Source organism: Anabaena sp. 54 (genome assembly GCF_017355725.1).
Lineage (GTDB): Bacteria > Cyanobacteriota > Cyanobacteriia > Cyanobacteriales > Nostocaceae > Dolichospermum > Dolichospermum heterosporum.
Genome location: NZ_JAAVWA010000013.1, coordinates 1 through 57,671 on the forward strand (window position 1 = coordinate 1; position 57,671 = coordinate 57,671).

56 protein-coding genes (1 of these 56 running past the window's edge) are annotated in these 57,671 nt (G+C 40.2%); 32 read left to right on the forward strand and 24 right to left on the reverse strand.

Going from position 1 to position 57,671, the window contains the following annotated elements:
• Nucleotides 1-149: 149 nt before the first annotated feature.
• The 4 genes from HEQ36_RS13605 to HEQ36_RS13620 form a co-directional block, all read right to left on the reverse strand.
• Nucleotides 150-587, reverse strand: coding sequence for a hypothetical protein (locus HEQ36_RS13605; RefSeq protein ID WP_168635993.1), 438 nt, complete (start codon nucleotides 585-587; stop codon nucleotides 150-152).
• Complete coding sequence (locus HEQ36_RS13610; RefSeq protein ID WP_168635994.1) at nucleotides 587-1,024, reverse strand: Panacea domain-containing protein; 438 nt, start codon at nucleotides 1,022-1,024, stop codon at nucleotides 587-589. Before HEQ36_RS13610 ends, HEQ36_RS13605 begins: the two co-directional genes overlap by 1 nt.
• Before the next feature lie 568 nt (nucleotides 1,025-1,592).
• Entirely contained in the window at nucleotides 1,593-2,021 is a 429-nt protein-coding gene (locus tag HEQ36_RS13615; protein WP_168635995.1) for a PIN domain-containing protein, read from the reverse strand.
• Nucleotides 2,008-2,286: a ribbon-helix-helix protein, CopG family gene (locus HEQ36_RS13620; RefSeq protein WP_290707908.1), complete on the reverse strand. Its 279-nt coding sequence runs from the start codon at nucleotides 2,284-2,286 to the stop codon at nucleotides 2,008-2,010. The genes HEQ36_RS13615 and HEQ36_RS13620 overlap by 14 nt, the downstream gene beginning before the upstream one ends.
• A gap of 869 nt (nucleotides 2,287-3,155) precedes the next feature.
• Here HEQ36_RS13620 and topA point away from each other — a divergent pair.
• The 8 genes from topA to HEQ36_RS13660 all read left to right on the forward strand — a co-directional run bounded on the left by topA (nucleotide 3,156) and on the right by HEQ36_RS13660 (nucleotide 12,874).
• The gene (gene topA, locus HEQ36_RS13625; protein ID WP_168635996.1) at nucleotides 3,156-5,801 is read left to right on the forward strand and encodes a type I DNA topoisomerase; all 2,646 of its coding nucleotides are present in this window, start codon (nucleotides 3,156-3,158) and stop codon (nucleotides 5,799-5,801) included.
• 372 nt (nucleotides 5,802-6,173) lie between these two features.
• Nucleotides 6,174-6,314, forward strand: coding sequence for a hypothetical protein (locus HEQ36_RS13630; RefSeq protein ID WP_027404689.1), 141 nt, complete (start codon nucleotides 6,174-6,176; stop codon nucleotides 6,312-6,314).
• Entirely contained in the window at nucleotides 6,289-6,783 is a 495-nt protein-coding gene (aroQ, locus tag HEQ36_RS13635) for a type II 3-dehydroquinate dehydratase (protein ID WP_053540602.1), read from the forward strand. Before HEQ36_RS13630 ends, aroQ begins: the two co-directional genes overlap by 26 nt.
• Before the next feature lie 277 nt (nucleotides 6,784-7,060).
• Entirely contained in the window at nucleotides 7,061-7,957 is an 897-nt protein-coding gene (locus HEQ36_RS13640; protein ID WP_168635997.1) for an ADP-ribosylglycohydrolase family protein, read from the forward strand.
• 166 nt (nucleotides 7,958-8,123) lie between these two features.
• A complete protein-coding gene (locus tag HEQ36_RS13645; protein ID WP_168635998.1) occupies nucleotides 8,124-10,727 on the forward strand; it encodes an HDIG domain-containing metalloprotein in 2,604 nt (867 codons plus the stop codon).
• A gap of 249 nt (nucleotides 10,728-10,976) precedes the next feature.
• Nucleotides 10,977-11,582: a VWA domain-containing protein gene (locus HEQ36_RS13650; protein ID WP_053540605.1), complete on the forward strand. Its 606-nt coding sequence runs from the start codon at nucleotides 10,977-10,979 to the stop codon at nucleotides 11,580-11,582.
• A gap of 35 nt (nucleotides 11,583-11,617) precedes the next feature.
• Nucleotides 11,618-12,223: a VWA domain-containing protein gene (locus HEQ36_RS13655; RefSeq protein ID WP_168635999.1), complete on the forward strand. Its 606-nt coding sequence runs from the start codon at nucleotides 11,618-11,620 to the stop codon at nucleotides 12,221-12,223.
• 117 nt (nucleotides 12,224-12,340) lie between these two features.
• Nucleotides 12,341-12,874: a hypothetical protein gene (locus tag HEQ36_RS13660; protein WP_233455469.1), complete on the forward strand. Its 534-nt coding sequence runs from the start codon at nucleotides 12,341-12,343 to the stop codon at nucleotides 12,872-12,874.
• Between the two features lie 113 nt (nucleotides 12,875-12,987).
• On the opposite strand, the gene HEQ36_RS13665 is transcribed toward HEQ36_RS13660, so the two are convergent.
• The 3 genes from HEQ36_RS13665 to HEQ36_RS13675 all read right to left on the reverse strand — a co-directional run bounded on the left by HEQ36_RS13665 (nucleotide 12,988) and on the right by HEQ36_RS13675 (nucleotide 18,042).
• The gene (locus HEQ36_RS13665; RefSeq protein WP_168636000.1) at nucleotides 12,988-14,286 is read right to left on the reverse strand and encodes a glycoside hydrolase family 10 protein; all 1,299 of its coding nucleotides are present in this window, start codon (nucleotides 14,284-14,286) and stop codon (nucleotides 12,988-12,990) included.
• 561 nt (nucleotides 14,287-14,847) lie between these two features.
• Nucleotides 14,848-17,265: an ATP-binding protein gene (locus HEQ36_RS13670; protein ID WP_168636001.1), complete on the reverse strand. Its 2,418-nt coding sequence runs from the start codon at nucleotides 17,263-17,265 to the stop codon at nucleotides 14,848-14,850.
• Nucleotides 17,266-17,547: 282 nt separating this feature from the next.
• On the reverse strand, nucleotides 17,548-18,042 hold the full coding sequence (locus HEQ36_RS13675; protein WP_053540609.1) for a bifunctional nuclease family protein: 495 nt from the start codon (nucleotides 18,040-18,042) through the stop codon (nucleotides 17,548-17,550).
• A 400-nt stretch (nucleotides 18,043-18,442) separates the two neighbouring features.
• On the opposite strand from HEQ36_RS13675, the gene HEQ36_RS13680 reads away from it, so the two are divergent.
• On the forward strand, nucleotides 18,443-19,102 hold the full coding sequence (locus HEQ36_RS13680; protein WP_168636002.1) for a riboflavin synthase: 660 nt from the start codon (nucleotides 18,443-18,445) through the stop codon (nucleotides 19,100-19,102).
• 396 nt (nucleotides 19,103-19,498) lie between these two features.
• Here the strand turns inward: HEQ36_RS13680 and HEQ36_RS13685 are convergent, their stop codons facing one another.
• Together HEQ36_RS13685 and HEQ36_RS13690 are read right to left on the reverse strand one after the other, a co-directional pair.
• On the reverse strand, nucleotides 19,499-21,151 hold the full coding sequence (locus HEQ36_RS13685) for a M23 family metallopeptidase (RefSeq protein ID WP_168636003.1): 1,653 nt from the start codon (nucleotides 21,149-21,151) through the stop codon (nucleotides 19,499-19,501).
• 205 nt (nucleotides 21,152-21,356) lie between these two features.
• Nucleotides 21,357-22,166, reverse strand: a complete 810-nt coding sequence (locus tag HEQ36_RS13690) for a biotin--[acetyl-CoA-carboxylase] ligase (RefSeq protein ID WP_168636004.1) — start codon at nucleotides 22,164-22,166, stop codon at nucleotides 21,357-21,359.
• Between the two features lie 338 nt (nucleotides 22,167-22,504).
• On the opposite strand from HEQ36_RS13690, the gene pgeF reads away from it, so the two are divergent.
• A complete protein-coding gene (pgeF, locus tag HEQ36_RS13695; RefSeq protein ID WP_168636005.1) occupies nucleotides 22,505-23,284 on the forward strand; it encodes a peptidoglycan editing factor PgeF in 780 nt (259 codons plus the stop codon).
• 55 nt (nucleotides 23,285-23,339) lie between these two features.
• Here the strand turns inward: pgeF and HEQ36_RS13700 are convergent, their stop codons facing one another.
• Nucleotides 23,340-23,918 (reverse strand): Uma2 family endonuclease, encoded by a 579-nt coding sequence (locus HEQ36_RS13700; protein WP_015081463.1) that lies wholly within the window; start codon nucleotides 23,916-23,918, stop codon nucleotides 23,340-23,342.
• Between the two features lie 564 nt (nucleotides 23,919-24,482).
• On the opposite strand from HEQ36_RS13700, the gene HEQ36_RS13705 reads away from it, so the two are divergent.
• The 7 genes from HEQ36_RS13705 to gshB all read left to right on the forward strand — a co-directional run bounded on the left by HEQ36_RS13705 (nucleotide 24,483) and on the right by gshB (nucleotide 30,429).
• Nucleotides 24,483-24,728 carry a Calvin cycle protein CP12 gene (locus tag HEQ36_RS13705; RefSeq protein ID WP_015081465.1) on the forward strand — a complete coding sequence of 82 codons (246 nt, stop codon included), beginning with the start codon at nucleotides 24,483-24,485 and terminating at the stop codon, nucleotides 24,726-24,728.
• A 205-nt stretch (nucleotides 24,729-24,933) separates the two neighbouring features.
• Nucleotides 24,934-25,524 (forward strand): DUF3177 family protein, encoded by a 591-nt coding sequence (locus HEQ36_RS13710; protein WP_148765232.1) that lies wholly within the window; start codon nucleotides 24,934-24,936, stop codon nucleotides 25,522-25,524.
• 158 nt (nucleotides 25,525-25,682) lie between these two features.
• Nucleotides 25,683-25,982, forward strand: coding sequence for a hypothetical protein (locus HEQ36_RS13715; RefSeq protein ID WP_168636006.1), 300 nt, complete (start codon nucleotides 25,683-25,685; stop codon nucleotides 25,980-25,982).
• A 34-nt stretch (nucleotides 25,983-26,016) separates the two neighbouring features.
• Nucleotides 26,017-27,132, forward strand: coding sequence for a cobalt-precorrin-5B (C(1))-methyltransferase CbiD (gene cbiD / locus HEQ36_RS13720; RefSeq protein ID WP_168636007.1), 1,116 nt, complete (start codon nucleotides 26,017-26,019; stop codon nucleotides 27,130-27,132).
• Nucleotides 27,133-27,294: 162 nt separating this feature from the next.
• Nucleotides 27,295-28,917, forward strand: a complete 1,623-nt coding sequence (guaA, locus tag HEQ36_RS13725; RefSeq protein ID WP_168636008.1) for a glutamine-hydrolyzing GMP synthase — start codon at nucleotides 27,295-27,297, stop codon at nucleotides 28,915-28,917.
• Between the two features lie 171 nt (nucleotides 28,918-29,088).
• Nucleotides 29,089-29,349: a glutaredoxin 3 gene (gene grxC / locus HEQ36_RS13730; RefSeq protein ID WP_039204789.1), complete on the forward strand. Its 261-nt coding sequence runs from the start codon at nucleotides 29,089-29,091 to the stop codon at nucleotides 29,347-29,349.
• A gap of 117 nt (nucleotides 29,350-29,466) precedes the next feature.
• Entirely contained in the window at nucleotides 29,467-30,429 is a 963-nt protein-coding gene (gshB, locus tag HEQ36_RS13735) for a glutathione synthase (protein ID WP_168636009.1), read from the forward strand.
• A gap of 453 nt (nucleotides 30,430-30,882) precedes the next feature.
• Here the strand turns inward: gshB and ftsZ are convergent, their stop codons facing one another.
• The 3 genes from ftsZ to HEQ36_RS13750 form a co-directional block, all read right to left on the reverse strand.
• On the reverse strand, nucleotides 30,883-32,181 hold the full coding sequence (gene ftsZ / locus HEQ36_RS13740) for a cell division protein FtsZ (RefSeq protein ID WP_039204701.1): 1,299 nt from the start codon (nucleotides 32,179-32,181) through the stop codon (nucleotides 30,883-30,885).
• 1,005 nt (nucleotides 32,182-33,186) lie between these two features.
• The gene (locus HEQ36_RS13745) at nucleotides 33,187-34,128 is read right to left on the reverse strand and encodes an FtsQ-type POTRA domain-containing protein (protein ID WP_168636218.1); all 942 of its coding nucleotides are present in this window, start codon (nucleotides 34,126-34,128) and stop codon (nucleotides 33,187-33,189) included.
• Nucleotides 34,129-34,173: 45 nt separating this feature from the next.
• A complete protein-coding gene (locus HEQ36_RS13750; protein WP_053540619.1) occupies nucleotides 34,174-34,536 on the reverse strand; it encodes a hypothetical protein in 363 nt (120 codons plus the stop codon).
• An 829-nt stretch (nucleotides 34,537-35,365) separates the two neighbouring features.
• Here HEQ36_RS13750 and HEQ36_RS13755 point away from each other — a divergent pair.
• From HEQ36_RS13755 to psaI, 6 genes are all read left to right on the forward strand, one after another.
• Nucleotides 35,366-36,196, forward strand: coding sequence for a photosystem II manganese-stabilizing polypeptide (locus tag HEQ36_RS13755; protein WP_039205072.1), 831 nt, complete (start codon nucleotides 35,366-35,368; stop codon nucleotides 36,194-36,196).
• Nucleotides 36,197-37,431: 1,235 nt separating this feature from the next.
• Nucleotides 37,432-38,226: an RNA polymerase sigma factor SigF gene (locus tag HEQ36_RS13760; protein WP_039205070.1), complete on the forward strand. Its 795-nt coding sequence runs from the start codon at nucleotides 37,432-37,434 to the stop codon at nucleotides 38,224-38,226.
• A 372-nt stretch (nucleotides 38,227-38,598) separates the two neighbouring features.
• Nucleotides 38,599-39,471 (forward strand): hypothetical protein, encoded by an 873-nt coding sequence (locus HEQ36_RS13765; protein WP_053540620.1) that lies wholly within the window; start codon nucleotides 38,599-38,601, stop codon nucleotides 39,469-39,471.
• Between the two features lie 2 nt (nucleotides 39,472-39,473).
• A complete protein-coding gene (locus tag HEQ36_RS13770) occupies nucleotides 39,474-39,722 on the forward strand; it encodes a hypothetical protein (protein ID WP_053540621.1) in 249 nt (82 codons plus the stop codon).
• A gap of 387 nt (nucleotides 39,723-40,109) precedes the next feature.
• Nucleotides 40,110-42,443, forward strand: a complete 2,334-nt coding sequence (locus HEQ36_RS13775) for a hypothetical protein (RefSeq protein ID WP_168636219.1) — start codon at nucleotides 40,110-40,112, stop codon at nucleotides 42,441-42,443.
• 98 nt (nucleotides 42,444-42,541) lie between these two features.
• Nucleotides 42,542-42,682 carry a photosystem I reaction center subunit VIII gene (psaI, locus tag HEQ36_RS13780; protein ID WP_071992853.1) on the forward strand — a complete coding sequence of 47 codons (141 nt, stop codon included), beginning with the start codon at nucleotides 42,542-42,544 and terminating at the stop codon, nucleotides 42,680-42,682.
• Between the two features lie 385 nt (nucleotides 42,683-43,067).
• On the opposite strand, the gene HEQ36_RS13785 is transcribed toward psaI, so the two are convergent.
• The 6 genes from HEQ36_RS13785 to HEQ36_RS13810 form a co-directional block, all read right to left on the reverse strand.
• A complete protein-coding gene (locus HEQ36_RS13785) occupies nucleotides 43,068-43,187 on the reverse strand; it encodes a photosystem II reaction center protein J (RefSeq protein WP_015081481.1) in 120 nt (39 codons plus the stop codon).
• Nucleotides 43,188-43,395: 208 nt separating this feature from the next.
• Complete coding sequence (locus HEQ36_RS13790; RefSeq protein ID WP_015081482.1) at nucleotides 43,396-43,515, reverse strand: photosystem II reaction center protein L; 120 nt, start codon at nucleotides 43,513-43,515, stop codon at nucleotides 43,396-43,398.
• Between the two features lie 9 nt (nucleotides 43,516-43,524).
• Nucleotides 43,525-43,662 (reverse strand): cytochrome b559 subunit beta, encoded by a 138-nt coding sequence (gene psbF, locus HEQ36_RS13795; RefSeq protein WP_010997987.1) that lies wholly within the window; start codon nucleotides 43,660-43,662, stop codon nucleotides 43,525-43,527.
• Between the two features lie 9 nt (nucleotides 43,663-43,671).
• Nucleotides 43,672-43,920 (reverse strand): cytochrome b559 subunit alpha, encoded by a 249-nt coding sequence (gene psbE / locus HEQ36_RS13800; protein WP_027404718.1) that lies wholly within the window; start codon nucleotides 43,918-43,920, stop codon nucleotides 43,672-43,674.
• A gap of 111 nt (nucleotides 43,921-44,031) precedes the next feature.
• Nucleotides 44,032-45,051, reverse strand: a complete 1,020-nt coding sequence (locus HEQ36_RS13805; protein WP_168636220.1) for a photosynthesis system II assembly factor Ycf48 — start codon at nucleotides 45,049-45,051, stop codon at nucleotides 44,032-44,034.
• 131 nt (nucleotides 45,052-45,182) lie between these two features.
• Nucleotides 45,183-45,527 (reverse strand): rubredoxin, encoded by a 345-nt coding sequence (locus HEQ36_RS13810; protein WP_168466460.1) that lies wholly within the window; start codon nucleotides 45,525-45,527, stop codon nucleotides 45,183-45,185.
• Nucleotides 45,528-45,788: 261 nt separating this feature from the next.
• Here HEQ36_RS13810 and HEQ36_RS13815 point away from each other — a divergent pair, with 261 nt between their 5' ends.
• The 3 genes from HEQ36_RS13815 to HEQ36_RS13825 are packed head-to-tail and all read left to right on the forward strand — an operon-like array spanning nucleotide 45,789 to nucleotide 47,399.
• Nucleotides 45,789-46,151, forward strand: a complete 363-nt coding sequence (locus tag HEQ36_RS13815) for an NAD(P)H-quinone oxidoreductase subunit 3 (protein ID WP_027404721.1) — start codon at nucleotides 45,789-45,791, stop codon at nucleotides 46,149-46,151.
• A complete protein-coding gene (locus tag HEQ36_RS13820) occupies nucleotides 46,142-46,879 on the forward strand; it encodes an NADH dehydrogenase subunit K (protein WP_027404722.1) in 738 nt (245 codons plus the stop codon). The genes HEQ36_RS13815 and HEQ36_RS13820 overlap by 10 nt, the downstream gene beginning before the upstream one ends.
• On the forward strand, nucleotides 46,872-47,399 hold the full coding sequence (locus HEQ36_RS13825; RefSeq protein ID WP_039205062.1) for an NAD(P)H-quinone oxidoreductase subunit J: 528 nt from the start codon (nucleotides 46,872-46,874) through the stop codon (nucleotides 47,397-47,399). The genes HEQ36_RS13820 and HEQ36_RS13825 overlap by 8 nt, the downstream gene beginning before the upstream one ends.
• A gap of 518 nt (nucleotides 47,400-47,917) precedes the next feature.
• Here HEQ36_RS13825 and dxs read toward each other — a convergent pair.
• Together dxs and HEQ36_RS13835 are read right to left on the reverse strand one after the other, a co-directional pair.
• A complete protein-coding gene (gene dxs, locus HEQ36_RS13830; protein WP_039205061.1) occupies nucleotides 47,918-49,825 on the reverse strand; it encodes a 1-deoxy-D-xylulose-5-phosphate synthase in 1,908 nt (635 codons plus the stop codon).
• 430 nt (nucleotides 49,826-50,255) lie between these two features.
• Nucleotides 50,256-50,603 (reverse strand): hypothetical protein, encoded by a 348-nt coding sequence (locus tag HEQ36_RS13835; RefSeq protein ID WP_053540624.1) that lies wholly within the window; start codon nucleotides 50,601-50,603, stop codon nucleotides 50,256-50,258.
• A gap of 29 nt (nucleotides 50,604-50,632) precedes the next feature.
• Here HEQ36_RS13835 and HEQ36_RS13840 point away from each other — a divergent pair, with 29 nt between their 5' ends.
• Entirely contained in the window at nucleotides 50,633-51,406 is a 774-nt protein-coding gene (locus HEQ36_RS13840; protein WP_168636221.1) for a Tic22 family protein, read from the forward strand.
• A gap of 22 nt (nucleotides 51,407-51,428) precedes the next feature.
• Nucleotides 51,429-52,337, forward strand: coding sequence for a peptide chain release factor N(5)-glutamine methyltransferase (gene prmC / locus HEQ36_RS13845; protein ID WP_168636222.1), 909 nt, complete (start codon nucleotides 51,429-51,431; stop codon nucleotides 52,335-52,337).
• A gap of 99 nt (nucleotides 52,338-52,436) precedes the next feature.
• Here prmC and glyA read toward each other — a convergent pair whose 3' ends face one another.
• On the reverse strand, nucleotides 52,437-53,720 hold the full coding sequence (glyA, locus tag HEQ36_RS13850) for a serine hydroxymethyltransferase (RefSeq protein ID WP_168636223.1): 1,284 nt from the start codon (nucleotides 53,718-53,720) through the stop codon (nucleotides 52,437-52,439).
• Nucleotides 53,721-54,232: 512 nt separating this feature from the next.
• Nucleotides 54,233-54,361 carry a hypothetical protein gene (locus HEQ36_RS13855; RefSeq protein WP_267902185.1) on the reverse strand — a complete coding sequence of 43 codons (129 nt, stop codon included), beginning with the start codon at nucleotides 54,359-54,361 and terminating at the stop codon, nucleotides 54,233-54,235.
• Nucleotides 54,362-54,576: 215 nt separating this feature from the next.
• On the opposite strand from HEQ36_RS13855, the gene HEQ36_RS13860 reads away from it, so the two are divergent.
• The gene (locus HEQ36_RS13860; RefSeq protein WP_053540631.1) at nucleotides 54,577-54,774 is read left to right on the forward strand and encodes a hypothetical protein; all 198 of its coding nucleotides are present in this window, start codon (nucleotides 54,577-54,579) and stop codon (nucleotides 54,772-54,774) included.
• Nucleotides 54,775-54,850: 76 nt separating this feature from the next.
• Nucleotides 54,851-55,327 carry a Tic20 family protein gene (locus HEQ36_RS13865; protein WP_039205054.1) on the forward strand — a complete coding sequence of 159 codons (477 nt, stop codon included), beginning with the start codon at nucleotides 54,851-54,853 and terminating at the stop codon, nucleotides 55,325-55,327.
• Here the strand turns inward: HEQ36_RS13865 and HEQ36_RS13870 are convergent.
• Nucleotides 55,324-56,097: a fumarylacetoacetate hydrolase family protein gene (locus HEQ36_RS13870; protein ID WP_168636224.1), complete on the reverse strand. Its 774-nt coding sequence runs from the start codon at nucleotides 56,095-56,097 to the stop codon at nucleotides 55,324-55,326. The two genes, HEQ36_RS13865 and HEQ36_RS13870, sit on opposite strands and share 4 nt — an antisense overlap.
• Nucleotides 56,098-56,389: 292 nt before the next feature.
• On the opposite strand from HEQ36_RS13870, the gene rpsF reads away from it, so the two are divergent.
• On the forward strand, nucleotides 56,390-56,716 hold the full coding sequence (gene rpsF, locus HEQ36_RS13875) for a 30S ribosomal protein S6 (protein ID WP_027404731.1): 327 nt from the start codon (nucleotides 56,390-56,392) through the stop codon (nucleotides 56,714-56,716).
• A 692-nt stretch (nucleotides 56,717-57,408) separates the two neighbouring features.
• A protein-coding gene (locus tag HEQ36_RS13880; RefSeq protein WP_053540633.1) for an Npun_F5560 family protein crosses the window boundary here: on the forward strand, nucleotides 57,409-57,671 show its 5' portion. It continues 298 nt past the right edge of the window; only the first 263 of its 561 coding nucleotides appear in the window; its start codon is at nucleotides 57,409-57,411; its stop codon lies beyond the right edge, outside the window.

Here is a 57,671-nt window from a genome sequence, read left to right on the forward strand (position 1 = left end):
AGCGGTCTTTTCTGACCCAGGTTGGGACGGTCTACCACTTCTTCTAACATACCTCTAAGATACAAGGTTGGGTTGAGATTTCCTCGCTAATAAAATCGGAGTTCTCACTTCGTCAGAGAGAGAGATTGCAGTAACTCGACAATATTGTTTCAATGCTTGTATAGCTCAAATTTTGAGTCTAACCAAATAATCCGAAAAACATCTTGAATGCGATACCCCACCATTGCGGCAACTCCTGAAAATCGTATGGCAATAAAAAAATCTACATCTGCTGTTATGTGATTAGGGATAGGAGCTTTGATACTTTTTCGATCAATTTTTTCAGCACCTAATCCATGCCGAGGTGCTGCCCAAATTTGTTGCCAAGTCATCTGACTACGTTTTCTCAGCGCTTTTGCAAAATCAGCTTGTTCCTCTCTTGTACATTGCTCTAGACCATAATCACTCTCTAAATATCTAAGGCAAAAAACAGGATGACAGTCATTATAGTTAAGAACTTTGTCTGATGAAGGCTCTGTAATCCTGCCTTTTACTTGGGGCTGGCTTATAGCAGGAGGGTTAATTCTCTTACTTTTACCTTTTGGCATTAACCCACCGATATCTGACTTTTAAAATAATCACGCATCAGGTCATGGGTAATTGTTTGATTTAGCTCTGTACTTATCCAAGGCTTTTCCTGATGGGTGATGTTAGCTAAGACAGTACCAGTGTATTTACCATAGACCCCATAAACTTCATCAATTAGCTCCCTGTCAGTTACACCAATAATTTCAGGATTAAAATCATCTAACTCTGGTAAAGGATTGCGACCATATTTCTTATAAAAATGATAAACAGGCTCTACAACGGGACCATATTGCCAAGCTTTAATTTCTTCATCAAAAATAGGCTTATCAAAAATTGCCAAATGAAACCCTTGAATGTAGTACAGTAATTTTTGTAGCTTAAGGTTTGTCATCATGCCATCTTCTTCGAGGTTGGCGTAATGAATCAAATATTGTGCTATGTCTGATACGTTATACATTGTGCAACTCCTTAAGCTGTATAAGCTCTATCACTTAATGTCAAGAAATTAATACTTGAGTAGAAGCTAGAATGATCCAAAACTTTATTATAAATTATAAAAAATTAACTTACCAGTTTGAGCATACTTTCGCATAGCCCAAGTCTTTTTACTGTGTATCGTCACACCTTAAGAGTCCACTGTCAACGTCATATAGAAATGATTAATGACTGTTGCCGTATCACATAAGTTTTTCTGCATAAAAAAGCTAAAAAATTAGTGTGATAGCGAAGTGCTGCTGCAAGCAGTTCGCTGATCTTGTAGGTTGAGTTGAGGTGACGAAGCCCAACATTGCCTTTATTCCTTACCTTAATATTTCCTCGCTAATAAATCGGAGTTCTCACTTCATCAAAGAATTGTGGTTTAATTACTCGACTGAGGAAAAACTACCGCAGAGTCAAGCGCGATCGCATCAATTATCCATCTGTTAAAGGGTTTGCGGTATTGCGATAGCGAAGCGCTCCGTAGGAATCGCTTTTCCTGTGAGTCATGATTATTAGGCGATCGCTATTACTGTGAGTCGTGATTTTTAGTTAATAGACATCAAATTCTCAAAAGGATGACGATTTTTCCAGCGGTAAGTATTAAAGTCCCGAAAATCAACAGATAGAATCCGCCCATGCCCCAAATGTTCGGCAAGAATAATTAATGAAGCGTCCGCTAAATCCATTGGCAGAGAACTATATTGATTCATCAATTCACTGATTCTTTTCCCATCTTGAACTTTGAGATCAAAAACCTCAAAAGCACCAATTTCTAAGCTATGAATAAACGTCTGTTGAGCATTTGTGCCATTTGTGCCTGTACGTTTCAAGAGAATATGACAAACTTCCGTAATCACACACCATGTTGTCACCAGAGGCTCATCAATCGTATCTAAAACTTCTTGAGCGAGAATATGATAATCATCACGGCGATTGATTAGTGCTATCCAAAAGCCAGAATCAACGATTACCATATTTTTCGTTAAGACTTTCAGTGAGATATTGCTTGTAATTAACCGACAAATCAGAGTCCCCTTCAGCACAACCAATCAGCCCTGATTCTCTAAGAAGTTGCAAAGGTTTTATAGGGGATTCTTGATGTAATTTTTCATAATAAAGATCGATCGCCACTTTCATAATGTCAGACACACCTTGATTTGTCCGCTGGCGAATGTAATTAAACTTATTAGCGCGATCGCTATCGAGCCTTGCATTAACCCTCATATTTTTGTTTGTCATAACTCTGTATGACAATACTATAGCTCAAAAAATTCAAGGTCAAGTAGTTCTCAAATAGTTTCCTCATGGGGCGATCGCTAAGTAGTGAGACAGAATTAATTACACAATGTCATTGCGTTAGCGCAGCGTGGTGTTAGCCATATGGAACGAAGTGAAATGAAGCAATTCCAAGGGTTGTGATTGCCTCCCTTCGCTCGCAATGACTGTAAATATTTTTGTCCAATTACTTATTACTGTGAGTCATGATTTCTAGGCGATACCTGCGGCGAGGGCAGCGATAGCGAAGCGCTGCTGCAAGCAGTTCGCATACTTATCGGTTACTTGAAAATACAGCAGAACGTATTCAAGTTTTACAGGGGCTTAAACAAATTGGGGCTTATATTGGCAATTCAAGAAGTTAGGCAATGGCTCGAAGAATATTATCAGGTATTAAGATGCTTATAATCAAGCTTGTAGTTGTAATTTATATAATTTTAGCAATTCTTCATGTATAAGTTAATTTTGAGACAAGCCCTATAAAAAATGGCAAATGAGGAAAATTAAGCTAATTTAAAATTATTTATTTCCCCAATCCTTAACCACTGTCAGTCTTGTACCATTAAATTCCAGGGATATTTTACAAAGTATAGTCGTCAAATATGTACTAGATAAGTTAAAGATGGAAATAACTGACAAATTGACTCTCAAAGCTTGCTTCCAGCATTCTCATGTCTAATTCACCGCAACTGAAGTTGATAAAATTCCCCCCTGTTGGGTAGTTTGTGTAAGGATACAATCACTGCTTAGGCGTGGTATTTCATCTTGACATTTCGCAAAAATTAACCCAACTTAACTATTTAGCTGCATAGCTATTATTTTTTTTAATTTCCATGTCAACTCTCGTTATTGTCGAATCTCCCACAAAAGCTCGTACCATTCGCAACTACCTACCAAAAGACTATGTGGTAGAAGCTTCAATGGGTCATGTCCGTGACCTTCCCCAATCGGCTAGTGAAATTCCCGCAGCCGTGAAAGGGGAAAAATGGGCGCAGCTTGGGGTCAATGTAGAAGCCGACTTTGAACCGATTTATGTCGTTCCCAAAGACAAAAAGAAAATTGTCACTCAGCTTAAAGAAGCCCTCAAGGGTGTAACTGAACTGATTTTAGCAACAGACGAAGACCGGGAAGGGGAAAGTATTAGTTGGCATTTATACCAATTGCTCAAGCCGAAAGTGCCAACAAAGCGCATGGTATTTCATGAAATTACCAAGGAAGCCATTCAAAAAGCTTTGAAGGACTGCCGTAATATTGATGAGCAGGTAGTTCGCGCCCAAGAAACCCGAAGAATTTTAGACCGATTAGTAGGATATACCCTATCGCCGCTACTGTGGAAAAAAATTGCCTGGGGGTTATCCGCTGGGCGAGTGCAATCTGTAGCAGTACGTCTATTAGTAATTAAAGAACGCCAGCGTCGGGCTTTCCATGAAGGCACATACTGGGATTTAAAAGCCAGTTTAGAACAAGAAAAAAGTCTATTTAGCGCAGTCCTGGTGACTCTAGGCGGCACGAAAGTTGCCACAGGCAGCGATTTTGACTCAACAACGGGCAGAGTTACCACAGGTCGCAATGTAATTTTACTTAATGAAGAGCAAGCGGAAACTCTAAAAACCCGTCTAGAAGGGAAAATCTGGACAGTGACGGATATGGAAGAACGTCCTGTCACCCGCAAACCAGCGCCACCGTTCACTACTTCCACACTGCAACAAGAATCTAACCGCAAGTTGCGCTTATCGGCACGGGATACGATGCGAGTGGCTCAAAATTTGTATGAGCAGGGGTATATTACCTATATGCGGACAGATTCGGTACATTTGTCCGACCAAGCGATTACCGCTGCCCGTGCTTGTGTAGAGCAAAAATATGGAAAACAATACCTTAGTCCCCAACCTAGACAATACACGACCAAATCTAAAGGCGCACAAGAAGCTCACGAAGCCATTCGTCCCGCTGGTAGTAGTTTCCGCACACCCCAAGACACAGGTTTAGCTGGACGCGAGTTCGCTCTTTATGATTTGATTTGGAAGCGTACAGTCGCCTCACAAATGGCTGACTCTCGCCAGACTCAAGTTACTGTGCAAATCCAAGTGGAAGATGCTGGTTTTCGTTCCTCTGGTAAGCGGATAGATTTTCCCGGCTACCTCCGCGCTTATGTGGAAGGTTCGGATGATCCTGAAGCCGCTTTAGAAGACCAAGAAGTAATTCTACCTGCTCTGAAAGTTGGTGATCATCCTCAATGTAAAGAATTGGACGCGGTAGGCCACGAAACCCAACCTCCTGCCCGTTATACTGAAGCAACTTTGGTGAAAACTTTGGAAAGTGAAGGCATTGGTCGTCCTAGTACCTACGCCAGCATTATTGGCACAATCATTGATAAAGATTATGCTCAGTTGCTGAATAATGCTCTAATTCCTACTTTCACGGCTTTTGCTGTGACTGATTTACTGGAAAAACATTTTCCAGATATTGTTGACCCTAGTTTTACTTCTAAAATGGAGCAAACCTTGGATGAAATTTCCACGGGTGAAGCTCAATGGCTACCCTACTTAAAGAAATTCTATCTTGGTGAACAAGGTTTAGAAACTTTGGTAAGGGAAAGGGAAACAGAAATTGATGCCGGCAAGGCTAGAACTGTAGAACTAGAAAATTTAGATGCTAAAGTCCGTATTGGTAAATATGGACCTTACATTGAAGTTACCAATGGTGAGGAAGTAATTACCGCTTCTATTCCTAAGAACCTGACTCCGGCTGACCTTGACCCTAAACAGGTGGAAATTCTCCTCAAACAAAAAATTGTCGGACCTGACCAAGTTGGTCGTCACCCAGAAACCGGAGAACCTATTTATATCAAGATTGGTACTTATGGACCTTATGTGCAGCTAGGCGATAAGACTGAGGAAAATCCTAAACCCAAACAAGCTTCTTTCCCCAAGGGTGTGACACCGGAAACACTCACTTTGGATATGGCTGTTGGTTTATTATCTCTTCCCCGTGCTTTGGGAACTCACCCAGAAACTGGTGGCAAAGTCCAAACTAGTTTAGGAAGATTTGGCCCCTATGTTGTCCATGACCAAGGAAAGGAGGGAAAAGATTATCGTTCTCTCAAATCTACTGATAATGTCTTGACAATTTCTTTGAATCGTGCTTTAGAATTATTGGCAGAGCCGAAAAAGGGTCGGGCTGCTGCTAAGAGTAAGTCCAAGGAAGCTTTACGGGAGTTGGGTACGCATCCAGAAGATGATTCACCAGTTAATATCTATGATGGTCCTTATGGTCCTTACATTAAACACGGGAAAACTAATGCCAGTATTCCTGAAGGTGAATCAGTGGAAAATATAACTTTGTCTACAGCTATTGAATTACTTTCAGCTAAAGCATCTACAAAATCTACACGGAAAACCACTAAATCTACTACTAAGTCAACTGCTACTACTAAATCAACAAAGACTAGAGCGAAAAAGACAGACGCGGCGAGTTAGGGAAGGGGCAGGGAGTGGGGGGAGTGGGGGAGTGGGGGGAGTAGGGGGAGTAGGGGAGAGATTTCTTCCTTCTGAACTCCTGAATGGGCGCAGGCCCTGCGCCCCTACCTCCTGATAGCGCAGCGTGGCGTTAGCGATACTCCTGAAATCGTGACTTCTGACTCCTAAATTCAAATCACTAATTACCCATTAGTAATTATGAATGTGATAATCTAATAAGTAAGGGAAAACACAAAATTAAAATTTCATAGTAGGACTTACCATACTTGTGGAAATGTGTCAACCCTGCCAAGGCTAGAAGTGCGATAATACGCCAGTTTCTGCGACCCGGTTAAATAAAATTGAGGTACTATCTCAGGAGCGGTCAGTTTAATGGATTATATAGAAAAGGTGCTGGAAAAGCTGAAAGAATTAGCGCGGAAGTTAATTGATAGTCTGCTAGGTCCAGAGGCTGAACCGGAACCGGAACTGATTCCGATTCCTGTACATGAACGTTCTATGCGCCGTCGCTAAAGTTTTTAAGGTGTGGGAGTTGAATTTGCCAGCTTTAAGTATTCTTGTGCTGCATGGACCAAACCTAAATTTGCTGGGACTTAGAGAACCGGGAATTTATGGTTCGTTGACTTTGGCAGAAATTAATCGCTTGTTAGAGTCCAAAGCAATGGAACTGCAAGCAGGTATATTTTCCATGCAGTCAAATCATGAAGGGGTTTTAGTAGATGCTATTCACGGGGCATTAGGAAAGCATCAGGGGATTGTGATTAACGCTGGGGCTTACACTCATACTAGTGTGGCTTTGCGGGATGCGATCGCTGCTGTTAATTTACCTACTGTTGAAGTACATCTGAGTAATATTTATCGTCGGGAAGATTTCCGTCATCATTCTTATATCGCACCAGTGGTAATTGGCCAAATCAGTGGCTTTGGCGCTCAAAGTTATTTGTTAGGTCTGGAAGCACTGGTGTATTATTTAAGGCAGTAATAGGCAAGAGGCAAGAGGCAAGAGGCAAGGGGCAAGGGGCAAGAGGCAAGAGGCAAGGGGCAAGGGGCAAGAGGCAAGAGGGAAGAGGCAAGAGGCAAGGGGCAAGGGGCAAGAGGCAAGAGGCAAGGGGCAAGGGGCAAGGGGCAAGAAAGAGTTATTTAAATTACCAATTACCAATTACCAATTACCAATTACCAATTACCAATTACCTATTACCTATTACCTATTACCTATTACCAATTACCCATTACCTATTACCTATTACCAGTCAAAAATTATGCGTTATTCTCTTGTAAGTCGGGTTAGGGGGACTTTTCTGGGGGCATTTTTAGGAGAGAGTTTATCTAACCCGAATGGTTTTAATTTGGGTAAGATTGCGGTTTTGGGGACGGAAAGTTTAATTAGTTTGGGTAAGTTGGATGTAGAGGACTGGTTAAAGCGTCAAGAAGCGGCAGATATTAAATTAGAAAAAAATATTAATTCTTGGGGACAAATGATTCTCGCTATATTGCCGGTGGTGATGTTTTTTCACGAAAATCCTGTGAAAATGCGAGAAAATATTTTAGCGGTGCAAAAAATATGCAAGTGGCAAGATGAGCCGATTGTCAGAGATGCTAGTTTAATCATAGGATATGCGATCGCTCAATCCCTGAATGAAAAACTTAATCCCCGCACATTAATTTCGGAAACAGTGAGTTTTTTAGATAAAACATCAACTTCCTTACCACAACAATTAATAAAAGTCAATGATTTATTAAAAAAGGGTGCAGGACTAGAAACAGCAACCAGGGAATTAAACAGTACAGAACAATTAACTAGTAATATTGGTTTAGCTTTTTACTGCTTTCTAAGTACCTTAGAAGACTTTTCTCTCACCACATTAAGAGCTAATCAAAATCACGATTTTGCCAATTACGATATTACAGGTGCAATTGCTGGAGGATTATCAGGTGCATATAATAGTACGGTTGGTATACCTGTAAGTTGGCAAATTTCCCCCTCTGTCACCAATTCCCCTGCATGGGGACTTCACAGTTTTAACCAGATGTTAAAATTAGCCGATATAATGATGGCGGTATGGGCTGGAGTATATGACGTTAGTGATCATTTTGGCGAATGTGTAGATACAGGATATACTATCTTTGCTGCTCCTCATATTATTCGTAGACGTTGAAATGATTTTTGCGAAACACTGAATTAATTGGGCAGTAAATTTGGAGACTCTCGTATTTAACCCTGAAGGGGGTCAAATACTAACCGCTCTCTTCTTAAGTTATTACACGGCTTGGGTAGTGTGCCGGAGGCATCAGCCATACTTGGGGTATTTCGCGGCAGGAAAGATGAAAACGCAGCAATTTTTGCAGTCCTTGAGTCAGCAATTAAAGCAATGGCAGCGACAGTATAAAGTGCTATTCCGTAAAGGAAAGCATCAACATAAGCTGCATAGGAATTTTTTCAAAAATCTACTTCTATATTTATCAGCAAATAGCCATCAAGGAAAACAAGGTAAACGGGGACAAACACAAACATCAACTACTAAATTGGTGAGAAAAACTGGTGGTGTTGATAAAGTTATTTTCAGATGGGTACACCAGAAACGCTCCTCAATAATTTTGGTGCTGGCAGTATTATCATTGACAAGTGTGGTGGGTCATGATTTATATAACCAACCAAGAATGAAAGTTGATAATATTGCCTGGCAAACATTTATTGCTCCCTACACGGATAATATTGAAAATCGAGAAGAGACAGAACAGAAACGCAAAGATGCTATAGATAGGTCTGTGCCAGTTTTGATGATTGATAACCAGATCAATGATAAAATTAATGATCATTTAGAAGAAATTTTAGATGCAGGTAATCAACTGCGAGGAATAGTTGGTATTTTTCCGTTTTCTAATACTTCAGTTTTATCAATTCCTACTCAACGTTATTTGAGGAATTTTCCTGAATCAGAATGGCAAAAACTGAAAGTGATTTTAGAAAATAATAGAAAACAAAATTCCAAATTTTTGTTAGTACCGCAAAATTCAATAAATGGCAAAAAGTCGTTTAATTCATCAAGTGTTCCGGTAGTATCGTTGTCTAGTTATGGAAATCATAGTGACGAAGCGTCGTTTATTCAAGCGTTGTCAGAACTGGATGCTTATCAATTTACTGCTTTAAAATCTGATTTCTCAGCACTAATTACCCAAATAGCGCAAGTTAGGCAAGGATATAATCAAGCCATAGATAAAGTATCACAACTAAAAAATGAACAGATCCAAAAAATTTATACAGAATCTGTTATTTTAGACTTAACTGATAATGATTGGTTAAAAACACAAGCTGGAATTCGTAAAATTGCCGAACGAATTCTTGCTCAAGGTATATCAGCGGGGTTACCCAAATCTATTTTGAATAATGCAGTTAGTTTACAAGTGGAATTATCTGTACCTATGGAAGCTGAATCATTAACAAAAAATATATTTTTAGCGGTATTACAACCAAATATTAAACAAGATGAAGCCCAAACTAAACAACAAGATCAACTGGTAGCTAATAAAATACCGTCTGTGATGGTACAGATTAGAAAAGGAGAGGTAATTGTTAGCAAAGGAGAACAAATTACAATTGGTAAATTTCAGATATTACAACATTATCGCATGATTGGCAGACAGGTGAATTGGCTGGGTTTAACAGTTGTAGCAATGGTTGTGACTGGAGGAATTCAGGTTTTTGTGTGGTTGGAAAGAAAAAGTCATAATTATTTACGACAACGCGATCGCTTATTAGTTCTCCTGCTGACTCTGAGTGTTCCTGGAGTATTGGCAATCAGTTTGCCCTATACTACTTGGAGTGCAATTGGTTTATTATTAGGCAGTTTTTATGGACCAACTGTAGGCATAACGGTGGTGGGGTTATTGTCGCTGATACTACCAATTACCACAGATACAAATATTCTAGTATTGTTGGCTGGGGCTGGGGGGGGGATGTTAAGTAGTTATATAGCCCATAGATTGCGATCGCGTGAAGAATTAGCATTATTAGGTGTTGTCACTGCGCTCACCCAAGGTGGTGTATTCTTATTATTAAAAATCCTCACTGGTGGGGTTTTTGGTTCGGGTTGGTATATCTTCCAAGAAGCTGGTTTATTTGCTGTATCTGGCTTGTCTTGGAGTGTGGTGGCTTTGGGTTTAAGTCCTTATCTGGAGACACTATTTGATGTAATTACTCCCATCCGCTTGGCGGAATTAGCTAACCCTAATCGCCCATTATTAAAGCGTCTGGCTACAGAAGCCCCAGGAACTTTTCAACATACTTTGTTAGTGGCTACTTTGGCTGAAGCTGCGGCTAAACAATTGGGTTGTAATGTAGAATTAGTCAGGGCGGGAACTTTGTATCATGATATTGGCAAAATGCACGATCCTTTGGGATTTATTGAAAATCAGATCGGCAGTCCCAATAAACATGAAACAGAAATTAAAGATCCTTGGAGAAGTGCTGAGTTAATTAAAAAGCACGTGACGGAAGGGTTAGTCATGGCCAAGAAACACAGTTTACCAACGGCAATTCAGGCTTTTATTCCCGAACATCAAGGCACAATGGCGATCGCCTATTTCTATCACCAAGCCCAACAAATAGCCCAAGAAAACCCACACATCATTGTAGATAAAGCCGATTTTTGTTATGATGGTCCCATCCCCCAATCACGGGAAACAGGCATCGTCATGTTAGCAGATTCTTGTGAAGCCGCATTACGCAGTCTCAAAGATGCTACTCCAGAAAAAGCATTAAATATGCTGAATAATATCCTCAAAGCCAAATGGCAAGATGAACAATTAATAGATTCGGGCTTGACAAGAGAAGAAATGCCAAAAATCGCCCAAATATTTGTGGATGTTTGGCAACAATTTCATCACAAACGGATTGCTTACCCGAAAGCAAAAGCCGGTAATTCGTAATTAATATGAAGCTGTATAGAATCAGACTTTAGAAATACTTAACCGCAGATAAACGCAGATAAACGCAGATAAGGACTGATGAATTATGTGCTGTATTCATGCTTAATGGTTAAAATAGAGATACAGCAGTTTCCAATTATATGACGTACATCATAGCCCCCTCATCGCTTGCGGGGAGGGGGTTGGGGGTGGGGTTCTTGTACCTCATAACATGGGGAAGTGCTGTAGAAAAATCACAATAGGAAGATTATGATGAGCGATCGTGACTATACCTTAATTATTGACAAAAGTGGTAGTATGTCCACACCCGACCAAGTGGGCGGGAGAACTAGATGGCAGATAGCCCAAGAATCTACCATTGCTTTAGCCAGAAAGTGCGAAGAATTTGATCCAGACGGCATTACAGTTTACGTTTTTTCCGGCAGATTTAAACGTTATGAGAACGTGACTGCTGCCAAAGTAGCCCAAATATTTCAAGAAAATGATCCAGCAGGGACAACTAACTTAGGAAGTGTACTTCAAGATGCCTTGAATAGCTACTTTCAACGCAAAGCTGCTGGTACTACCAAACCTAATGGAGAAACCATTTTAGTCATTACCGACGGTGAACCAGATGATCGCAAAGCTGTATTTGAAATTATCATCAGTGCGACTCGACAAATGGAAAAAGATGAAGAATTAGCAATTTCCATGATTCAAGTCGGTGCAGATCCTCAAGCTACCAAATTTCTTAAAGCCTTAGATGATCAATTACAAAGTGTTGGTGCTAAATTCGATATTTGTGATACCGTAACTTTAGATGATTTAGAAGACATGAGTTTGGCTGACGTTTTAATGAACGCCATCACTGATTAATTAACAAAAATTCCTCAAATCTGGAGAGTTTAGTCATGCTAGAAAACCGTGATTACACCTTAATTATTGATAAAAGCGGTAGCATGGCTACCCCAGATCAAAAAGGTGGGAGAACTAGATGGGCAACAGCACAAGAATCTACTTTGGCCTTAGCCAGTAAATGTGAACAATTTGATCCAGATGGCATTACTATTTATTTGTTTTCTGGAAAATTCAAACGTTATGAAAATGTCACATCTGCCAAAGTAACACAAATTTTCACAGAAAATGATCCTTCTGGAACAACAGATTTAGCTGGGGTTTTGAAACACGCTACCGATGATTATCTGCAACGCAAAGCCTCCGGTACAACTAAACCCAATGGAGAAACAATTTTAGTAGTTACTGACGGTGAACCAGATGATCGTAAAGCCGTCATGAAGGTAATTATTGAAGTTTCTCGACGTTTGGATAGAGATGAAGAATTAGCTATTTCTTTTATCCAAGTCGGTAATGATGCTCAAGCTACCCGCTTTTTGAAAATATTGGATGATGAACTACAAAGTGCAGGTGCTAAGTTTGATATTTGCGACACCGTTACAATGGATGATATGGAAGATATGAGTTTATCAGAAGTTTTGCTCAATGCCATTAATGACTAGCACCGTCGTGAATTAAAAATTACAAAAGTAGATCCCCCACTTTTGACATCAATTCATAATTTGTTGATAAGATAAAAAAAGAAGTTGGGGATCTTATCTCTTTTAGGAATTATAAATATGGATTCCATTGACAAGCTATTAGCTGAACTCAAAACTGAATATACAGAACCAAAAACAACACCACCACAAAATAATTTAACCCCAGTTAAATTGATTTCACCGACCATAAAATCAGATATATTCATAGATAATTTGTTATCAGAAGTCCAAGCTGATTTGGCGGAAAATAAAACTGAATATATCCAATCCAACCCGACAAAACCACAAAATAGATTATCTCCTATTCAATTTGTTCATTCACCTGATCCTAAATCAGATGTATTTGTCAACAACTTATTAGCAGATGTACAAGCTGATATTTTGGCAAAAGATGCGGCGATCGCACTGCAAAAACAAGAAGAATTAACACAGGAGAAAATTCGTCAAGAAAAACTTCAAGTTAAACAAAAAGCAGCTTTACAAAAATCTGCTGAACAATGGTTAGATCAATTAGATCCATTGTCATCAGAAGGAATATGGTTTGAAAAATTTGCTGAAGGTTATCCTAATAAATTATTAGCCGCAATTGATTATTTGCAAACTAATTCCTAAATCTCAATTTAACACTAATTTTTAATCAAAAATTCAATCTTTTGCCCTAAATATGGGGGTAGGCACGGGGCGCTACCCCTACGTAAATGATTAATTGCCCATTCGTGTATTGCTTAAAATGGTATTTGGTCAGTAACAGTGAGGTTTGTTTCTCCTGGTATTGACTCTACTTTTGTTTCCTCTGGCGTTGATTCTACTTTTATTTCCCATCCTCTTGATTCTACAGCAGTTCGGGATGCAGGATATGGAAATAAACTTTTAAATCCAGCTAACCGTTCTTTTAATGCTTCTGGTGCAGTATTCCAAAGACTTTCATAATAGAAAAAAGCTACACCCAGTCCCCGTTGTTGGGCGGCACGGACTTGAGATTGAATCTGTTGCATTGATACGGATTTAGTTCTTAACCCTGCCATAACACCGATTCCCGCAGGAATTTTTTGTTTTACTTCTTCCATTTCTGGACGGGAAAGCTTGCCAATAAAATGATCTAAATTTTCCTTATAAACTTGCACAATTAACTCATCTACTATGTCTAATCGTACCCAGTTCAACCAATCTTGGAGTTGAAATTTATAGGCATGATTATAGTAATTAGGTGAGACGGAGAAAATCATTTTCGGTTTGATCTGTTTAACTGTTTGATTCAGTCTCACCATAAATTCTGTAATTTTATTTGCCCGCCAATTTACCCATTCTGGGTTTTGAGGATCACTTGGTGGCGTTTTTTTGGTTTCTTGTTGATATAAGGCAACTGTATATTTATCGTAGCCAAATTCCGAAGGTAAACTTGTATGATCATCAAACTGAATACCATCAATATTATATTTTTGAGTAAGTTCTACTAGAAGATCACTAATAAACTGTTGAACTTGGGGATGGAATGGATTTAACCATGAAACCTCTCCGCCGGCACTAATAGATGTTTGAGTCCCATCTTTTTTGCGTGTTAACCATTCTGGTTTATTCATGGCTAATTCTGAACTGGGAGGAGTCATAAACCCAAATTCAAACCAAGGAATTACTAGTAAATTTTGCCGATGGGCCTTATCAATTAAATCGGCAAGAATATCATGTCCATCTAAGCCTTGAAATACAAATGGTTGGATTTCTAGACGTTTGGCGACTTGACTAGGATACATGACATAACCAGAGTTCCAAACTACGGGATAGATAGTGTTAAAATTGAGTTGTTGCAGTTGTGTGACTGCTTCCTGAACTTTAGTCCTATCTTTAAGAATATCAAGATCATTATTTGTCATCCATACACCACGAATTTCTTGACGTGATGTTTGGGCTGTTACAGGTGTGAAGGTGTTTCCCCATAAAACTATGAGTAAGGAAATTAAAAACAAAGGCAGAAATAACTTTTTAAGTATTTCCCGAAAACCAAATGGATAAAAATTGAATCTCATTTTAATTTGAAACTATGGCAATGATATAATGGAAGTCGGGAGTTAAAAATATTTTATTGGTTGACAGTCAGTAACCCAGCCCTAAAGGGACTGGGCTTGCAAGAGTAATCAAGCAAGCCGTACTGACCAGACCACCCTGAGTTTACTCTCGTGGTAGCCGTTATTTGAGTCACGACACCTCGGAATGCGTTGCTAGTTCCCCGCTCTGTCATTTGCAATTAAACAGTTTTAAGGTCACTGAAACAGTGTTGCAAGTCTAAAAAGCTCTTATAACTGGTCGAAGCTAACATTACCCCAGAAATGGGAGGCACATCGCGTGCAAAACATTATGCGTACAGAGTTGGGAATTTTGAATCGGTAATTGTCCCGTTGAAAGTACACCACAAAAGTACCCCGAATTTCTTAACTCTAAGGCGGTAATGAAAAAATATTCAAGGCGGTTAAAACCGCTCGTGCCGTTTCCCTCTCAGGGCTAAAGCCACTGAGTTTCCCACTTACCGGGTATTCTTATGAATTATATCTCAATCTGGTTCAGTTAAACATAAAGTTTCTGGTTTATGGCTATGAATCAGGATGCAGAAGATTGCGTCTAACCAGACTGGCGACAACTGTAGCTAATTCCACTGGTTCAATGGGTTTGGGCAAATGTAATTGAAATCCTGCTTGTATGGCTTGCATCCTGTCCTCTACCCTAGCATAAGCTGTCAATGCGGCTGCGGGAATATCTCTGCCCTTTTTAGGGGATAAAGATCGCACTTTACGAATTAATGAATAACCATTTTCCCCTGGCATCCCAATATCACTAATCAAAACATCCGGTGTCCACAGGGTAAGCATTTCCAAAGCTTCTTGGGCTGATGATACTGCTGTAACTTCCGCTTGGCATTCTTGTAGAACTGTAGCAATAAATTCACGGCTATCAACTTCGTCATCTACAACTAATACTTTTACGCCGTTTAGTATGGGTAAAGATGTGGGAGAAGCTAAAAAAATCGAGTCGGATTTTGCTGCTTTTTGCCGATACTTTTGCGCCTGTGTACTGTAACTTTCTTCCATCAGTGGCAGTTTGACTGTAAATGTTGATCCTTTGTTTTCCCCTAAACTTTCTACATGAACAGTACCACCATGCATTTCTGTTAAATGGCGCACAAGTGATAATCCTAATCCCAGTCCACTATAGGATCTAGTGCTGGAACTATCAGCTTGACGAAAACGATCAAAGACATGGGGCAGAAAATCAGCAGTAATGCCAATTCCATTGTCAATTACTTGAATTTGAGCATATTTTCTGGGTTGATCATGATCATTTGACAAATTTGCGGTGCTAATAGCCACTTTATTCAGCCTAATTTCGACGTTACCGCCTTGAGGTGTGAACTTGATGGCATTGGTTAACAAATTCCAGATTACCTGTTGCAAGCGATCGCTATCACCGGATACCATCACAGCAGAGGTTGAATCTGGCAATTCTCCATCATGGGGATCAAAGTGCAAATTAATTTCCTTTGCTTGGGCTGCAAGGGAGACAGTTTCTATAGCTGAATTAATAATAGGAACTAAATTGCAATTTCGAGGATTAAACTTTAACTTACCTCTAATGATGCGGGATATATCCAACAAATCATCAATTAACTGATTTTGGATTTTCGCATTGCGTTCAATGGTTTCTAGTCCTTGGGCTACCTGATCTTCTGTAAATTTGCGAGTTCTGAGCAAATGAGACCAACCGACTATAGCATTGAGAGGCGATCGCAATTCATGGGACAAAACCGCCAGAAACTCATCCTTCATCTGGTTAGCTTTCTGTAACTGCTCAGTTTGTGTTTGTAAAGAAGTGATCAAATTAGTGCGATCTTTTTCTGCTTGTTTCCGCTCCGTAATATCCAAAAATGCCCCGATACATCCTCTCGGTTTCCCATCTTCATCAAATAACGGAGCGACATATTCCAGCAAATTCACAATTGTGCCATCATCATGGACAACATCAACCTCAAAATCTGAAATTTCCACACCATGAGCCGCACAATATTGCATGGGTAGTTCTTTTGCAGTCAGTTCTTTACCCTCATGGAAAAGTTTAAATTTTGTCGGTCTTTCTGCTATAGGTCCAGTCAAGGACGCATTTTCACCAGACTGCATCCTCAGTGACTTGGCAAAAGCTGGATTCATTGTAATAGTTTGGCATTCTCGATTTTTCGCTATGCCAATACCAATCGGAATCATATCGAACAAAGTTTGTAACTCATTGACTCGTCGCCGTAATTTTTGGTTAAGGTTGAGAATTTTTTTCTTACTTTTCTGAAGTTCCTTGAGTGCGGCTTCCCGTTCACTTAAATCCAGGATAAAAGCTGTTGACCTCTCCCGTTTTTCCCCCTTGAGGGCAAAACCAACTAACACAGGAATACGACTACCATCTTTGCGAATATATTCCTTTTGATATGGTGTACAACCACCATCTGCACTAGAATGAGATTCAGCGATCGCTTGTTCATTTAAATATAAAAATTCCGGTGCTGTCAGATGCCGCCAATCTAAATTACCAGCGAGTAAATCTTCCCTTGTATAACCAGTAATTCTCAAAAATTCGTCGTTTGCCTGGTGGATGCCACCATAAATATCACCAGAAACAATACCAATAATGTTAGCATTGACAAAAGTTTGCAGATTCTCATCCTTAATTTTCAATGCCTCTTCAGCACGACGATTTTTACAACTGAGGCGCTCAATTACTATCGCACTTTGCCAAATTAAAATAATAAAAACTATAATTACAACAAACTCAAGAAGGGAAATAGCAAAAGCATAATTATATAACTTCGCTAATTCACCATTAAGTATTAACCAACTCACCACAAAAAGGACAATTAGTGCTGGCAATAACAAACACACAGCTATCACACCACCATAACCATAATTAGTTCTTACCCGCATTAACCACTGTCGATAACTCGCCCACAGAATCCCCATCACCACTACCATAAATTTTCAATAAGTTGACCGCAATGTTATTTTATGTTTTTAATATTACTTCGATTACTTCCTGTTGGAGAAATTTTTAATTTCACCATCAGCACAAAAACCCAAATCATGATAGAAAACAATTATGATTAAAAAATCTATCTGAGGGAATATTTTATAATTTGTGTTTGTATGATATTTAACTCCATGTTGTTAAAAAAATGTAGGTTGGGTTGACCCAAGGAAACCCAACAAAATTCTGAATCAAGTTGAGTCAAGATTCCTCCTGACTCCTAACCTTAGTTAGTCACCATTCCCAAACCGCTTGATTAGATCTTCAGGACGGAGATTAGAAATAAATTCACGGAAAGCTTCCTGTTCAGCCTCATCAGCATCACGATCTACGGGAATAGAAGCATCAGCTACTACTTCTTCCATAACCCAGATAGGAGTATTTGTACGGAGAGCTATAGCGATCGCATCACTCGGACGAGCATCAATTTCTTTTTTGACATCGCCTTGCTGAAGAATCAACGCCGCATAAAAAGTATCTTTTTGCAAGGTATGAATAATAACTTTATCCAAAGTCATATTCCATGTTTCCAGCATATTCACAATCAAATCGTGGGTTAAAGGTCGAGGCGGCTTTTGATTTTCCATTGCCCCCATAATTGCTCTGGCCTGTTCTTGACCTATATAAATAGGCAAAGCGCGACGATCTGAACCATCCTTCAAAAGTACAATTGGGCTGCGGGTGATTGCATCTAATGCTATACCAGCGACTTTCATTTCTATCATTGGTTCAGCCTCTAAAGTTCCTTAATCGCCTGGAAATTTGTAACAGATAATACACTCTTCATCAAATTAAAAATTAAGAATTAAAAATTAAAAAAAGCAGCCTAAACCAGCTTTTTAGGAATTTTTAATGGTTATTTGACTGTTACTGTGGTGTACTAACAATTAGGTATAAATAAACTAATTTCACACCATCTTAACAACTAATTTATTTATCCTTCATATTTTATCCTTCTTTAATCCTCCGATTCAAGTATGCCTGGGGATTGATGTTAATATGTTAATATTCATTTACCGGAATTGGGAAAGAAATTAAAATGGGAAAGCTTTACATTTTTTCCCAGAATTATTAGTTAATTTCCGCCAAAATTAGGGAATAAATAAAATTAGTTTTGGAAAAGCTGTGTTTACAGGATTAATTCAAGGTTTGGGAACGATAAAACCCGTAATGGGAGATTTGTGGCAGATTAGTTATCTAAATCAGTCAAAGATGATCATTCAGGACTTAGCCTATGGTGATAGTGTAGCGGTAGATGGCGTGTGTCTAACAGTTGAAGAAATCTTAAAAGATGGGTTTATTGCCACCGCTTCGCCGGAAACCCTCCGCCGCACTACATTGGGTAAAGAAGAAACGCAACAAAGATCCGTCAACTTAGAAACGTCCCTGCGGGTAGGTGGTAAAGTCGGCGGTCATTTTGTCATGGGTCATGTAGATGGAATTGGTCAGTTAATCACATCTGAACAAACAGCTAGTTCTTGGGAAATGACCTTTATTGCCCCAGAAGCGATCGCTCGTTATATAGTTCCTAAAGGTAGCATTGCTATCAATGGTATCAGCCTCACCATCGCTGCATACAAATCAGAATCATCTCAATTTACAGTCGCCGTCATTCCCCTGACCTACAGCGAAACCAATCTCAGTCATTTAGTAGCAGGGAGTTGGGTAAATTTAGAAGGAGACATCCTGGGTAAATACGTAGAAAAATTCCTAACCCCTGGAAATAATCACCATCAACAAGAGGAAATTACAACCGCATTCCTAGCAGAAAACGGATATTTGTAGAAGTCAGGAAGTAGGGGCGCAGGGCCTGCGCCCATTCAGGAGTTCAGGAGTATGGCTAACGCCACGCTGCGCTATCAGGAGTTCAGGAGTATGGCTAACGCCACGCTGCGCTATCAGGAGTTCGAGTTCAGGAGTTCGAGTTCAGGAGTTCAGGAGTATGGCTAACGCCACGCTGCGCTATCAGGAGTTCAGGAGAAAGAAGGAAGAAATTTCTCCCCAACTCCCCCTACTCCCCCTACTCCCCCTACTCCCCTACTCCCCTACTCCCCCTACTCCCCCTACTCCCCCAACTCCCCCAACTCCCCCAACTCCCCCAACTCCCCCAACTCCCCCTACTCCCCTACTCCCCCTACTCCCCCTACTCCCCTACTCCCCCACTCCCCCACTCCCGCCTAATTACCGAGCCTGGGCTGTTTTCACCCCTGCTGTAGCTTCTGCCAATTGGCTGAGACCACCTTGTAATTGCACGCCTGGGTCAACAGCCACCCATCCATTTTGGGTGAGGTGACGGACTTCAAAGTGTAAGTGGGGTCCTGTAGAATTGCCAGTGCTACCAACTCGACCAATCACAGTTCCTGGTTCTACCCATTGTCCAGGTTGAACAAAGATTTCTGACATATGCCCGTAGAGACTTTGTTGAGCAGAACCGTGATTAATTACTACAGCTAAACCATAACCACCTAACCAGTTAGCTGATTCTACTTGACCCTTAGCCGCGGCTAAAATTGGTGTTCCTGTGGGCGCACCTAAATCTGTCCCAGCGTGAAAACGGCGATCGCCCGTGATAGGATGAACACGCCAGCCAAATAGAGATGTAATTGGTGCAGCCACCGACAGCGGGAAAACTATTCCCGAACCGCCACCAGCACCACGATAAGCCAGTGTATTAGTATAAGGAACTGCCGGCAAAACTGATGCCAAAGAGAAGTCATAAGACACCATACTAGGACGAGGAGCAACATTACCCTCTATCATTGGCGCAGGTAAACTACCTACCTGGGGAGCAATAGGGGTAGAACTAACCTTGGTCGTGCTAAATTCCCTAGGACTAGGAATAAAGTTATTAGCATGATAGGCAGCCTTTGTATGACTGCTGGTATTACTTCTGGAAATCCGCCAATTATTTTGATTTTGAGGCTGACTGATTTTGCTAACACTACTAGCCACAGCCTCAGTCACATTCTCACTTTGATTACTGTTGGCAGTTATAGTTTTCCAGCCTACTTGTTTCTGCCTAGAGGCAGTCACTACTTTCGCCACTTCACTTTTCTTCAGCCAAGTCGGTGATGATTCTTGAGACTTAGCCACAGCAGGAGTTTGTGTAGATTTAGCGCAAGTGGTAGACACCGTCGCCCCACAACCGCTAGAACGTTCTGTTACTACTACAGAACTAGGCGGTGCATAGTTACTTTCACCTACATTTTTATACTCATTCGTGTCAATATAAGCGTTGTTGTAATCCTTGGATTTATTCTCTGTATCCTTAGCAGTGTCTTGAGAATTATTAGCTTGTTGAGGGAGTTCTGGCAGTTTTTTAATTACAGAATCAACTTCACTCACACTAGCAGTAGGTTGAGTATTTTCTCCCTTAGATTTAGAAATTCTCACACTAGCAGTAGGTTGAGTATCTTCTCCCTTAGATTTAGAAATTCTCACACTAGCAGTAGGTTGAGTATCTTCTCCCTTGGGTTTAGAAATTCTCACACTAGCAGTAGGTTGAGTATCTTCTCCCTTGGCAACACCTTTGCTATTTAGCCTCTTTTTTAGATTAACTCGGCGGACAGAAAAATCTGGTTGTGGCTTCGCTATTTCAGAAACACCAGCTTCTTTCTGAACTGGATTTGTGACTGCTGTTGGTTGAGAATTCTCAATAGTAGGAACAATATTGTCTATTGAGGAAGTGTCAGACTGAGCAGTTACAAACCCGCCACTAAGAAGACTGAAGCTACTTAATAAACAGATACCTTGTGCTGGCAATCTAGAAGCAAAGCGTTTACTTGTACCGCCGTAGTAAAAGTTTTTATGGGCAGATTTATGGTGCTGCGTCATTTTTTCTCTTTTGTTGTGTGTAATAAAGGTTAAATAATCAATATTCGTCATTCGTCAGTGGTCAGTGGTCAAGAAGAAGTTACAAACGAACAACAGACAAGATCCAATCCTCATACCTTGCCCGAATTAGGATGTCCAAGATTAAAGGATTTACAGGATTAAAACAGAAAATTACTCACCAATGACCAATGACCCATTACTAGCCTTAATAAGTTTGACGATAACCCAAGCTAATTGTACCCGGTTGGACAGAAATTTCTGGTGTTAAAGCTGCTTTTGCATCATCAGTTGTCATTTTTAAACGCAGATTACCTTCTTGAGTCACGCCAACTACTTTACCTAAAAAATTATTGACATAAACCTGATCACCCATATTTGTAAGTAAATCAAGGTAGTGAGACAAAAGTATGTTTATTCCTTCTGTCTGTAGACACTCTATACCGGACTTAATTCCTATTAAAACCTGTGAGGTGAGGATTTCTAGGTGATCAACTATCTGACAATTCTGGGAATTTTGCCATAATTGCAGATTAATTCCAGTTTCTGGAACTTGATTTGCCCAATTAATCCCCACACCAATGATAGCTTGAGTGATTTGTCCTTGATTGACTTTGGTTTCAGTTAAAATGCCGCCTAACTTGCGACCATCTAATACTAAATCATTTGGCCATTTTATGCCCACAGGTATACCACATTTTCTTAATTGTGCTGTAATTCCCCAAGCACTAGCCAAGGTAAGTTGATAACTGCTGGTAGCTGGCAAATTAGGAGCTATTGCCATTGAAAGATATAAACCACCCTTATGAGACTGCCATTCCCGACCCCATTGCCCTCTGCCGGCGGTTTGCTGGGTGGCAATAACTACAGAGCCGGGTTTTTCTCCTTGGTCAATTAGTTGCCACAGGGTTTGATTTGTGGAGGATAAAGTGTTAAAAATATGTAGAGAGAATGGTAAATCTTGATGCTTATATTCTGCTTTTAAGCTATCTATCAAAAGTTGCTGATTAAATTCCACCACAGTTCACCATTGTTTTAAGAGACTTCCAAATAAAAAAATATCCTGTCGTTATGAAGGCAGGGAGTAGGCAGTAGGGAGTAGGGAGTAGGGGGAGTAGGGGAGTAGGGGAGTAGGGGGAGTAGGGGAAGTAGGGGAGAAATTTCATTCTCCTGAACTCCTGATAGCGCAGCGTGGCGTTAGCCATACTCCTGAACTCCTGATAGCGCAGCGTGGCGTTAGCCATACTCCTGAACTCCTGAATGGGCGCAGGCCCTGCGCCCCTACCTCCTGAACTCCTGACTTCTGCTGTAGCATTGATTGAAGGTTATTAATTGTCTATTGAGGTTTGGTTAAAGATGCACACTTGGCAATGGCACAATTGGGAAGGTCTACCTTACTTAACTTGTAATCTTCTAGAACCCTGGTCTCATGGTTTCTTTACCCAACAGTTTTGGCCACGCTTACCTCATGAGCTAACTCCGGTTCTACAACCCGATGCTTTAGCTTATCGCTTGAAACAGGTACATGGCAATACTGTTTTAACTCCCCAGGAAGTTGATGATCATGTCAATGCCAGTGATGATGATTTGGCGTTGGCAGATGGTTTAATTAGTCATAAACCTTTACAAGCTGTGTGGGTGGCTTCTGCTGATTGTACACCTGTGTTGATTGGCGATGTCAAAACTGGACAGGTGGCGGCTTTACACGCTGGTTGGCGGGGTACAGCGGCGAAAATTGTGCCTGAAGCTATTGCAAGAATGCGATCGCATGGTAGTAATTTAATAGACTTGCGAGTAGCAATGGGTCCAGCTATTGCTGGGGAAGTTTACCAAGTCTCTGTGGAAGTGGCTGCGGAAATTGGCAGTACCGTTGTACCAGATGGTCAACCAGAAAGAGTTATTTCTGCTTTGCACAATTTACCTAATTCACCTTTGCTGAGAGATCCAGAACCGGGAAAGGTGCGTTTAGACGTGCGCCAGGTAAATGCTTTACAATTGGAACAATTAGGATTTAGTGTAGAACAAGTAGCGATCGCTCCCTATTGTACTTTCCAAACTCCAGAACATTTCTTTTCTTATCGTCGAGAACGGGAGAAAAAGGTACAATGGTCAGGAATTGTGAGTACAGGTAAATAATAGCATTATATTACCATGACTTACCAAGATGATCCGGTTGTTGAATTTCAACAACCTATCCCCAAATGATTTCCATATTTAAAATAAATTCTGGCAAAATATCTTCACCTAATAATTCTTGGGGAAATTCTAATATCTCTACTGGTTTACCAAGACGATAAATTTCCACTTGGCGCATTTTTCGATTAATTAACCAACCTAATTTAACTCCATTATTGATATATTCCTGCATTTTTGCTCGCGTTTCCTGCAAACTATCACTAGGTGACATTAATTCTAAAACAAAATCTGGGGCAATTGGGGAAAACTTTTCTTGTTCTGCTGGTGTGAGTGTATCCCATCTTTCTTTTTTAATCCAAGCAACATCAGGAGAACGATTTGCACCATTGGGAAGTTTAAAACAGGTGGAAGAGTCGAAACAAACCCCTAGTTTATATTTACGATTCCAAAACACAAAATCTGCGGCAATTTCCACATTACGTTTTCCTGTTCCTCCTCCTGTTGGTGACATAATCAATATTTCTCCTTTGGCATTGCGTTCAAATTTGACTTCAGGATTTTCTCGACAGAGTTGATAAAATTGCTGATCACTTAATTGGATAATAGGGTTTAAGTTGACGGTGATAGCTGTCATAATAACCTCGTGAGGATGAGATCAACTTTAGTTAAATTATAAAATGATATCTGGGAAATTAAATTTTAATCTCTAAGCTTAATTAAAAGAATGCAGAATTTAGAATTTAGAATTTAGAATTACGTTTTGTAACGGGGATTTTACCCCGACGCAAAACCCGCTGCTTGTAGAAGCAGGGGACTTTAACCCCCAAAGGTAAGTTAAAAATTACTACACCGACAATAAACTTATACATGAAGTAAAGTTATAATTAAATTCATATCAATAAAAATTTAAGCTTATAAGCGAATATATTGGTTTGTGCTAAACTATCAGATGATTATAAGCGATATTTCAAGTCTGTATTCAAAATGAAAATCTGTTAAGTTATAGGTATAACAGCTTATGATATTCATGGGATAATACTCTGGACATATCTCGCTGAATGAGCCAAGAGCCTATTTGCAAGATATTAGCCATTGGAATTATCACCAAAAGTGTAAAACTAGTGATCTCAGAGACAGAAAACTACAATTTTCAAATTCTTTCTATACTAGTATAAACAAAACATAAGGAGAAATAATCATGACTAATACCCAAACACAAGCTACTGGGGACATTCAAGAAAAAATCCAAGAAGAACTTGAACAAGCCCGCACTGTATGTGATATCTCAGGTAGCAACTCCGCTGAATGTGCTGCTGCTTGGGATGCTGTAGAAGAATTACAAGCGGAAGCTTCTCACCAGCGTCAAATCAAGCCTAAAAACGCTTTGGAACAATATTGTGATGCTAATCCAGAAGCAGATGAGTGCCGTCTGTACGAAGATTAGAATCAGCAGTCGTGCTTTTTTCAATAAGTAACAATTTACTGGAATATCAATGGTTTAAACCTCCATTAATTAATGGATTTGAACTAGACGGGGAATAAACTCCCCGTTTTTCGCTTTTGAGAAAAGTCCCCAAACTGAATTTTTCTAGAATAGCTAACGCTATCAAATATCTATTCACAAATTTTCTATTTTTGTTATTGACTTTATGACACAAGTATGGTTTCGCCCTTATGTTTGGATGGATTATAGACTAGCGTTATTATTTACGCTGATTATTCCTTTAATTCTTTCAATTTGGGCATTTGTGCAAAAAGCTGAAGGAATGCAACGCTTATTAATGATTTACTGGCGAGTGGCTAGTTTATTAATTGTTAGTATGTACTTAATGATTGGTAGCTTTGGAGTTAGTTTCATCTCTGCTTTAATGGCGCGGATTCTGATCCCAATTGCGCTATGGTTTTGGGTAGATATCAATGATGAAATTGACTATTATCCCCATAGTCCATTAAAACTAATTTTTACTTCTTGGCGTTGGGCGACAACAGTTTATTGTAGTTTAGGAGCAATAGCCCTTTTACCCTTCCTAGGTTGTGCTTTTTCAGGAACTGCGATTAAAACTCCTTACTGTAGTGTCTGGTTAGAAGCACCATTAATCTTTAAAGACTATTTTCACCACAATAGCAAACCTGCTTTTCTAGGGTTTTTGGGGATAGTGACTTTAGCAATTTACGTAATTTATTTAAGTTATTTTGTCGCTGTTAAACTGGGTAAACATGGACGTTCCGCTACACATTAAGCAATTGAAAAGTTAGAAAAAATTCTGAACTGTGATTATTCGGATTAATTATCTAAATAAAATTAATCACACAAATCATAGTTCCGACTTGTTTTCCTGATCAATAAATCATCCAAATCAAATTCATCACAAAAATCGTAGTTCCGACTGCTGAATTAATGAATAACTCTGTTGGTAAAAGACTGGAACAATATACAGTCAAAAAATCCCAAGAAGTTCTCATCGTCACTGTCAAAATTGATGACGAACCTGATCAAATTGCTGTGTTTAAAGGCTTTTCTAGTTCTTTAATGCGCCCAACAGCTTATGATCCAGATGTCCCAGTGTTACCAGATACAGCTACAATTATCGCAATTGACAGAATAGCAAGTCCCTATAATCCTGATTCACCCCGTTATCTTCAACAAGATATTTCTTGGGAAGATATGCAAATTTTGTTATTGGAAATTGGGGTGTGAGATAATTAATCATGAATAATTTTTAATTATCACTATGTCGCGTTCTGGATACACTTTGCCCGTTTTTGCTTGTGCTGCTGCTGTTGCGGCTTTGCATTGGTTACGCTATCATCAACCCCTGACTGCGACTTCTGTAGATTTGATTACACCTGCTGAAATTGCCGAAATACCCATTGAACAAGTCGCAGGAATATCAGAAAATCAGGCTTTGGCTATGACTCGCAGTGATCCAGGTGATAACCTAGATTTAACAAAGAATACACCGATTTGGGCGATGGTGGCATGGTACGAGGGAGATGGAGCAGCGGTAATTATTCAGGGTGGAGAGGGGATTGGGAAGCAACTCAATGGTGAGGGGAAAGCCGCAATTTATGGTTATGCCCAAAAGTTATTCCAGGAAAATTTACAGCGATTATTAAAACCGACGGAAAAAATCAAGGTAACAATTATTTTACCAGAAGGGCGATCGCTTGCAGTCCGTACTTCTAATTCCGCGTTTGGAGTAGTGGAAGGACTGTCTTTATTAGGAACAACAGGGATTTCTCAACCTTTAAGTACACCAGATCAATTAACAGCTTTTCGTGCTGATTTAGCCGAAAAAGCCAGTCAATTTCCCACTTTGGTCTTTTGTATTGGGGAAAATGGCCTAGATTTAGCTCAAAAACTCGGTATCAACCCCGCACAAATGGTAAAAACTGCGAATTGGTTAGGTCCAATGTTAGTCGCTGCTGATGTTTTAGGTGTAAAAGAAATTTTATTATTTGGTTATCACGGTAAATTGATGAAACTAGCGGGGGGAATCTTTCACACTCATCATCATTTAGCTGATGGTCGCCGGGAAATTTTAACTGCCCATTCTGCTATGCTAGGATTAGGATCTTCCGATATTCAAACCATTTTTCAGAGTCCTACAGCAGAAGCAGCATTAAAGCATCTGAGAATTCTCGATAGTAATAGTGGTAGTAATTGGGTAAATCAGGTTTATAGTTCCATTGCAGAAAGCATTGATATCCGTACTCAAGAATATATGAATAGCCATAATGAACAAGGTAAAACCATGATAGCTTGTGGTTCTGTACTTTTTGACCGCGATCGCCAAATTCTCGTAAAAAGTAAAACTGGTTGGATATTACTGGAAAAATTGTGCTAAATTAATAGGAATTATCGTAAGTACCACAAATAAATATTTTTAACTATGATTTGTATAATTAATTTGTTTAGATGATTCATTAATTTGTTATCACCATTAATCACAAAAATCATAAAAATCACAGTCCAGACTTCTTATCATTAACAACACAACCTCCATAGCATGAATACAGCGGTGACTCTACCAACCGAAAAAATACCTCAAACACCAGAAAATTTGGGGAAACTTAAAGGTCAAATAATTGTAATTTTAGACTTTGGCTCTCAATATTCTGAATTAATTGCGCGTCGTATCCGCGAAACTCAAGTATATTCAGAAGTTATTTCCTATCGCACCGCAGCCGAACAGTTACGCGAAATCAACCCCAAAGGTATCATCCTTTCCGGTGGACCAAATTCCGTATATAGCGACTACGCTCCCCATTGTGACCCAGAAATTTGGAAATTGGGAATACCCGTTCTCGGTGTTTGCTATGGTATGCAACTCATGGTTAATCAACTGGGTGGGGAAGTTATCCAAGCCGAACGGGGTGAATATGGTAAAGCATCTCTATACATAGATGACCCCACAGACTTATTAACTAATGTCGAAGAGGGTGCAACCATGTGGATGAGTCATGGAGATTCAGTCACAAATATGCCTCCTGGCTTTGAGTTACTGGCACATACTGATAATACTCCTTGTGCAGCGATCGCTCACCATGACAAAAAACTCTATGGTGTGCAATTTCACCCCGAAGTCGTCCATTCTCAGGGTGGTATAGCCTTAATTCGCAACTTTGTTTACCATATCTGTGACTGTGAACCAACTTGGACAACAGCCGCTTTTGTCGAAGAATCAATTCAGGAAATTCGCGCCAAGGTAGGAGACAAACGGGTATTATTAGCATTGTCTGGCGGTGTAGACTCTTCAACTCTAGCTTTTCTTCTGTATAAAGCCATTGGTGAGCAGCTAACCTGTGTATTTATTGATCAGGGTTTTATGCGAAAACTAGAACCCGAAAGATTAGTAAAGTTATTTAAAGAACAATTTCATATTCCTGTAGAATATGTTAATGCCCGGGAACGATTTATCTCAGCTATTGCTGGAGTAACTGATCCCGAAGAAAAGCGTCGCCGCATTGGACATGAATTTATCAGTGTTTTTGAGGAGACATCAAGGGATCTTGGGCATTTTGACTACTTAGCTCAAGGGACACTTTATCCAGACGTGATTGAATCTGCTGATACCAACGTTGATCCAAAAAGTGGTGAACGGGTAGCAGTGAAAATTAAAAGTCATCACAATGTGGGTGGTTTACCAAAAGACTTGAGATTTAAACTGGTAGAACCACTGCGGAAACTATTTAAAGATGAAGTCCGCAAAGTCGGGCGTTCCATTGGTTTACCAGAAGAAATTGTCCAACGTCAACCATTCCCCGGACCCGGTTTAGCCATTCGCATTTTAGGTGAAGTTACCTCCGAGCGCTTGAATATTTTGCGAGATGCTGATTTAATTGTTCGTCAAGAAATTAATCAACGCGGTTTATATAATGAGGTTTGGCAAGCTTTCGCGGTTCTATTACCTATTCGCAGCGTTGGTGTTATGGGTGATAAACGCACCTATGCCTATCCCATTGTTTTACGGATTGTCACCAGCGAAGATGGTATGACGGCAGATTGGGCGCGGATTCCTTACGATGTGCTAGAAGCAATTTCTACCCGCATCGTGAATGAAGTCAAAGGTGTTAACCGTGTGGTTTATGACATTACCTCCAAACCACCTGGAACTATTGAGTGGGAATAGGTAATTGGGAATAGGTAATTGGGAATAGGTAATTGGTCATTGGTCATTGGTCATTGGTCATTGGTCATTGGTCATTGGGAAGAATGTTTGACCCATTACCCATTACCCATTACCCATTACCTATTAACTTAGGTCTAAAATTAAGAAGTATTACATTTTGTTGAAAATATTATGGCTGCAAAAGTAGAAATTTACATTTGGACAACTTGCCCGTTTTGTATGCGTGCTAAAAGTCTACTGAAAAGCAAAAGTGTTGATTTTATCGAATACAACATTGATGGAGACGAAATAGCAAGAGATAAAATGTCTCAAAGAGCTAATGGAAAACGCTCTTTACCACAAATTTTTATTAATGATGTTCACATTGGTGGTTGTGACGATATCCATACTTTAGAGCGTCAAGGTAAGTTAGATGAAATGCTAGTTTCTTAAAATATTGTGGATCAGATCCCCGACTTCTTGCTCTCCTTTTTCCCTGAGATGAATGAATTAATTGGAGAAGTCGGGGATATTTAATATTAAAACTCCTAGATAAAAGAGGTATAAAGAGTGAAACTAGCTTTTATTATTGATCCCATCCATCGGCTTGATCCATGTCATGATACCAGTGTTGCTTTGATGGAAGCAGGGCAAATTCTAGGACACGAAATTTGGGTAACTCAGGCAAATTTGCTGAGTGTTATTGATGGTAAAGCTTGGGCTGTCTTGCAGCAGGTAGAACTTGTTCCTGTGGAGTTACTAGAGGGGCGTTGGTTAGCTGTTAATCCTTGGTTTAAATTAAACCCTAGTGTCTTTACTCCTTTAGAAACGATGGATGCCGTGTTTATGCGGACAGATCCACCTGTCAATGATGCTTATCTTTATGCTACTTATATTCTGGATTATATTGACCAAAATAAAACTTTAGTGATAAATGATCCGGCGGGGATTCGTGATGCTAATGAGAAAATGTATGCTCTCCAGTTTAGGGAATGTATTCCCGAAACGATTGTCAGCGCTAACAAACAGGTAATTCGCCAGTTTGTGGAAGCCAAAGAAGCAACAATTCTCAAACCCCTGGGAAATAAAGCTGGAGAGGGAATTTTATTTTTACAATCAGGCGATCGCAATTTTAATTCCATTGTTGAACTTAGCACGCTCCAAGGTCAAGTTCCCGTTATGGTACAAAATTATTTACCCCAAGCAAAGGAGGGAGATAAACGGATTATCTTACTCAATGGTGAACCCATAGGTGCGCTAAATCGGCTTTCTAGTGGTAGTGATTTTCGGAATAACATGGCAACAGGTGGCACAGTTGCTCAAACCACCATTACCCCAAGAGAACAGGAAATTTGCAGCCATTTAGCCGCAAAACTCCGGCAAGATGGCTTAATTTTCGTGGGTATTGACGTAATTGGTGGCTACCTAACGGAAGTCAATGTCACAAGTCCCACAGGCATCCGGGAAATTGACCGTCTTGATGGTACTCACCTTGCCCATCAGGTCATTCAATGGGTAGAAGCCAATAAATAGGCAGGGGAGTAGGGGAGTGGGGGAGTAGGGGGAGTAGGGGGAGTAGGGGGAGTAGGGGGAGTAGGGGGAGTAGGGGGAGTAGGGGGAGTAGGGGGAGTAGGGGGAGTAGGGGGAGTAGGGGGAGTAGGGGGAGTAGAGGAGAAATTTCTTCCTTCTTCCTTCTTTCTTCTTTCTTCTTTTTTCTTTTTTCTTTTTTCTTTCTCCTGAACTCCTGAACTCCTGACAGCGCAGCGTGGCGTTAGCCATACTCCTGAACTCCTGATAGCGCAGCGTGGCGTTAGCCATACTCCTGAACTCCTGAATGGGCGCAGGCCCTGCGCCCCTACCTCCTGATAGCGCAGCGTGGCGTTAGCCATACTCCTGAACTCCTGAACTCCTGATAACTAACAACTTGTATACACCAGCCTCAACTGAGACTGTAAATTTAATCTAAAATCTCATATCCACTATCATTTAATTTTTTGGTGGTGTTCGTCGTCTTTGCAGAAAATCGGGGATATCCAAGGAAGGTTTTTCTTTTGGTTGTTCTACAACTGGACTGGGGTTATTGACAGGTTGTTGTAGTGGTGAGGGTCTTCTGGTAGTTGTGGGAGTGGGTGTGACAACTCTAGGGGTAACTACGGTTTGTGCTGATGGAGGTTGGATGTCACCTGTAAATCCAGTTGCAATTACAGTAATTCTGACTTCTCCTTGCAGTCTGTCATCAATTACCGCTCCAAAAATAATATTGGCATTAGGATCAACGACTTCATAGATTGTTTCTGCCGCAGCATTAACTTCATGAAGGGTCAGATCACTACCACCAGTGATATTAAAGACAACCCCCCTAGCTCCTTCAATAGAACATTCTAGCAAAGGTGAAGAAATTGCGGCGATCGCAGCTTCTCTAGCTCTAGACTTGCCCGAACTCACACCAATTCCCATCAAAGCCGATCCCGCATCAGCCATCACAGCCCGCACATCAGCAAAGTCAACGTTGACCAATCCAGGAATGGTAATAATATCAGAAATTCCTTGCACACCTTGACGCAATACATCATCAGCATAGCGAAAAGCTTCTTGCACGGGAGTTTGTTCAGGAATGACTTCCAATAACTTATTATTGGGAATAATAATTAAGGTATCTACCCGACTTTTCAAGCCTTCAATCCCTTGTTCTGCTTGGCTAGTGCGTCTGCGTCCCTCAAAGATAAATGGACGAGTCACCACACCAACAGTAAGAGCGCCCATTTCCTTGGCTATTTCTGCCACAATTGGGGCTGCACCTGTACCTGTGCCACCACCCATACCAGCAGTAATGAATACTAAATCCGCGCCTTCTAAAGCAGTAGCAATTTCATCACGAGATTCTTCCGCCGCCTTTTGACCAATCGCCGGATTTCCACCCGCACCTAGTCCTCTAGTTAATTTTTGTCCAATTTGCAAGCGACTAGGAGCGCCCGCTAAAGTCAAAGCTTGAGCATCAGTGTTAATTGACCAAAACTCAACACCGGACACATCAGACTCAATCATGCGGTTGACAGCATTACCACCACCACCACCTACACCTATCACCTTAATATTAGCAACACGGCCTGGCACAATTTCACCAATACCGCTATTTTCAGGAGAAATTCTCTTGCTATCCTTACCTTGGGCAAAATTTAGCCCAGAGTTACTAAAGGGGTTATTTGAGTTCACAGCCTGGGAGAACCCTAGTTGTCCTGGAGTTTGAGAGTTATTAGTCAGCCCTTGGTTATTATCAAGTGTCATTGGATTTGTGAAAGGTATATAAACGACTTTTTTCGGTGTAATTCACCTACGAGTCAACCAGTTGCCAAAATTTGTCTTGGCAGTGGATTTTATTTTTTTTGCTATTTCCCAGCCTATATGATGGCAGGTTAAGATGTGATAATTTGTCCATGAAAGAGGTATAAAACCTCAGTTGTAGGGTCAGATATTCAGACTATTGCCGGCTAACCCTTTTACTTATGGATTGTTGATTAGCTTTACAGTTTATGATCTGGCAACTGCCAAGATAGTTAAGACATCAATTGATTATGAAACTCTGTTGATTACAGGATTTTACTCAGTGATTCCTAACTTATGTGACTCCTTCCATATCAACCCCTGATTTTGCTGACTCCCCCCTATTCTTAAAAAGTATAGTTCCAAAAAGTATAGACATTCATTGATCTCATCCTTTTTATCAGCAACAGATTAATTCAACAATAGCGTTAGCTAAACTTCTCCGTAGCCCCCACTATAACAAAACAACCCTATCTATGGATTTCAAGCTGTTGGAACTGCTTGACAGCAGTCACTTAACTGGTTATTAACTGTTTGACAAAGCTTAATGCTAGTACCGCCGGGCGTTCGTCAAAAGTCAAAAGTAATATTGAGCAAGCTTTTTGGCAATTGAGAATGGTTCATTCACTTAGGGAACACCAAAAAATAAATTACCCAATTTTGTGGGATGGGCATACTATGGCTAACGCCACGCTACGCTATCGACAAGCTCAGCACAAGTCCTGCCTGTCCTTGATGATTAGCAGGCTTTTCGTCCCGCACCACAAGAAATTTTTGGGTATTTTTTTAATTGGAAGTCCCTTAACCGACAGTGTACTAGTAATAATTTTTAATAACCTCCCCACGTTTTTTGATGAATGTTTTTTAGTTACTAACTTTACAACCTCTGGCATGATTTTGTAACTAATGGCTAAAGAATTCCATATCTATATGTGTAATATATACCTAATTTACAAAAATATGAAATTGTCAACGGATTGGTGTTTTGTTCAGTAAGTCTGATTTCTTGATAACTAAGCCTGATTTTTTTTGATTCATTTGTACTAATGGAATAGCAGGATTTTTGAGATCAATGTAATCTATATTACTAGGATTAACTTCATTTGGTAAACGGCGCATTTGGACAAGTGCTTGAATTTGTTCAGTTAATCTACTGCTAGGGCTACCTAAATGGACATTTCCTAATTGAGTTTTCAAAATTAAATTCGTAGGATCTTGAAAATTAATTTCTGTCACTTGGAGAGAACTGCTACTGATAGCTTCATAAAGTTGCCTCCAGAATGGCTGGTATTGGGCGATCGCCCCAATTACTATGAGTCGAGGTAATTTGGAGTTGGGGCTAATGGAGATATAGCCTGATAAAGGCATCCATACGCCACTAGCATCCAACAAACCCAGTTCATTTTGTTTGTTAGCCGTACTGCTATTTTGTAAACAAGACTTAACCTCAGCAGACTTACCCGTGAAAGCCGGATTTAGCACACAACTAGTTACCGTTTGATCTTCAGTTATTTGAGCTATCGCCACTGGTATTCGTTCCTGGATTTCAATAATTAAACCAGGAGGTAATAAACGGCGGCTAACCGTAGCTTGGGCAATGTTCGGTTGTTTTCTTAAAGAATCAGCAATTAGGGCAGGTTGAACTCGCCACAAAGACTGAGGAGACGACAACCCCAACAATGAATAAATGTCCTTTTGCGTCAAAACTTGACCACCAGATTTAATCACTATTTGCCCCGAATCCTTTAACACCCACATCGGTTGGATTGCCCCCCAGAATAAAACCGCAGCAAATCCAGTTACAGCCAGCGTCCGCCAAATAGCCTGAAGAATTTTGAGTTGTCGCTGCCGACGTAATTTTTGGCGGCGTTGAGCTAAATTTGTCCGAGAAACTGATAATATCCCAGCCATGCAACCCTCTTATGAATATCAATCCAATCTACAAGATAAATTGAACTATTCTAACGAGTCATCAACTTTGAAAACATCATGAGTATATTTGGGAAGATCATCCTCATCACTAACTTCCTCCGACAAATTTACTAACAAAGCTTTTATTCGCATTCGCGCAATATAAGGCCAACCACCCTCAGACTCAATATCTCGAAGCAGCGAGTATAATCTTTGGCGATTAGTCGGCAAATTTTCCTGAAATACTCCATCCCGAATTTCTTTGTGCAACTTTTCTAAATGACGTAACAAAGATAATAATGCAATCACATCTCCTTCACAGTTCTGAGCTACATCTTTAACCGCACCGGAAATCGCCTGTAGCTGGTAGGACAAATCCCCAGATGCACAATTTTGATCATGGTTCATGGAACGGTTTACTCCATAAAACTAATACGATACTGGAAAAGTCCCTAAATTGATCAACAAAAAAGTCATACAGCAGAATTGCTGGAGTTTCAGAGTCAGGAGTAAAACTGTCTTGGTGTCTGGCCTTACCTCATTAATCTGCTATTTGCTGTATATAGCGGTGAGTAAGTTGGCGTTAAAAATTATTGGTCGAACTCACGGACAAGAGAACAAATTTTGGGCAACTTTACTTTTCGTTACATATTACTCTTGTGAGAAGCCGCTCCGCGTCTACGGTTTTTTGCCGTTCACCTACTTAGAGACTTCCAAATAAAAAAATGTCCCAAAACTGATGCAAAAATTCTCTCTCTGTGTACTCTGTGCCTCTGTGGTTCGTTTCTTGGGATAATTTATTTCTTGGAAGTCTCTTATGCACTGAAATGAGAGACAAAAATTAGGTCAACAGCCATCCAGCACTCCCGACTACTAAAAGAGCGCAGGGACTGCACCCCGAACTCCTAAATATATAACTTTCTAACTATTCTCAGGTAAGGAGAATCCTTGATGCTAAGGTAGAGAAGGCTTTTTCATGATTTGTGCTGTACAACAGCCAAATTTAACCACTAGAGCGCTTTGATTTTGAGTTAAAAAAAATCGTATGATCTGGCTAATTTCCCTATCCAAACACTCTTGTTGTATGTCCTGAAAACACATACATCATCCAAAATGGATGTGGTTCGCTGCTTAGTCTATGGTTTAAATTCCCGACTCAGGAACGCAATGCGTCCAAGTACGTTTACTAAAGCAGTTTGACAACTTAAATATTAACTTTTTGAGATTGAGGTTAACCATGAGGTATCGCGCTTTAATTGTTGCTTTCTTGGCTCTATGCTTAGGGCTAATCACCGCTTGCAGTGATGAACCTTCCACTAGCGTCCGTGATGTACTCACTTACGAACAAATTCGTGGCACTGGCTTGGCTAACAAATGCCCCCAACTAGCAGAAACTAGTCGTGGTTCAATTGCTATTGATCCCAGCGTGAAATATAGCATCAAAGAACTTTGTTTAGAACCAACCAGTTTCTTTGTTAAGGAAGAACCTGCCAACAAACGTCAAAAAGCAGAATTTGTACCTGGTAAAATTATGACTAGATATACTTCTACCATTGACCAAGTACAAGGTCAGCTAACCAGTAATGCAGACAAGAGCTTAACCTTTAAGGAAGAAGATGGTCTGGACTTCCAAGCTATCACCGTTAAACTTCCTGGTGGTGAACTAGTACCCTTCTTATTTACCATCAAAAACTTAGTTGCACAAACACAACCTAATTTAACTAGCATCAATACGTCCACTGACTTTGAAGGAACTTTTAAAGTACCTTCCTATCGTGGCGCTGCTTTCTTAGACCCTAAAGGTCGTGGTGTGGTCAGTGGCTATGATAACGCTGTAGCTTTACCAGCCGGATCTGATAATGAAGAATTGACCCGTACTAATGTTAAACGTGCAGAAATTCTCCCAGGTAAAATTTCCTTACAAGTAGCCAAAGTAGACAATACTTCTGGTGAAATAGCTGGAACTTTTGAAAGTGAACAACCTTCTGATACAGATTTAGGTGCAGGTGAACCTAAAGAAGTGAAGATTCGTGGTTTGTTCTACGCACGTATTGAACCCCTTTCCTAAATATTGATACAACATCATAGGAGCGTATACTGTATAAATATTTTAGCAATTTAGTAACTTAATATACCTCCATGATGTTGAAAATGAATTCAGAAGTCACAAGAATTGATTTGTGATAATTACCCCAGCCAAGATGTACTCAGCTATTAATGTACATCTTGGTTTTTTTCTGGGAAAACTATGGCTTTTGACTATTTATGTAAATTCACTGACCTAAAATTTTATTTTATTTTTATGTTTTCAGGTTTGAGATAAACTTAACTATTTAATTACCAATACCTTGTCCATTTTCTGCTTTGTTGGGTTAAGTGACAGCGCAACCCAACGCATTTGTTGGGTTTCATGCTAATTGCTCCGCGTTCACGCAGTGTCCCGCAGGGATACGTTCACGTTCCACAACACAACCTACAAATCAAGGCTTTTTCTAATTTGGACAAGGTATTGATTACGTAATATTATTTATTTAATCAAAAGAAGGTAAGTAGGTTGGCCTTGAAAATTGTCGTTATGGCAGGGCAAGAGGCAAGAGGCAAAAGGCAAGAGTAAAGAGGTTTTGGGCGATTTTACGTTTCTTTACACAGTTTGGTTTTATTGTGTTCACCTACTTAGCAGATAAACAAAAATAATCTCAGCATCAAGCTTGATCATCATCAACTATCTTTAATTCTCAAGATCTATAACCAAATCTTATAATTAATTAGTTAAATTAAGTACAATCCCGGTTTAATATTAAATGACTAATTGTATATTTTAAATCTATGATAATTATTTAATAAATTACGAAACATACTTAGGGTAGTTGAGTAAAAAACATTGTGACGATGTGTCCATTACTGATCGTAATTTTTAACGCATTTACGGCAATTTCGTAGAGGTAAAACTTGCACTTGACATATAAGTGGGAGTCAAGAGTTAAAAGTCTCTTGCTGTATAGCCTTTACTTGATGTTCTGGATCTCATTTCAGTACATACCCTGATACGTAACATAAGGTGGCTTCAATTCTGTATCTCTACATTTAGCCGAATATAAACCCCGTCTAAGTTGAAACCTATAGTTTTTCTATGGCGAAAACCCAAGTTTTCAAGATGGATGGAGTATAGTTCTTATTTTTACGGCAGTTTCTCCGAGAAAGCCGAATACGGGCAACGTTTCAAAAGAAAGAAAAAAAACTGCGATCGCAGCTAGTTTAAAAGCAACTATATACCCAATTTACTTGTTTAAAAATCAAAGTGTTATGACTAATACAACTACAAACGAAACAAATAATAATGAACTCAAACATGAAATTTCACAGTTGTTGCGGGAGTATCAACAATCCCGTTCTGAAAGAGTCCGCAATCAGCTAGTACAACTCAATTTGGGATTAGTCAGAAAGGAAGCGCATTATTGGATTAATCAGTGCGATGGGAGCTATGAGGATCTTATTCAAGTAGGCTGTATAGGCTTAATTAAAGCAATTGAGAAATTTGAACTTACTAAGGGCAATGCTTTTAGTTCCTATGCGATGCCCTACATTCGGGGTGAAATTCAACACTATCTGCGAGATAAAGGTGTAACTGTAAGAATACCCAGACGGTGGTTAGCACTACAACAACAAGCTGTTGGGCTTTCTCGTTCTCTCCGTGAACAATATAATCGCCAACCTACTGATAGGGAATTAGCTGTGGCATTGCAAATTTCTCTGAGTGAATGGCAAGAAATTAAATTAGCATGGATTAATCGCGCCCCTTTAAGTTTGGATGTACCTATACAAGATGAGGAAGAAGGTTCTACTTCTTTGGGTGAGTTAGTTCCAGATACCAAATATCGCAGTTTTCAACTAGCTCAAGAAGACCAAATTCGTTTACAACAAGCTCTGATTAAGTTAGAAAAACGGACTCGTGAGGTTGTTGAGTGTGTGTTCTTGTACGATTTAACCCAAAAACAAGTAGCAGCACACTTAGACATTAGTGTTGTGACAGTTTCTCGCCAAGTTAAAAAAGGCTTAGACTTGTTGAAAAAAATTATGGTTGGTGCGACAGAAGATTAGTTATGGAATAGGATTACGAAATATCAAAATTTAGGTTATAAAGAGGACAGAATTAAGACTGTGGTCTAAAACAAGGGCTGATCAGCAACATTTTATTCCTGTCAAGGTACAGATTGCCGTTAGGCAGCTAGGTTTTTAGACAGGTTGATTACCGTTCCTGTTGTGAACAGCATAACACCATTAAGTACAAAGGCGATGAACCTTTACGTACTTTAACCAATCTTTACAAAAAAACTCTATGCGGTTAAAACCCCACGAGTCGCTTATATCTCAGGTCTAAAGACATGGTTCCTGAGCTTGTCGAAGGACTGAGTTTTACGCTTACCGGATGTCTCTATAAACAAACTTTCCTATAATTTTTAAGAACAGCTAATGAGTAAAAATTCCCATATTGCTGCCGCAGCTATTTTAACAACCTTGGTACTTACTGGATGTACTATAGGTGAACCACCAACAGCTACTAATCCTGCCGGTCCTCAATCAAATCCTGGTCTTCAAGTAACTACTCCGAAGCCGGCACAGCCACCATCTTTGACTCAACCTTTTAATAATCCTCTTGTATCTAGTAAACTACCCGTGAGTCCTGGTTCAGTTGACAGTTTGATTCAACCAACAAATGGTACGGAGCGTTTGTTGGTGGTACAGAAAGGAAGAACTGATCCTTTTGGGCAAATTGTAGAGTCAATAGGTGTGACAAAAACTAAGCTCCCTGGGGAGAAAATTGCTGTTCCTAAATTACCCCCTTTACCTACAGCAACTCAGCCGAAACCAATAAAAACAATAGCAACTAAACCAGCAATTTTGTTACCGAAGAAGCCATTACAGATCGCCCGAAAACCCTTGATCAGACCAGTTTTACCTACGGTTTTGGCTGGATCTGTACCGTCTCCTAAACTGAAGACGATATTACCACCAGCACCACAACCAGAAACGGCTAAAGGTGTGATTGTGACTGGTGTAATTTTAATTGGTAAAGTACCTCAAGCAATTGTACAAGTACCGGATGAGCCAACTAGTAGATATGTACAGCCAGGACAAAGACTGGTGAATGGGGTGTTGGTAAAACGGATTGAAATGGGCAAAGGTGCTAATCCGACTGTGATTTTGGAACAGTACGGTGTGGAAGTTGCTAAACAAGTAGGGGAACAACCAGTTAAAGTATCTAAACCAGCTACTACAGCTTCTGTGGGTAATCCTATTTCGATGGTGAAGCCGATGGGAAATCTTGTGGGGGCGGCTTCATAGTTATGAATTTACAAGAGCAAATAACATTTGCTGGTTTACCTTTGGCTGTATATCGGGAAGTGGCGGCGCATCTTCGTCAGGTGGTAGGTGTGGAAGTGGGACTAATTCCCCAAACATCTGTGGAGTTTGATTACAACCAAAGTCAAGTTTCTGGCTTATGGGTTTCATGGACACCAACTGCTGATGCGGAAAGTCGGGAAAAGTTTAAGCAGATAGTGGCTTATTATCAAAATCGCTATAAGTTGCTTTGAACATAAGATTTGATGATGTTAATCAACGCAAATTTAATAACCTGCAATTCTGATTTAATGTGGAATGGTGCGTTACGCTGTCGCTAACTCACCCTACTTTTTTACTTTTGCACTTTATTTAATTCACATTCCTAAGTTACTGGTTAGCTAATAACTGGCAAGTAACAACTGATAAGTAGGTGAACACAATAAAACCAAACTGTGTAAAGAAACGTAAAATCACTGAAAACTTCTTTACTCTTGCCTCTTGCCTCTTGTCTTGCTATGACGACAATTTTCAACGCCAACCTACTTAACTTAGGTTAAGAGAAGATAGCTGGGTTAAACTGACAAGCAGGTTAATGCAAAATATTTATTGGCTGCTCTTCGGTTTAGGCGTTATTTATAATGGAAAACTGGCAATTTCTGATACAGAAACAGGGGGATCATACTTGGCGCACGTTGGAGTCGTCAAATTTGGAGATTTGGGCAGGTAATTACCGAGTTTTGGCTCGTTCTGGTCTAAATAATACGGATGTTGATGTGCGAGTTACCCATATATCTACTGACGAAGTTCCGCCGAAACGGAGACTTCTGAAGCGATCGCGCCGGACTAATAGTGAAGGACTGATGGCTGTAATTCCTTTTACCCACTTTAAACCAGGGATTTGGGAATTACGCTGCTCTGGGGATATTATGTCAGATATGCTGGGTCAGTCCTGGCAACGTACCCTCATTATTCAGGTATCACCCCTAGAAACTAGCCCTACACTGCCTCCTCAACTGGTTGAGGAAGGTGATCTGGCTGTGGCGACTGATGCTGATACTGAAGTCAGTATTGTGATGAATCACGGTACTCCCGTCTGGTTTAAGGGGGAAACAACTGAGCAGATTTTACAAAACTTATTAGATTTAGCTTTACCTGAAGATGAACCCTTACTAGATGAGGAGACTATTGAAAATGCGCCGATTTTACCACCACCTCTACTACTGAATCTGAGTTTAGATCAAGATACTTATATTGTTTGTTGGGGGGACAATTTTACGATTCATGGTGATGTGGAAGTAAATGAAATAGAGAATCTGGAAGATGAAGGATTTTCTCTGGGGGGACTTTGCCAACTCCGGCTAGAAATTGCATTGCGATCGCCCTTAGAATCAAAAGTTATCAACCGGATTCAGCAGCCATTAACAAATCAAGTCTTACCTTTTGGTTTTAGCAGTTTGATTAATATTCCCCTCAATTGTGAATCTAAGTTACTTTTAGCAGATATTAATTTATATGGTGCATTAACTGATGTTGGTGAGATCATTCTTTTGGCTAATCATACCTTCACGATTACAGCCAATGTCACTGAATTACTAGCACGACAAACTTTCCCATCCCATTCCAGTTACGCTTTACCAGAAATAAATTCACCGATTAAGCCTAAGCCCTCTATCAAGATTCGATTAGAACTTTTTAATGTGGCTAAAACGCCAAATTTAGCCCAGTTTCACATTTTAAAGCCCTCTCCAAACCAACCTTTGCCACCCCAGATTAAACCTCTGGTATCCTTGAAAGTTTTTTCACCACAATTACCAAATTTACCTCAAAATCCCACACCTGAGATTACTACTAATTCGCCACCAAACTCTCTGGCAAAAACCCTGGCTATTCATCCAATTGATTTGAAAAAGTTGGTAATTAAACCAGTCCATACTACTTTACCTTACTTGAAACGGTTGCAGGTTAAGCGGACTCCAGGGGAAACAGTCACCGATCAGTTAGATGTTGCTGAGAAAGAATTAGCACCTCTGAAGAAGTCTCCACTTTTACCGACTGTAGGAACTTCATCAGGAAAAATATTGAAATCACCCATTGATGAGTCTATCCTGGAGGACACATCCTATGCGGAATTAATCGCGGGAATTGTGGCGGAGGGGAACTGCTTGCAGCAGGAGTTTGCGATCGCAGATGAGGAATTGAATGTGGTTGATTCTCAGGAAAATTACTTAATTCCCCAGGATGAGGAATTGAATGTGGTTGATTCTCAGAAGGATTCCTCTCTCTTACAACAATGGGTGGACAGTCAAGGATACTTATTAATTGAAGCTGTTTCTGAAGAATCTTTAGACAAGGATGCTGATGAGGAAATAGCAACTCAGGTAGATTCTATTGCTGACAATCTTCTTTTAGAACTTAATGAACCGGAAATAGTCACTATCACCAGTCCAATCACAACCCAGCCGGGATGGTTGTCTCAAGAAATAGTTATAGATAATCTGGTGGTGACAGAGGATGGGGATAACTTGGGTGATGAAGTGATAGAGGATCATAATTATTCTCTTGTCTCGGAGGATAAAGCTACACCGGAGAAATCTGGCGTGATCATGGAGTCTTTACCAACTCCCCAATTGTCTTTACCAGAGGGTGAACTTGTTGCTGGTACATCTGTAATGGTGCGTGTAAAAATACCCGAAGCTTCATCTGAGGTAGCTGTTAAGTTATGGGTGGAAGATTACCAAACGCGGAGTCTCCTGGATGGACCACATATTCTATCAGATTTACGTTCTAATGCTTGGGGAGAAGAAGAAACGGCAATTTACCTTAAAGTTCCTTTTGGCTGCTTAGAAATTCGCTTATCGGCGATCGCTCTTGATCAGACTACTCAGCAAGAAAGTGACAAATTCACGATTATTAAAACAGTAATTCCCCCTAATTTACCAACCATAGAACTGGATGAAATGTTGGGAATGTAAAAAGCTGTGTTAAAAATCTTGATAATTTGGCAAATTAGGGATGGTTTTGCAGTAAGCTCAATTTGAATTGTAGTAAGACTTTACAGGACTTTAATTCTATGTCAAGTTCATTTTTGCCTACTATTTTGGCTTATTCCTCCTTTTTACCCTCTATCCTCGTTCCCCTAACTGGCTTGGTTTTACCAGCAGTTATTTTCGCATTTTTGTTTTCATACATTGAAAGCGAAGATATTGCTTAATTAGAGTATGGGTAATTGGTTAACGTGAGTTCGACACGGAGAGGGGTTGGGGTGAGGTTCAATGACTCCTACCTCGTCACGCTACGCTATCGAATTCACGTTTGGTTACTTGATTTTTTCGCCAATTACTTGTTTACAAACAAAACCGCCTAAATCATTGATTTAGGCGGTTTTTATAGCGATTTTTGCAGAATAAGTTCAGAAATGATAATCAAGCAAAAATCCAGTTTTTTGTATTTTTAATTGCTATCTTCTTCCAGAATAGTAGTGACCAGGTAGGTGAGGACAGAGATTGGTTAAAAAAGTCATAACACAAAAGACTTTCAAACTGCCTATTACCTGTTACCTGTTCCCTATTCCCTATTCTCTGTTCCCTGCTATGGGATTACATTGAAGAACCAATTCCTGAGTAAGATCCATAAAAGAAAATACCTACAACAGTTATTACACCTAATCCTGCGATCGTAGCGACGACCCACAGAGGAATTCTTCCACTTCCAGACACAGTTTTTTCCTCACTTACAAAAATTGTCAGTTGTCAGTTGTCAGTCGTCAGTTGTCAGTCGTCAGTCGTCAGTTGTCAGTCGTCAGTTGTCGGTTGTCAGTTGTCAGTTGTCAGTTGAGAATATTCTTTCTGTAACTTGTTACCTATTACCTATTACCTATTACTTGTTACCTATTACCTAACTAGCAACTGACATCAAAAAGTCCAGTTAGTTAAAGAAGTAACTGGAAAATAGAATTCCCAGAACGAAGACTAATAGTAGTCCGAGATAGAGAGAGGTACGGTTTAATTCAACCGGTTGTTGATTGGGATTAGGCGTTCTTTCCATGATTAACTCCTAGCGTTGGATAAACTGCATTGAGGCGATCGCGCCCAAAAAGAATACAGTAGGGACAGCTAAGGTATGCACAGCGATCCATCTGACTGTAAAAATGGGATAGGTAACTGGTTGATTGATGTTATTACCGCTAGTCATGATCTCAAATTACTTTCCAATAAATGTTTCTACTTGTTTTTTTGCGTCAAAACGATCACTTACAATTGGCACTTCTTGACGGACTTGAGTAAAATACTCATTAGGACGAGGTGTACCAAATACATCATAAGCCAGACCAGTGCTGACAAATAACCAACCAGCAACAAACAATGCGGGAATGGTGATGCTGTGAATTACCCAGTAACGAATACTGGTAACAATGTCAGCAAACGGACGTTCTCCAGTGGTACCTGCCATTTATTTCACTCCCTTATCAAAAACTATTATTGAGTTTATTATCCTACAAAGTTTAGACAGAGTTACAACTTACAACTTTCTTCTGGCGAATACATCCATAGTTGGGTGTAATTAAGCCGCTGGGGCTGTTGTTGCCTCTGGTTTGGGGTTATATTTGAGTAAAACACCGCGATCGCCAATGATAAAGCCTTGATCAGGGCTAAAAAATACAATTTTGTAAAGATTAGCTGCAACTGTTTCTACATCACGGTCTTTTTCCCAAGTTTTACCACCATCAGTGCTGCGGAGTAAATTACCGCTACCACCACCGACCCAAATTTCCTCAGGTGTCCGATAAGCTAAATCCAGTAAACCCCAACTCGTGGATAACTCTGGATATTCTCCCTCTAACCACTCTTCAGGTTTTGTCGGATCACTAAACTGGACCTGACCACCCCGTGCTAACAACCACATTTGTCCATCGTTAGTAAAACCCATATTTTCCAAACGACGGGAACTATTGCGGTTATGGGGTTGCCAAGCATTTTGACCAGGTTCCCAAGTGGAGTAAAAACTCCCTTTCGCAGAAACAGCGATATACTTACCATCGGGCGATCGCTCCAAATTCCGAACCACACCAACAGCCGCCTCCAAACTGGCTTTCCAGTTTTGACCACCATCTGTAGTTTGGTAAATAGCCCCCACATCAGTAGCCATTTCTGCTGTATTTTCGCCTATTGCCGTCACAGCAATCGGATTACCCGGTAACTTTTCGCTTAAAGAAATCCGTGACCAAGACTTACCCTCATCAGTAGTATGGAGCAATAGAGAAGGTTCTCCAGCAATCCAACCTTCCTGACCAGAGAAACTAACCGAGTTAAAACGATATCGAGGATCATCCAACTCTAATTTTAGCGGTTGCCAAGTCTCACCACCATCATTAGTTTCTAAGAGAGTGGCATTACCGCCCACCAAGTAACCATGTTGAGAGTTACCAGTAAAGCCAATATCTAGCAACTTCGCATCTGTGGGAACATTAATCACTTGCCAGGGATTGTAGCTAATAGAAGGAACACTACTACACCCAATACAAGCCATAACTACTATTAATGCGGCAACAAACTTTTGCCACTTTTTTACAATTGAGTGCATCAGTATTACTGAGGTTTTCCTAAATTTGGTAGATTTTTGTCGAATTCCCTGCAAAGAGAAGTTCTTCCTGTTCCCTGTTCCCCGTTCCCTGTTCCCTGTTCCCTGTTGCTCGTAAATAAAGATAGCGGTTTTTACTGTAGTCCGTAAAGGCTAATGAAAAACAAGAATCCCAGAGCCAAAGCCCCAAAAATCAAAATGTTCTTTTGAGTTGGTGTCAGCGTATTACCACCTAAACCGTAACCCAAATTCTCCTTAAAGCCAGAGGCAGTACCCGCCGGTCCAATATTCGCAAAAGCAGTTTTCTTGGCTATACAAACTGGACAACGCCAATTTGTCGGTAGTTCTGCAAAAAGTGTTCCGGGGGGAACATCACTTTTATCGTCTCCCTTCTCAGGTTCATAAACATAGCCGCAAGAGCGACACTCATAGCGGTCTAACACTGGAGTTTCCATAGCTTGTTCAGCTTGTTCACTCATGGCTTTTAGTCTCGCTTCAGGGGAATTATTAAATATACGTTACAAATTATGACATAATTGTTGGACTTTTCTATCACTAATCAAAAGGATTCAAATACAAGGATCTACTCTGTTGCCCAGATTTCAGAAAACCCTAAAAGATATAATGTAAAAGAACATTATCCATATATTTCACTGAACACTTGTCAGTTGCCACCTATCAAGCCATAAAACTGATAACTGATAGCTTATTCCTTACACCATTAGCGGTAGAAAAACATTGTGTTTGTTCTTAGCGGTTACGAGTACCTTCTAGGCTTTTTCATCCTGTGTAGCCTAGTACCAGTCCTAGCACTGTCAGCCTCAAAAATTCTTAGACCCAGTGGGAACAGTCTAGAAAGACGCACTACCTACGAATGCGGACTAGAACCTACTGGCGGAGCTTGGATTCAGTTCAACATTCGCTACTATATGTTTGCTCTAGTCTTCGTTGTTTTTGACGTAGAAACAGTATTTTTGTATCCCTGGGCAGTTGCATTTAACCGTTTGGGTTTATTGGCATTTATCGAAGCCCTAGTCTTTATTTCGATTCTTATCATCGCCTTAGTTTACGCATGGCGGAAAGGAGCTTTGGAATGGTCTTAAATTCTCATATCATCACCCAGGACACAGAACAAATCATCAACCCCATTCAACGTCCTACAGTCACCCATGAACTGTCAGAAAACGTGATTTTAACCACCGTTGATGACCTTTACAACTGGGCGCGGCTTTCTAGTTTGTGGCCTTTACTGTTTGGTACAGCTTGTTGCTTCATTGAATTTGCGGCATTAATCGGCTCTCGCTTCGACTTTGACCGTTTTGGGTTAATTCCCCGTTGTAGCCCCCGACAAGCCGATTTAATCATCACTGCCGGGACAATTACCATGAAGATGGCTCCCCAATTGGTGCGTCTTTATGAACAAATGCCCGAACCCAAGTATGTGATTGCTATGGGTGCTTGTACAATCACTGGGGGAATGTTTAGCGTTGACTCCCCGACAGCAGTGCGCGGAGTTGATAAGCTAATTCCTGTAGATGTGTATTTGCCGGGCTGTCCGCCCCGTCCAGAAGCGATTATTGACGCAATTATTAAACTGCGGAAGAAAATTGCCAATGAGTCCATGCAGGAACGGGATAACATCAAGCAAGTCCACCGTTACTACAGTACAACTCATAATATGAAGCCAGTTCCCGACATATTAACGGGTAAGTATATGCAGTCAGATACTCGCTTCAATCCGCCTAAAGAACTAACAGAAGCAATTGGTATGGCTGTACCCCCAGGATTGTTGACAGCAAAGACACAGAAGGAGGAACAAGCACGTGGCTGAAGAAGAATCGAAACCAGTTCCCGTAGCGGAATCAGCTTTAGTTCAACCCGGTAAAGTTTCCCAATGGTTAGCGGAAAATGGCTTTTTCCATGAGTTTTTAGAACTTGACGCTAACGGAGTAGAAATAATTAAAGTCCCTGCAAATTTTCTACTTCCCATCTCTACAGCTTTGTACGCCTATGGGTTTAATTATCTGCAATTTCAGGGCGGTATTGACTTAGGTGCAGGAGAAGAATTGGTAAGTGTTTATCATTTACTCAAAGTTAGTGATAATGCTGACCGTCCTGAAGAAATCAGGGTGAAAGTGTTTTTACCTAGAGAAAATCCCTCTGTACCTTCAGTTTACTGGATTTGGAAAACAGCAGACTGGCAAGAACGGGAAAGCTATGATATGTATGGCATCATCTATGAAGGTCATCCTAACTTGAAACGGATTTTGATGCCAGAAGATTGGGTAGGTTGGCCATTACGAAAGGATTACATCTCACCTGATTTTTACGAGTTACAAAACGCTTATTAAGTATTGCTGGAATTGAATTTTCAGTAGTAACAATTAACCCCTTTCCAATCGTGGAGAGGGGTTTGAATTGTCAGCATTTATTTATGTAGGGTTTGCTGATAGCGTAGCGTGGCGTTAGCCATATAAGTAGGTTGACGTTGAAAATTGTCGTTATAGCAAGGCAAGAGGCAAGAGGCAAGAGGCAATAGTAAAGAAGTTTTCAGCGATTTTACATTTCTTTACACAGTTTGGTTTTATTGTGTTCACCTACTTAAAGCTAAAACCGTTTATTAATAAAGTTCCCTGTTCCCGAATCAGGATACCCAAGGTAAAAGGATAAACAGGATAAGGAAATACATATAAAATAATTGGCGTTGTTGAATTGAGGTATAAAAATCAAAAATTCCATTTCTCAAACTCTTACTCTTTGCGCCTTTGCGCCTTTGCGTGAGACGAATTTATACTTTTATCCACCAACGCCAAATAATTAAATCCTGAAAATCCTCAAATCCTGAAAATCCTGATTCAGACAATAAAAACTATTTCACACCAGCTAATTCCTTCTTAAAAAAAGCTTGTAAAACAGTTTCCGCAATTTGAGAACTACTCAAACCTAATGCTGCAAAAGATTGATCCGGCGTAGCATGATCTACCAAAATATCAGGGACACCAATCCGCTTCACAGGGACAACAATATCAGCATCAAGTAAAGCCTCAGCCACAGCAGAACCAAAGCCACCCATTAAACAACCTTCCTCCAAAGTCACAACCCGACCAATTTGTTTAGCCAAAGGTAAAATCAACTCAGTATCCAAAGGCTTAACAAAACGAGCATTAATTACAGTTGCTTCAATCCCATGTTCGCTGAGAATTTCCGCCGCTTGCATTGCTGGGTAAACCATCGTACCATAGCCGACAATCAACACATCATCACCTTGGCGGAGAATTTCCCCCTTCCCGATTTCTAAAGCTTCCCAGCCTTCCTCCATTAAGGGGACACCGTGACCATTGCCACGAGGGAAACGCATAGCAATAGGTCCATCTGTGTAATTAATCCCAGTCACAACCATCCGTTGTAATTCCGCCTCATCCTTGGGGGCCATGACCACAATATTCGGAATACAACGCAGATAAGCAATATCATACATCCCTTGGTGAGTCGGACCATCAGCCCCAACAATCCCCGCCCGATCTAAACAGAAGAATACAGGTAGATTTTGAATGCAAACATCGTGAATAATTTGGTCAAAGGCACGTTGTAAGAAAGTGGAATAAATAGCAGCGACAGGACGCATACCTTCACAGGCTAAACCAGCCGCCAAAGTAATGGCGTGTTGTTCAGCAATACCCACATCAATATACTGATTAGGCAATTTAGCTTGTAGTTTATCTAAGCCTGTACCAGTAGCCATTGCGGCTGTGATACCGACAATTTTAGGATTTTGTTCCGCCAGTGTTACTAAAGTATGAGAAAAGACCTTAGCGTAAGCAGGAGGTTTAGGTTTACTAGAAGGAATCGCTTTACCAGTAGCTAAATTAAAGGGAGTTTGAGCGTGGTAGCCGACTTGATCTTTTTCTGCTAGTTCATAGCCTTTACCCTTAGTTGTGACTACATGAACTAAAACTGGGCCAGTAATTTGATGTGCCTGTTGGAATGTGGCAATTAATTCTTCTAAATTATGTCCATCAACTGGACCCATGTAGGTAAAGCCCAATTCTTCAAAAACTGCGCCGACTTTAGGAACTGCTAACCGCTTCATTCCTTCTTTGATGCGTTCCAGTTCTGGAGAGATAGATTCACCAACAAAAGGAAGATGTTTTAACTGTTCCTCAATTCCATCTGAGAGAAACTGCACAGGTGGACTCAACCGCATTTTATTGAGATAACGAGGAATCGCCCCCACATTGGGAGAAATTGACATCTCATTATCATTGAGAACCACCAGCAGATTAGTTTTGGGGAGGTGTCCAGCGTGGTTAATGGCTTCTAGCGCCATACCCCCAGTTAAAGCCCCATCACCAATGACAGCAACGGTTTTAAATTTTTCCCCTTTTAAGTCGCGGGCTAAAGCCATCCCTAATGCGGCGGAAATACTTGTAGAAGCGTGTCCTGCACCAAAATGATCAAATTTGTTTTCGCAGCGTTTGAGATAACCTGCAACGCCATCTTTTTGACGGAGAGTGTCGAAATTACTGTAGCGTCCGGTAATTAATTTATGAGGATAGGCTTGATGTCCCACATCCCATGTGACTTTATCCCGATCTAAATCTAGGGTTTGGTAAAGTCCTAGTGTTAATTCGACAACGCCCAAACCAGGACCCAAATGCCCTCCAAAGGCTGCTACGGTTTGTAAGTGCTTCTCACGAATTTGACGGGCAATTTGTTGCAACTGCCGAATTGACAAACCATGCAACTGGTTAGGATGGGTAATTTCACTCAAGTGCATATTATCGGCTTTTCCTCTCTAGGTCTTCTTTTGGCATGATTTTATTTTCCCACTTCCGGTGGCTTCTAAGATCTGACTGTCGTTAATTGTTGTTGTTTAACTATAACTTTTGTACGTTTTTAAGATTCATAGATAAATTTTTGCTTCATTCTTGGATGAGAATAGTATCAATGTTAAATCTTGATTTTAAGCGTATGATGATCTGGCAACTGGCATAAATTATAACCTCCCAAAATCGCCAAACACCTGATCAACAGCTTTTTGGTGGTTTTTGGAACGTTAGATGTAATCAGAGCGTCATTAAACAGAGATGGAATGGCAAAACATCAGGATCTTCTTTCTTCCTAGAGAAGACATATAATAGGGTTTTCAGGCTTTTGGGTGGGATAATGGAAATGAATAGCCAAGCAAAAATAAAAATAAAATAACTTTAATGTGTATATTCAGTTTCTAGAGGTGATAATATCATCACCACCAAAAGGTTTGACAAAATCCTATTTTGAGAATTGATAGTTGATACCAAATAGCTACCATAAGTTTTTTGTAAAATAAATGGTCTGCTATATAAGAGAACTCCACAAAAAAGATGAACTGCTTGCAGCAGTGCTAGTTCCCTCCGGGACGCTCCGCGAACGCTATCCAATCTTGTGGGATGTGGGATGGGCATCTTGCCCGTCCTTGTATTATTAGCGGGCAAGATGCCCGCACCACAAGAAATTTTGGGATATTTTTTTAATTGGAAGTCTCTAAATCTGACAATTCGTGTAATTGCTGGCATTAATGAAATTATTGAAGTGAGGAGTGAGCATGAAATTATTGGTACGTTGGGGCTTGACATTGGGTTTGGCTGGTAGTGTGATGTTTGGCGGAATATTGGGAATCAATAATCTCCAAGCCTTAGCTTTACCACAGGAGCAAGTGGTAAAAACTTTACAAGAAGTACCCGTTTTTACACTAACTAATGCCCAAGGAGAATTTGTAGTTATCTCTAGGAAAAATCAATCCAAGACTATTTCCCAGGTAGGCTTTTTTCTGAGCAAGAAAGATGCTCAGATTTTTCTAGAACAGCGACTAAAAAAAGAAAATCCTCAGTTAGCAAGCACTATCAAAATCACACCTCTTTCTTTAGCAGAATACTATAAATTGGTTGTAGAAAATAATAAGAAGAAAGACTCTAATATAGTTTTTAGCTTAGTCCCTAGTAAACAACAAGTGGATCAAGCAATAACTATGCTGAATACCAGCGGTAAAACAGACAAAAAATTTGATGGTATTCCTTTGTTTGTGCCAAAATTTAAGCAAGACAATAGCTATTTAACAATTCCCAAAGGACAAGCAGGAAAGGAGCGATTAATTCCTTTCTATTTTGAAAAAGAACAAGCAGTGGCTCTTTTAGAAGCATTTAAAAAGGCTAAACCACAGGAAGCAGCTAATACAGAAATTCAGGTATTAGATTTGTATAGAGTGATTGATACACTCAGTAGTAGTAATGATCCCAGCACTAATAAAATTTTCTTGTTTCCTTCACGGGAGTCAATAGAATTTATTCGTTCTATAGTTCCCGCGCAACCCAAGAAATAGAAAATTATTTTTACCTCCTGATATGTTAAAGCCAAATTATAAAGTTTCTGGATTAGAACTTTGGCAGTGGCGAACAACCGCAATTCAATCGGCTATAGCTGCGGATATATCCCCAATGGAGGTAGATTGGCTATTATTAACAATAGCTAATTTAGACCGCTTGGCACTGCGTTTAGAGTCTTTCAAAACATGGCAGGAAATCCCCATACAATTGTCTTTAACAGAATTAGAGAAATTGTGGCAAAGGCGATTAGATGACCGTTTACCGGTTCAGTATGTTGCGGGCATGACGGCTTGGCGAAAGTTTCAACTCACGGTATCCAATGCGGTCTTAATTCCTAGACCAGAAACAGAGATATTGATTGATTTGGCTGTGGCTGCTGCTAATGGTGGAATGAAAGCTGGACATTGGGCGGATTTGGGGACGGGTAGTGGGGCGATATCCATCGGTTTAGCTGAAGTCTTTACAGATGCGATGATTCATGCTGTAGATATTAGTCCTGCTGCTTTAGCCGTAGCTCAAACCAATGCTGAAAATTTGGGTTTTCGGGAACGGATGCAATTTTATCAGGGTTCTTGGTGGCAACCTCTAGAATCTCTCAAGGGTCAGTTTAGCGGTATGGTATCCAATCCACCCTATATCCCTAGTGATACGGTCTTAACTTTACAGCCGGAAGTGGTTAAACATGAACCTCATTTAGCTTTAGATGGTGGTGCAGATGGTTTAGACTATATCCGTCATTTAATTAATGTTTCCCCTGATTATTTGCGTCCTGGAGGGCTGTGGTTAATTGAAATGATGGCAGGACAGGCGGAAATGGTGCGGGAATTATTGGTAAGTAATGGGAATTATGGCAATATTTCTATTCATGCTGATTTAGCGGGAATTGAACGTTTTGCTGTGGCTTGTAAACGAGAGTTTGACTACTGATTGGGCGCAGGCCCTGAGACTGACTGGGCGCAGGCCCTGCGCCCCTACCTCCTGTTATGGATTTTGGATTACTGATATTAACCCAAAATCCAAGGTTGCTTAAACTAGGGCTGGTACGGGAATTTCTAAGTGAGGATATAATGGGAAGCGATCGCACAATGCCGCCACTCTCATTAAACAATCTTTAGTTACTGTATCTGAATCGGGGGAAAGTAGGCGATCGCTAATAATATTCGCAACTTCCGTAAATTCTGCCACACCTAAACCTCTAGTTGTCATCGCTGGAGAACCCAATCTTAAACCACTGGTAATAAAAGGTGATTCAGTATCAAAGGGAACTGTATTCTTATTCGCGGTGATATTCACAGTGCTAACTAGTTGATCTCCTTTCTTCCCAGTCATGCCAACAGAACGTAAATCTACTAACATCAAGTGATTGTCAGTGCCATTAGACACTAATTTAAAGCCTCTGTTTTGTAATTGAGTAGCCATCGCCCGAGCATTTGCAATTACCCGCCCAGAATAGTCTGTAAACTCAGGTTTGAGAGCTTCACCAAAAGCCACAGCCTTACCAGCAATAACGTGTTCTAGTGGTCCACCTTGAGTACCGGGGAACACTGATTTATCCAGCTTTTTACCCAATTCGGCATCACGGGTCAAAATCAATCCGCCGCGAGGACCACGTAAGGTTTTATGAGTTGTAGTTGTGACAACATCGCAATAAGGCAGAGGATTGGGATGATGACCAGTCGCCACTAAACCAGCAATGTGAGCAATATCTGCAAGTAAATAAGCGCCAACTTCATCAGCAATACTGCGGAACTTTTCAAAGTCAATAATCCGAGGATAGGCTGAATAACCACAAATCAACAGTTTAGGACGTTCTTTGATCGCTAAATCACGGATTTGGTCATAGTCTAGTTGTTCGGTTTCTTTACTTACGCCATAATGACGGACTTGAAACCATTTACCAGAAACATTCACTGGTGAACCGTGAGTCAGGTGTCCCCCATGAGATAAGTCCATACCCATAATTGTGTCTCCTGGTTGCAGCAGGGTCAGGAAGACGGCAAAATTAGCTTGGGCGCCGGAATGGGGTTGAACATTGGCATGAGCCGCACCAAATAGCTGTTTAGCTCGGTCAATGGCTATTTGTTCAATTTTGTCAACAAACTCGCAACCGCCATAGTAGCGTTTACCGGGTAAGCCTTCGGCGTATTTGTTGGTTAATACTGAACCTTGAGCAGCTAATACGGCAGCGGAGGTAAAGTTCTCACTGGCAATTAATTCCAGGTGATCACGTTGACGCTGTAATTCTTGGTTAATTAGTTCATTAATGGCAGGATCGGAGTTTTTTAGTAGGTCTGAGTTAGTTTTTGTCATTTTGATGATGCTGATAAAGTTGATGAAAATTGAAATTGGGGTTAAACCTATTACCAAAGTTGTAAATTAGGCAATTTGTTTATTATAAGAATTTAGACGGAAAACCTTTGGAGACTTCCAAGAAATAAATTATCCTAAGAAACGAACCACAGAGGCACAGAGTACACAGAGAGAGAATTTCTGCATCAGTTTTGGGACATTTTTTTATTTGGAAGTCTCTTGAGAACGGGGAAAGTAATTATCTAAGAATTGTTGACTTTAATCAACGTGGTAGCCTGAAGTTATGTATTATTTTGTACTTAAACTCACAAAATTACCAGAGATACAAGATACAATAAAACTAGGTTTGATGAACAACTTTTTGTTATTAACTCAAGTTGCTAAGTAATTGGACAAAAATATTTACAGTCATTGCGAGCGAAGGGAAGCAATCACAACCCTTGGAATTGCTTCATTTAACTTCGTTCCATATGGCTAACGCCACGCCACGCTAATGCAATGACATTGTGTAATTAATTCTGTCTCACTACTTGGTTATCTCGTTGAGGCTGGTAATGGGTAATTGGTAATTGGTAATTGGTAAAAAAAGCTCTGGTTTCATCCTGTTCATCCTTTAATCCTGGACATCCTGATTCTGACAATTTACCTAACTAGCGACTTACATTAAGTAGGTGAACACAATAAAACTATTGCCTCTTGCCTCTTGCCTCTTGCCTCTTGCCTATTGCCTCTTGCCTCTTGCCTCTTGCCTATTGCCTCTTGCCTCTTGCCTTGCTATAACGACAATTTTCAAAGCCAACCTACTTATTACCAACATTTTTTGAGATTGCTCTATTGAAAACCAGGAGGGGTTGAGATGTTAGTCATTTTCATGGACAATCAAATCCTTAGCTCTGAAAAGGTCTGTCAGTCTTGTTTACTAGCAAATGGTAGTGGACAACCTCGCTGGAGTGGAGGTAAACTGCGCTGTGGTCAAGCAATTAATAAGTTTACAGAACAACAGCCAGATCAATATGAGTGTGTGATGGGCTTTCGTGTCGCCAATATAAAATAGATTTGCCAGCAAGGTCAAGCATCTGCGTTATCCTAAGCTCAATAGCTGTTGAAATTTAGCCACAGGAGAACACAAAATGTCTTGGCGCGGGTCTACAACTTTCCCTGAGCGAATTTTCGCTTGTTTACCTTATTTGCTGCCTTTAATTGAGGTATTTGCTTTTGGTCAGTTTTTAATGAATGATTTTCCCCTTTTAAAACTGATATTTTTACCTCTGTTCCCACTGTTAAGAATTTACTATGGTGTCCGCTTTGCGGGGATGATTATTTTCTTTGCTTTGTGGTTGTTGGTGGTCAGAAACGAGAAAATTCATCATTTTATTCGTTTTAACACGATGCAAGCCATCATTTTAGATATTGTGATCTTTTTATGTAGCATCTTGACTGATATTGTGAAATTAGTTCCTGGTAGTGGATTTGCTATGCAAACACTGTTTACAACTATTTTTATGGGAATATTAGCAGCCGTTGTTTATTCCGTTGCTCAGTCTTTAATGGGGAAGTATGCGGAAATTCCCGCGATTTCCGATGCAGTACATATGCAGGTACGCTAACGCCCCACAACTGTGTTTTCTAGGCGACCAATTCCTTCGATTTCCACACGGATGCGATCGCCTATTTGCAAAGCCCTTACCCCCATCGGTGTACCAGTTAATATTATATCACCAGGTAATAGAGTCATCACTTGACTGATATAAGACACCAAAAAATCTGGGGAAAATACCATTTGATCAATACAAGCAGACTGGACTGGGTGGGGATTATCATTCAAAAACGTCTGTAATCTCGCACCTGGGTTCAATTCTCGGACAATCCAAGGACCCAAAGGACAAAAAGTATCAAAACCTTTGGCTCTAGTCCATTGGGGGTCTTTTTTCTGTAAATCCCTGGCTGTGACATCATTGGCAATGGTATAACCCCAAATTTTACTTTGGGCTTGGGCTGGGGTACAATCACAGGTGCGATCGCCAATCACCAAAGCCAATTCTCCTTCATAGTCTACCCGTTGAGACTGATGAGGATACTTAATTTCTTTTTCCGACGCAATTACAGACGTAGGCGGTTTGAAAAAAATTAGCGGTTCAGCAGGTACAGGAGTCCCCATTTCCGCAGCATGATCAGCATAATTCTTGCCCACACCCACGATTTTTGAAGGCGCACAGGGAGCTAGAATCGTGTAAGAATTGGATGGCAGGATTAAATCCGTAGGTTGACCATCCAACCAAGGTGGAGCATCTAGCACCTCCACATTCTGAGTAAGCTGGAGCAACCCATAGTGAATTTTCCCTTCTTGACTTTGAACTCGCACATATCGCTGCGCCATAAGTTTGACAAATATCCTTAAATATGCTTCTTTTATGCAGAATGTGGTTAATGATTGCCATTGAAAACTTGTCAAATTATAAGATAAATATGGAAGACCTGATGAATTTAATTAACAACCTATTAACCAGTGGACAAATCCTGCTAAAAATTGTGTTAGTGTAGAATGGCTAAAAAATTGTCAAAATTCCTTGTTGCTTGAGATGTTGATCAATAAAATTATCGCTCACAGCAATGTTTGTGTGAATTAACACCTCTTCAGCCATTTTGTCCAAAAGGTAAATTTAAAAAACATGACCACAGTTTACGAAACCATGTACATCCTGCGTCCTGACTTGGGAGATGAACAGGTAGTACAACAAATTGCTAAATACGAAAACCTCATTCGTGAACACGGCGCTGAGAATATTGAAATTCAAAACCGTGGCAAACGTCGTCTAGCTTATGAAATTCAAAGACATCGTGATGGCGTTTATATTCAACTCAACTACACAGGTCCTGGAACAGTAATCGCTATCATGGAACGGGCGATGCGATTGAGCGAAGAAGTAATTCGTTATATGACCGTCAAGCAAGAAGTTCACCAAGAAAAACCAGCAGAAGAAGTTGTAGCAGCTTAATAACCGCGTTTTCCCAAGTGATTAATTAGGGTTTCAGCAGTATGGCTTGTGTCATGCTGCACCATCAAGAAGTCAGGAGTCAGGAGTCATACGCCACGCTATCAGCAAGCCTTAATTAATAATTCTATAAATATTTTAGATACAAGCAACTACTTGTATACTAAACACAGGTGGGATATAAACTTTTGCAAAATGACAAAGAACCTAGTACCGCAAGGCGGAAGTCAAAAGTCAAAAGTCAAAATGAAGACAGTATAGGCTTTTGGAGGATTTAGAATGGTTGGTTTATTTACGCCGTTTTGTACTAGATGTGTAGGGGTTTAGCAGTGATCATTGGTGTCAACTTAACGTAAAACCTCTATCCCGCAAAGAACTCAAGTCATCTCATTCCCAGTCAGAGACTGGGAATGAATTCTAGAAGGCTCTGCCTTCAATAATATTAGAGGCAGAGCCTCATCAACTGCATTCCTAGTCAGAGACTAGGAACGAGATGTGGTAGGGATTTGAGCTTAAGTTGACACCAATGAAGCGCTTGCTTTACCCCTAATTTAGAATCAAACAATCAAGTCGTTTTGAGTATATTATAGAAATTTCTAAATTATTTTAATCAAATTGCTCAGTATGTGATACAATCGGCGCAAGTCAAAAATCAAGTATAACTGTATATATATTAAGTAAGAGCTTTAAGTGCCGTGAGCCAATCTGATATACCAAACATCCAAGAACTGTCTACGGAAATATCCCAGTTGCGCCAAGACTTGCAACTGCGTGATCAATTAGTTCAACAGTTATCACAAGAACTATTTCGGCTAGTCAAGGGTAATACTAACTTTACACCGCCAAAATCTGAGCCAGAGATAGATTCCAGTCAATTGCAAGCTTTAAGAGATCAAATCCAAGCTGTAGAACAGCAGGTAACGTTCTACCAAGAGCAAATTACAAATCGTGATACAGA

Bases quoted from the DNA above. Each gene is read 5' to 3' on its own strand.
- HEQ36_RS13605 (WP_168635993.1), bottom strand. From the start codon at position 587: ATGCCAAAAGGTAAAAGTAAGAGAATTAACCCTCCTGCTATAAGCCAG.
- HEQ36_RS13610 (WP_168635994.1), bottom strand. From the start codon at position 1,024: ATGTATAACGTATCAGACATAGCACAATATTTGATTCATTACGCCAAC.
- HEQ36_RS13615 (WP_168635995.1), bottom strand. From the start codon at position 2,021: ATGGTAATCGTTGATTCTGGCTTTTGGATAGCACTAATCAATCGCCGT.
- HEQ36_RS13620 (WP_290707908.1), bottom strand. From the start codon at position 2,286: ATGACAAACAAAAATATGAGGGTTAATGCAAGGCTCGATAGCGATCGC.
- topA (WP_168635996.1), top strand. From the start codon at position 3,156: ATGTCAACTCTCGTTATTGTCGAATCTCCCACAAAAGCTCGTACCATT.
- HEQ36_RS13630 (WP_027404689.1), top strand. From the start codon at position 6,174: ATGGATTATATAGAAAAGGTGCTGGAAAAGCTGAAAGAATTAGCGCGG.
- aroQ (WP_053540602.1), top strand. From the start codon at position 6,289: ATGAACGTTCTATGCGCCGTCGCTAAAGTTTTTAAGGTGTGGGAGTTG.
- HEQ36_RS13640 (WP_168635997.1), top strand. From the start codon at position 7,061: ATGCGTTATTCTCTTGTAAGTCGGGTTAGGGGGACTTTTCTGGGGGCA.
- HEQ36_RS13645 (WP_168635998.1), top strand. From the start codon at position 8,124: ATGAAAACGCAGCAATTTTTGCAGTCCTTGAGTCAGCAATTAAAGCAA.
- HEQ36_RS13650 (WP_053540605.1), top strand. From the start codon at position 10,977: ATGATGAGCGATCGTGACTATACCTTAATTATTGACAAAAGTGGTAGT.
- HEQ36_RS13655 (WP_168635999.1), top strand. From the start codon at position 11,618: ATGCTAGAAAACCGTGATTACACCTTAATTATTGATAAAAGCGGTAGC.
- HEQ36_RS13660 (WP_233455469.1), top strand. From the start codon at position 12,341: ATGGATTCCATTGACAAGCTATTAGCTGAACTCAAAACTGAATATACA.
- HEQ36_RS13665 (WP_168636000.1), bottom strand. From the start codon at position 14,286: ATGAGATTCAATTTTTATCCATTTGGTTTTCGGGAAATACTTAAAAAG.
- HEQ36_RS13670 (WP_168636001.1), bottom strand. From the start codon at position 17,265: ATGGTAGTGGTGATGGGGATTCTGTGGGCGAGTTATCGACAGTGGTTA.
- HEQ36_RS13675 (WP_053540609.1), bottom strand. From the start codon at position 18,042: ATGATAGAAATGAAAGTCGCTGGTATAGCATTAGATGCAATCACCCGC.
- HEQ36_RS13685 (WP_168636003.1), bottom strand. From the start codon at position 21,151: ATGACGCAGCACCATAAATCTGCCCATAAAAACTTTTACTACGGCGGT.
- pgeF (WP_168636005.1), top strand. From the start codon at position 22,505: ATGCACACTTGGCAATGGCACAATTGGGAAGGTCTACCTTACTTAACT.
- HEQ36_RS13700 (WP_015081463.1), bottom strand. From the start codon at position 23,918: ATGACAGCTATCACCGTCAACTTAAACCCTATTATCCAATTAAGTGAT.
- HEQ36_RS13705 (WP_015081465.1), top strand. From the start codon at position 24,483: ATGACTAATACCCAAACACAAGCTACTGGGGACATTCAAGAAAAAATC.
- HEQ36_RS13710 (WP_148765232.1), top strand. From the start codon at position 24,934: ATGACACAAGTATGGTTTCGCCCTTATGTTTGGATGGATTATAGACTA.
- HEQ36_RS13715 (WP_168636006.1), top strand. From the start codon at position 25,683: ATGAATAACTCTGTTGGTAAAAGACTGGAACAATATACAGTCAAAAAA.
- cbiD (WP_168636007.1), top strand. From the start codon at position 26,017: ATGTCGCGTTCTGGATACACTTTGCCCGTTTTTGCTTGTGCTGCTGCT.
- guaA (WP_168636008.1), top strand. From the start codon at position 27,295: ATGAATACAGCGGTGACTCTACCAACCGAAAAAATACCTCAAACACCA.
- grxC (WP_039204789.1), top strand. From the start codon at position 29,089: ATGGCTGCAAAAGTAGAAATTTACATTTGGACAACTTGCCCGTTTTGT.
- ftsZ (WP_039204701.1), bottom strand. From the start codon at position 32,181: ATGACACTTGATAATAACCAAGGGCTGACTAATAACTCTCAAACTCCA.
- HEQ36_RS13745 (WP_168636218.1), bottom strand. From the start codon at position 34,128: ATGGCTGGGATATTATCAGTTTCTCGGACAAATTTAGCTCAACGCCGC.
- HEQ36_RS13750 (WP_053540619.1), bottom strand. From the start codon at position 34,536: ATGAACCATGATCAAAATTGTGCATCTGGGGATTTGTCCTACCAGCTA.
- HEQ36_RS13755 (WP_039205072.1), top strand. From the start codon at position 35,366: ATGAGGTATCGCGCTTTAATTGTTGCTTTCTTGGCTCTATGCTTAGGG.
- HEQ36_RS13760 (WP_039205070.1), top strand. From the start codon at position 37,432: ATGACTAATACAACTACAAACGAAACAAATAATAATGAACTCAAACAT.
- HEQ36_RS13765 (WP_053540620.1), top strand. From the start codon at position 38,599: ATGAGTAAAAATTCCCATATTGCTGCCGCAGCTATTTTAACAACCTTG.
- HEQ36_RS13770 (WP_053540621.1), top strand. From the start codon at position 39,474: ATGAATTTACAAGAGCAAATAACATTTGCTGGTTTACCTTTGGCTGTA.
- HEQ36_RS13775 (WP_168636219.1), top strand. From the start codon at position 40,110: ATGGAAAACTGGCAATTTCTGATACAGAAACAGGGGGATCATACTTGG.
- psaI (WP_071992853.1), top strand. From the start codon at position 42,542: ATGTCAAGTTCATTTTTGCCTACTATTTTGGCTTATTCCTCCTTTTTA.
- HEQ36_RS13790 (WP_015081482.1), bottom strand. From the start codon at position 43,515: ATGGAAAGAACGCCTAATCCCAATCAACAACCGGTTGAATTAAACCGT.
- psbF (WP_010997987.1), bottom strand. From the start codon at position 43,662: ATGACTAGCGGTAATAACATCAATCAACCAGTTACCTATCCCATTTTT.
- psbE (WP_027404718.1), bottom strand. From the start codon at position 43,920: ATGGCAGGTACCACTGGAGAACGTCCGTTTGCTGACATTGTTACCAGT.
- HEQ36_RS13805 (WP_168636220.1), bottom strand. From the start codon at position 45,051: ATGCACTCAATTGTAAAAAAGTGGCAAAAGTTTGTTGCCGCATTAATA.
- HEQ36_RS13810 (WP_168466460.1), bottom strand. From the start codon at position 45,527: ATGAGTGAACAAGCTGAACAAGCTATGGAAACTCCAGTGTTAGACCGC.
- HEQ36_RS13820 (WP_027404722.1), top strand. From the start codon at position 46,142: ATGGTCTTAAATTCTCATATCATCACCCAGGACACAGAACAAATCATC.
- dxs (WP_039205061.1), bottom strand. From the start codon at position 49,825: ATGCACTTGAGTGAAATTACCCATCCTAACCAGTTGCATGGTTTGTCA.
- HEQ36_RS13835 (WP_053540624.1), bottom strand. From the start codon at position 50,603: ATGCCAGCAATTACACGAATTGTCAGATTTAGAGACTTCCAATTAAAA.
- HEQ36_RS13840 (WP_168636221.1), top strand. From the start codon at position 50,633: ATGAAATTATTGGTACGTTGGGGCTTGACATTGGGTTTGGCTGGTAGT.
- prmC (WP_168636222.1), top strand. From the start codon at position 51,429: ATGTTAAAGCCAAATTATAAAGTTTCTGGATTAGAACTTTGGCAGTGG.
- glyA (WP_168636223.1), bottom strand. From the start codon at position 53,720: ATGACAAAAACTAACTCAGACCTACTAAAAAACTCCGATCCTGCCATT.
- HEQ36_RS13860 (WP_053540631.1), top strand. From the start codon at position 54,577: ATGTTAGTCATTTTCATGGACAATCAAATCCTTAGCTCTGAAAAGGTC.
- HEQ36_RS13865 (WP_039205054.1), top strand. From the start codon at position 54,851: ATGTCTTGGCGCGGGTCTACAACTTTCCCTGAGCGAATTTTCGCTTGT.
- HEQ36_RS13870 (WP_168636224.1), bottom strand. From the start codon at position 56,097: ATGGCGCAGCGATATGTGCGAGTTCAAAGTCAAGAAGGGAAAATTCAC.
- rpsF (WP_027404731.1), top strand. From the start codon at position 56,390: ATGACCACAGTTTACGAAACCATGTACATCCTGCGTCCTGACTTGGGA.